General features: G+C 48.3%; 39 protein-coding genes and 1 tRNA gene (1 of these 40 running past the window's edge). 26 read left to right on the top strand and 14 right to left on the bottom strand.

What is annotated here, in order from left to right:
* The 3 genes from speA to IDSA_RS11020 all read left to right on the top strand — a co-directional run.
* Positions 1–955, top strand: partial view of a biosynthetic arginine decarboxylase gene (speA, locus tag IDSA_RS11030; RefSeq protein WP_034776967.1) — the 3' portion only. Its footprint begins 953 nt before the window's first position; the window shows 955 of its 1,908 coding nt (coding positions 954–1,908); the start codon falls outside the window, past its left edge; the stop codon is at positions 953–955.
* A gap of 94 nt (positions 956–1,049) precedes the next feature.
* Positions 1,050–1,125, top strand: a tRNA-Phe gene (locus tag IDSA_RS11025).
* A 163-nt stretch (positions 1,126–1,288) separates the two neighbouring features.
* Entirely contained in the window at positions 1,289–2,542 is a 1,254-nt protein-coding gene (locus IDSA_RS11020; protein WP_332248935.1) for an integrase domain-containing protein, read from the top strand.
* A 187-nt stretch (positions 2,543–2,729) separates the two neighbouring features.
* Here the strand turns inward: IDSA_RS11020 and IDSA_RS11015 are convergent, their stop codons facing one another.
* Positions 2,730–4,025 carry a GIY-YIG nuclease family protein gene (locus IDSA_RS11015; protein ID WP_034776965.1) on the bottom strand — a complete coding sequence of 432 codons (1,296 nt, stop codon included), beginning with the start codon at positions 4,023–4,025 and terminating at the stop codon, positions 2,730–2,732.
* Positions 4,026–4,867: 842 nt separating this feature from the next.
* On the opposite strand from IDSA_RS11015, the gene IDSA_RS11005 reads away from it, so the two are divergent.
* The 6 genes from IDSA_RS11005 to IDSA_RS10980 all read left to right on the top strand — a co-directional run bounded on the left by IDSA_RS11005 (position 4,868) and on the right by IDSA_RS10980 (position 13,497).
* On the top strand, positions 4,868–6,355 hold the full coding sequence (locus IDSA_RS11005; protein ID WP_034776961.1) for a type I restriction-modification system subunit M: 1,488 nt from the start codon (positions 4,868–4,870) through the stop codon (positions 6,353–6,355).
* A complete protein-coding gene (locus IDSA_RS11000; protein ID WP_034776959.1) occupies positions 6,345–7,499 on the top strand; it encodes a restriction endonuclease subunit S in 1,155 nt (384 codons plus the stop codon). Before IDSA_RS11005 ends, IDSA_RS11000 begins: the two co-directional genes overlap by 11 nt.
* On the top strand, positions 7,496–10,543 hold the full coding sequence (locus tag IDSA_RS10995; RefSeq protein WP_198024071.1) for a type I restriction endonuclease subunit R: 3,048 nt from the start codon (positions 7,496–7,498) through the stop codon (positions 10,541–10,543). Before IDSA_RS11000 ends, IDSA_RS10995 begins: the two co-directional genes overlap by 4 nt.
* Complete coding sequence (locus tag IDSA_RS10990; protein ID WP_034776955.1) at positions 10,536–11,306, top strand: M48 family metallopeptidase; 771 nt, start codon at positions 10,536–10,538, stop codon at positions 11,304–11,306. Before IDSA_RS10995 ends, IDSA_RS10990 begins: the two co-directional genes overlap by 8 nt.
* Before the next feature lie 321 nt (positions 11,307–11,627).
* On the top strand, positions 11,628–12,755 hold the full coding sequence (locus tag IDSA_RS10985; RefSeq protein ID WP_034776953.1) for an AAA family ATPase: 1,128 nt from the start codon (positions 11,628–11,630) through the stop codon (positions 12,753–12,755).
* 1 nt (position 12,756) lies between these two features.
* Positions 12,757–13,497, top strand: a complete 741-nt coding sequence (locus IDSA_RS10980) for a hypothetical protein (RefSeq protein ID WP_034776951.1) — start codon at positions 12,757–12,759, stop codon at positions 13,495–13,497.
* 310 nt (positions 13,498–13,807) lie between these two features.
* Here the strand turns inward: IDSA_RS10980 and IDSA_RS10975 are convergent, their stop codons facing one another.
* The 3 genes from IDSA_RS10975 to IDSA_RS12300 all read right to left on the bottom strand — a co-directional run bounded on the left by IDSA_RS10975 (position 13,808) and on the right by IDSA_RS12300 (position 18,545).
* Positions 13,808–16,423, bottom strand: a complete 2,616-nt coding sequence (locus IDSA_RS10975; protein WP_034776949.1) for a TrlF family AAA-like ATPase — start codon at positions 16,421–16,423, stop codon at positions 13,808–13,810.
* 524 nt (positions 16,424–16,947) lie between these two features.
* Complete coding sequence (locus tag IDSA_RS10970; RefSeq protein WP_034776947.1) at positions 16,948–18,150, bottom strand: hypothetical protein; 1,203 nt, start codon at positions 18,148–18,150, stop codon at positions 16,948–16,950.
* Between the two features lie 191 nt (positions 18,151–18,341).
* Positions 18,342–18,545 carry a helix-turn-helix transcriptional regulator gene (locus IDSA_RS12300; protein WP_084694121.1) on the bottom strand — a complete coding sequence of 68 codons (204 nt, stop codon included), beginning with the start codon at positions 18,543–18,545 and terminating at the stop codon, positions 18,342–18,344.
* 391 nt (positions 18,546–18,936) lie between these two features.
* Here IDSA_RS12300 and IDSA_RS10965 point away from each other — a divergent pair, with 391 nt between their 5' ends.
* Both IDSA_RS10965 and IDSA_RS10960 read left to right on the top strand, forming a co-directional pair.
* A complete protein-coding gene (locus tag IDSA_RS10965) occupies positions 18,937–19,581 on the top strand; it encodes a hypothetical protein (RefSeq protein ID WP_034776945.1) in 645 nt (214 codons plus the stop codon).
* A 117-nt stretch (positions 19,582–19,698) separates the two neighbouring features.
* The gene (locus tag IDSA_RS10960; protein WP_034776943.1) at positions 19,699–19,902 is read left to right on the top strand and encodes a hypothetical protein; all 204 of its coding nucleotides are present in this window, start codon (positions 19,699–19,701) and stop codon (positions 19,900–19,902) included.
* Positions 19,903–20,233: 331 nt separating this feature from the next.
* Here IDSA_RS10960 and IDSA_RS10955 read toward each other — a convergent pair whose 3' ends face one another.
* On the bottom strand, positions 20,234–21,247 hold the full coding sequence (locus IDSA_RS10955; RefSeq protein ID WP_034776941.1) for a hypothetical protein: 1,014 nt from the start codon (positions 21,245–21,247) through the stop codon (positions 20,234–20,236).
* 42 nt (positions 21,248–21,289) lie between these two features.
* On the opposite strand from IDSA_RS10955, the gene IDSA_RS12135 reads away from it, so the two are divergent.
* From IDSA_RS12135 to IDSA_RS10930, 5 genes are all read left to right on the top strand, one after another.
* Complete coding sequence (locus tag IDSA_RS12135; protein WP_034776939.1) at positions 21,290–21,514, top strand: hypothetical protein; 225 nt, start codon at positions 21,290–21,292, stop codon at positions 21,512–21,514.
* Between the two features lie 401 nt (positions 21,515–21,915).
* A complete protein-coding gene (locus IDSA_RS10945) occupies positions 21,916–22,965 on the top strand; it encodes an NAD(P)-dependent alcohol dehydrogenase (protein WP_034776937.1) in 1,050 nt (349 codons plus the stop codon).
* Between the two features lie 139 nt (positions 22,966–23,104).
* Complete coding sequence (locus IDSA_RS10940) at positions 23,105–23,530, top strand: CBS domain-containing protein (protein ID WP_034776935.1); 426 nt, start codon at positions 23,105–23,107, stop codon at positions 23,528–23,530.
* 144 nt (positions 23,531–23,674) lie between these two features.
* The gene (locus IDSA_RS10935; protein ID WP_034776933.1) at positions 23,675–25,801 is read left to right on the top strand and encodes a sensor domain-containing diguanylate cyclase; all 2,127 of its coding nucleotides are present in this window, start codon (positions 23,675–23,677) and stop codon (positions 25,799–25,801) included.
* A gap of 12 nt (positions 25,802–25,813) precedes the next feature.
* Positions 25,814–26,605, top strand: a complete 792-nt coding sequence (locus tag IDSA_RS10930) for an SDR family oxidoreductase (protein WP_034776931.1) — start codon at positions 25,814–25,816, stop codon at positions 26,603–26,605.
* Here the strand turns inward: IDSA_RS10930 and IDSA_RS10925 are convergent.
* Positions 26,587–27,900 carry a M24 family metallopeptidase gene (locus tag IDSA_RS10925; protein ID WP_034776929.1) on the bottom strand — a complete coding sequence of 438 codons (1,314 nt, stop codon included), beginning with the start codon at positions 27,898–27,900 and terminating at the stop codon, positions 26,587–26,589. The genes IDSA_RS10930 and IDSA_RS10925 overlap by 19 nt on opposite strands.
* Before the next feature lie 106 nt (positions 27,901–28,006).
* Between IDSA_RS10925 and aceB the strand changes: the two genes are divergently transcribed.
* From aceB to IDSA_RS10890, 7 genes are all read left to right on the top strand, one after another.
* A complete protein-coding gene (gene aceB, locus IDSA_RS10920; RefSeq protein ID WP_034776927.1) occupies positions 28,007–29,608 on the top strand; it encodes a malate synthase A in 1,602 nt (533 codons plus the stop codon).
* A 45-nt stretch (positions 29,609–29,653) separates the two neighbouring features.
* Positions 29,654–30,991 carry an isocitrate lyase gene (aceA, locus tag IDSA_RS10915; protein WP_232221303.1) on the top strand — a complete coding sequence of 446 codons (1,338 nt, stop codon included), beginning with the start codon at positions 29,654–29,656 and terminating at the stop codon, positions 30,989–30,991.
* Between the two features lie 148 nt (positions 30,992–31,139).
* On the top strand, positions 31,140–32,576 hold the full coding sequence (gene nhaD, locus IDSA_RS10910; RefSeq protein ID WP_415752602.1) for a sodium:proton antiporter NhaD: 1,437 nt from the start codon (positions 31,140–31,142) through the stop codon (positions 32,574–32,576).
* A gap of 165 nt (positions 32,577–32,741) precedes the next feature.
* Positions 32,742–34,013, top strand: coding sequence for an efflux RND transporter periplasmic adaptor subunit (locus IDSA_RS10905; RefSeq protein WP_034776925.1), 1,272 nt, complete (start codon positions 32,742–32,744; stop codon positions 34,011–34,013).
* A 17-nt stretch (positions 34,014–34,030) separates the two neighbouring features.
* Positions 34,031–34,747 carry an ABC transporter ATP-binding protein gene (locus IDSA_RS10900; RefSeq protein ID WP_034776923.1) on the top strand — a complete coding sequence of 239 codons (717 nt, stop codon included), beginning with the start codon at positions 34,031–34,033 and terminating at the stop codon, positions 34,745–34,747.
* A gap of 19 nt (positions 34,748–34,766) precedes the next feature.
* Positions 34,767–36,080: an ABC transporter permease gene (locus IDSA_RS10895; RefSeq protein ID WP_034776921.1), complete on the top strand. Its 1,314-nt coding sequence runs from the start codon at positions 34,767–34,769 to the stop codon at positions 36,078–36,080.
* Between the two features lie 22 nt (positions 36,081–36,102).
* Positions 36,103–37,320 carry an ABC transporter permease gene (locus tag IDSA_RS10890; protein ID WP_034776919.1) on the top strand — a complete coding sequence of 406 codons (1,218 nt, stop codon included), beginning with the start codon at positions 36,103–36,105 and terminating at the stop codon, positions 37,318–37,320.
* Here IDSA_RS10890 and IDSA_RS10885 read toward each other — a convergent pair.
* Genes IDSA_RS10885 through IDSA_RS10875 form a run of 3 tightly spaced genes read right to left on the bottom strand, consistent with a single transcriptional unit; the run spans position 37,317 to position 42,965 of the window.
* The gene (locus IDSA_RS10885; RefSeq protein WP_034776917.1) at positions 37,317–38,258 is read right to left on the bottom strand and encodes a LysR family transcriptional regulator; all 942 of its coding nucleotides are present in this window, start codon (positions 38,256–38,258) and stop codon (positions 37,317–37,319) included. The genes IDSA_RS10890 and IDSA_RS10885 overlap by 4 nt on opposite strands.
* A 55-nt stretch (positions 38,259–38,313) precedes the next feature.
* Positions 38,314–41,484 (bottom strand): amidohydrolase family protein, encoded by a 3,171-nt coding sequence (locus tag IDSA_RS10880; protein ID WP_034776915.1) that lies wholly within the window; start codon positions 41,482–41,484, stop codon positions 38,314–38,316.
* Positions 41,485–41,501: 17 nt separating this feature from the next.
* Entirely contained in the window at positions 41,502–42,965 is a 1,464-nt protein-coding gene (locus tag IDSA_RS10875; protein ID WP_232221305.1) for a S10 family peptidase, read from the bottom strand.
* A gap of 287 nt (positions 42,966–43,252) precedes the next feature.
* On the opposite strand from IDSA_RS10875, the gene IDSA_RS10870 reads away from it, so the two are divergent.
* From IDSA_RS10870 to arsJ, 3 genes are read left to right on the top strand one after another with little or no spacing between them, the layout of a single operon-like run.
* A complete protein-coding gene (locus IDSA_RS10870; RefSeq protein ID WP_034776912.1) occupies positions 43,253–43,603 on the top strand; it encodes a metalloregulator ArsR/SmtB family transcription factor in 351 nt (116 codons plus the stop codon).
* A gap of 24 nt (positions 43,604–43,627) precedes the next feature.
* Positions 43,628–44,641, top strand: a complete 1,014-nt coding sequence (locus IDSA_RS10865) for an ArsJ-associated glyceraldehyde-3-phosphate dehydrogenase (protein WP_034776910.1) — start codon at positions 43,628–43,630, stop codon at positions 44,639–44,641.
* Positions 44,642–45,847 carry an organoarsenical effux MFS transporter ArsJ gene (gene arsJ / locus IDSA_RS10860; RefSeq protein ID WP_034776906.1) on the top strand — a complete coding sequence of 402 codons (1,206 nt, stop codon included), beginning with the start codon at positions 44,642–44,644 and terminating at the stop codon, positions 45,845–45,847.
* Here the strand turns inward: arsJ and IDSA_RS10855 are convergent.
* The 5 genes from IDSA_RS10855 to IDSA_RS10835 all read right to left on the bottom strand — a co-directional run bounded on the left by IDSA_RS10855 (position 45,838) and on the right by IDSA_RS10835 (position 56,999).
* Positions 45,838–48,033 carry a sensor domain-containing phosphodiesterase gene (locus IDSA_RS10855; protein WP_034776904.1) on the bottom strand — a complete coding sequence of 732 codons (2,196 nt, stop codon included), beginning with the start codon at positions 48,031–48,033 and terminating at the stop codon, positions 45,838–45,840. The genes arsJ and IDSA_RS10855 overlap by 10 nt on opposite strands.
* Positions 48,034–48,344: 311 nt before the next feature.
* Positions 48,345–49,118 (bottom strand): hypothetical protein, encoded by a 774-nt coding sequence (locus IDSA_RS10850; RefSeq protein ID WP_198024070.1) that lies wholly within the window; start codon positions 49,116–49,118, stop codon positions 48,345–48,347.
* A gap of 210 nt (positions 49,119–49,328) precedes the next feature.
* A complete protein-coding gene (locus tag IDSA_RS10845) occupies positions 49,329–54,941 on the bottom strand; it encodes an ATP-binding protein (protein WP_034776900.1) in 5,613 nt (1,870 codons plus the stop codon).
* 257 nt (positions 54,942–55,198) lie between these two features.
* Positions 55,199–55,696 carry a hypothetical protein gene (locus IDSA_RS10840; protein ID WP_126760588.1) on the bottom strand — a complete coding sequence of 166 codons (498 nt, stop codon included), beginning with the start codon at positions 55,694–55,696 and terminating at the stop codon, positions 55,199–55,201.
* 478 nt (positions 55,697–56,174) lie between these two features.
* Positions 56,175–56,999, bottom strand: a complete 825-nt coding sequence (locus tag IDSA_RS10835) for a DUF2971 domain-containing protein (protein ID WP_034776895.1) — start codon at positions 56,997–56,999, stop codon at positions 56,175–56,177.
* Positions 57,000–57,671 lie beyond the last annotated feature (672 nt).

Below are 57,671 nucleotides of genomic sequence, written 5' to 3'. Positions count from 1 at the left end.
CGGCGTTAAACAGATCTGTCAGCTGGAAGATGTACCCCACCCTAACCTGGTCAGCGAAAGCGGCCGGGCCATTACCGCGCACCATAGTTGTGTGGTAACCAATATCGTGGGCGAAATTAAAAATACCGGTGCCCAGTTCGATATTACCCGAGCTGAGGGTGAGCATATCCTGGTAAGCAACATGCGCGAATTAATTACCGCAGCCGACATGCATCCCCAGGAGCGCTATAACGACGCTGCCTCGTTCAAACAAAGCACCTATGAAGCCTTTAAGCTCGGTATTTTGTCACTGGAAGAAATGGCGAAGATCGACACCATGTACTGGCAGATCCTTGCTGAAATACATGATTCACTGGATCGTGAAACCTTTGTATTCCAGGAACTCGAGGAACTCGAAGACATGCTTGCCAGCCAGTATCTGTGCAACTTTTCGATTTTCCAGTCCGCCGCGGATACCTGGGCCATCGGTCAGGTGCTGCCAATCGTTCCGATTACCCGCCTGAACGAAAAGCCGGAAGTGCGTTGCTCCATCGTCGATATCACCTGTGACAGCGACGGTAAGCTGAGCAAGTACATCGAAGGAACCGAAATCAGCGACAACATCCCTATGCATACCCTGCGCAAAGGCGAAACCTACCATGTCGGCATGTTTCTGACCGGCGCCTATCAGGACGTGATGGGCGATATGCACAATCTTTTTGGTCGTCTGACTGAAGTACACATTTACTGCCATGATGACGAAGACGGTGATTTCTATATCGAAGAAGTGGTTCCGGGCACCTCAGCCGAGAAAGTGCTCGAAACCATGCAGTACAACACCGATTATATGGCCAAAACCGTCAAAAAATGGCTCGACCGCGAAGTTCGTAAAGGCAAGATAGCCCCTCGTGAAGGCGTGCGCTGGACCGACTATTACGAGAAATGCCTGGCTGGCACCACCTACTTAAAGGTGTAAAAACAGCCAAGCTGCGTATTTACTGAGCAAACGGTCAAAAACCCCTGAAAAAGCGGTTGACTATGACCCGAAAAACTCGTTTAATACGCCCCACGCCCAGATAGCTCAGTCGGTAGAGCAGGGGATTGAAAATCCCCGTGTCGGTGGTTCGATTCCGCCTCTGGGCACCATTATGATGTTCAACAAAGGCCAGCTACGTACAGCTGGCCTTTGTTTTTTCTGCCCTCCAGCGATTTCGATGTTCAATAACGTTCAACGAGGTATTGCATAATTCACCTCTCGATGTAACATTCTTAGTAACACTGACACTAATTCGCTTTTCGGAGTGTTACAATAAGATGCCCAGAACAACAAAACCCCTTACCCCAACTCAGCTACAAAGCGCTAAGTCCAAAGAGAAAGAATACAATCTCTACGATGGCAAAGGTCTTATGCTGCGCGTTAAACCCAATGGCAGCCCGGCTTTGGATCTTCAACTACCAGCAACCTTTCACCGGCAAACGTAAGAACCTCGGATTAGGTCAATACCCTGCCCTGTCACTTGCCGATGCGCGCAAGAAGCGCGAGAGCTTTCTATCATTGCTGGCGCGCGATGTCGATCCTAAAGAGGATCGCGAAAAACAGCAGCAGGAACGAAAAGCCGCAACTGAAAATACATTTGAAGCTGTTGCTAAGCGCTGGTTTAAAGTACACCAAACCAAAGTCAAAGCAGATACGGCAGATAAGATATGGCGCTCTCTTGAGAATGATGTGATCCCGCGCATTGGGAAGCTTCCTATCGCCTCCATTACCGCGCCCAAAGCCATTGAGGTGATTCAGCAGGTAACAGGCCGTGAGAGCTTCGAAACGGCTCGTAAGCTGGCGCGCAGAATGAACAACGTGATGGTCTTCGCCGTAAACGCCGGAATCGTCCACGCAAATCCGCTAAGCGGCATCAAAGAAATGATTCCTTCAACGAGAGTTCAGAACCGCCCCGCTCTTGCTCCGGGCGAATTACCTGAACTTATGCGAGCATTAAACTTTGCCAATATTAAATTTCAGACGCGCTGCCTGATTGAATGGCAACTACATACTATGGTGCGCCCCGGCGAAGCTGTCACTGCCAAATGGAGCGAAATCGATTACGAAAGCCGGCTATGGGTTATCCCTGCAGAGCGTATGAAAATGCAACGTGAACATCAGATTCCCCTTACGGAGCAGATGCTGGCAATACTTGAACTGATGAAGCAAATCAGTAGCCACCGCGAATATATTTTCCCGTCAATGCGCCAGCCCTTAGAACCCGCTAATAAAGAAACGGCTAACATGGCATTGAAGCGTATGGGTTTTAAAGACCGACTGGTGGCGCATGGTATGCGCGCACTTGCCAGTACCACGCTTAACGAGGAAGGTTTCTCTCCTGATGTTATTGAGGCCGCTCTGGCGCACGTAGACCATAATAAAATCCGGGGTGCCTACAATCGCTCTACCTACCTCGAACAACGCCGTAAAATGATGATTTGGTGGTCCGAACATATAGAAAGTGCCGCCAACGGCAATATGAGTTTAGCCAACGCCCAACGCGGTCTGCGCGTCGTTAACGTTTAGCCAGAAGCCTGGACGAAAAAAGAAAATGCCCCTTATCTATACTGACTCATACTCGGTTGGTGCCCAGTTCAAATATGGCTGGCCGCCAATAAAATCAATTGTTTATTATAACTTGGTTTATGGCGGCCCATCCCAATCGGCTGTGGGTCAGATAACGAGCCAAACTAGGTTTTTGGAAGTTTAGTAGCTACTTTCGACCTTTTCTCTTACGCAAACTCATTTTTAAGAGTCTAGCTTCGATTTTATCCTCAAACTCTTCAGGAAATTCTTTTTTCCAATAGATGAGTGTAGAGGCGGCGATACCGACCGCATCTGAAAGTGCTTTATAGGATGGATATGGCTTATTTCGAAAACTAACAGGACGAGCAGTAAGGCTCTTACCGCGCTCAGTTTTTGTTTGCCATCTGTAGTTAGCGGGAGAGAAAGGTCTACTGCCGTCTGGACGCAGTAAAGACATTCCTAGGTTCGGGTGATCATATGAACCACGCTTGCCAATGTCCTCATGGAATTGCTCGAAGTCGCGCCAACGCTCGCATAGATCGTTGTGGTTTAGTTTCGGCTTCCATATCCTATATAGTGGTGTACCGGCGTATATCTCGGGACAGTGAATCCGTTGCTGTGAAGGTATCTCCTTCCCTTCACGCAAACGGTCTATCGCAGTATGAGACTTGATCTTTCCTTTAGTCTTCCGCTCAACATAATCACCCGCTTCTGTAAGCGAGGAGAATTTCTTACCATCCACTTCAACGGGCTTGCCAGTAGGGCCACCAATTTGACCTCCGGTATTAGCATTAAAACCGTTGGGCCACATAGTGTGCTGTTCGCGTATTAGCTGACGCTCAAGGTCTTTTAATTCGGTTTGGGGGAGGTCTTGAGTTAAACGCATCCATGTAAAAGAGCTGGCGCCGTGCTCACGTAAAGCGCGGTGAAAGCATCTTTCGCTTCCGGTTCTGCTATCCGTTTCGTGCTCCTGGCGCCGCTTTTTCAGCGACTGAGTGGTCAGGCCTATGTAAGCTTGATTGCTACCTTTTAGTTCGGCCTTATAAATGAACCCTGTGGTTTCAGCCATCGTTCGCTTTAAGCCCAGCGCTCGCTCTACCGCTTCATCAATCGAATCGACCCCGTTTTTTATATGTCTCCATACAGTACTTTTAATATGCGATAGACCAATAGTATGAAGAAAATCTGCATAGCTCGAAAACGGTCGGCCGTAATGCTCTGAATAATTCTCCCCCCGATAGACGAATTCTACCGACTTACCGGAGCCGCTAAATGGCTGATAATCGCCAGCAGGAGAACGCAAAGCTAGCTCAAGATGCCGTGCGGTGATGTCGAGCCCTCGCCTGCGCCTTGAGGCGACTCGGTCTCGGAACAGATTGTAAGCCACTTTGGGCGAATCCGATTCATCATAGTACTTATTTAGAGCTGTCTCCTTGCCATCGACGACTACCTTAGTAACTCGATAATTTGTTGGTTTTGTCATTAGAGATTCCTGTTTCTTAAAAGGGGACTGAACTCTATTGATAGCAGTAAAAAAACACGCCATAAATAGGGAATATGTCGTATTTAAGGGCGGATTTTGCTAGATTAAAATCAGATATAAGATATTGATTAGTATGTAATTACTTACATACCTAACGCGCACCGCTGTCGTGCTTAGCGCGGATTTTTATAAGCCTTTTCAGTGGAGCTGGTAGCTGTCCATGAGGGTGAAAATTACATCAATGAGGGTTTCGTTTTGACTAAAATCTGCGTCTTGAAATTGAAATGCTTCGAAGTACATAACTTCATAGTCCGGGTGGTGGACGAGAAAGTCTTTGAGAGAGAAGAGGCTCGGCACTGCTAAAGCTGGCCGGCCGCTATACTCGATACTCCTTTCCCAAACTAATATACAACTAGTTAACCGCTCGTCACTGACTAGATCAAAGAGTTTTGACATCATATCCACCTTTTTAAATTAGACCTCTCTAATAGAGTAAAAACGCTTGCCAAGGCTGTCTATTAGCCGATAACGTATTTTTCAGTGCTATATGATGACTACGGAGAAGAGACTCTGCCACAGCGAGGCCAGAACCCTTGATAACCAACTTAGTGGGAAGTTATGGTCGCTCGCAGGAAGGCTAAGCTCCTGTCCCTCAGCAAGCTATCGCAGCGATTCCTAATTTTTCGGGCGCCAGCCTAGAAATCATGCACAAAGGTTTATATCCCAACATAACCATAAAGACATCTCCCCTATGTGCAGCATAGAAATGCACGGTCAAAAGGATTAACCTAGCAGCAATAACAATACAAGTTTCACTAACTTTTACCGAAAGGATTGCGGGAATGGCAGTAACTCTAAGCGAGTTAGAGCAGCATCTATGGGGTGCAGCAAACATATTGTGGGGTGCGGTCGATTCAGGCACGTATAAAAACTACATCTTTGCTGTATTTTTCTACAAACGGCTTAACGATGTTTGGCAGGAGGAATATGAGCAGCGACTAGCAGAGTATGGAGATAAAGAGCTAGCTGCAGATGCTGAAGAGCATCGCTTTGACTTGCCAGAAGGACATCGATGGGCGGATGTTCGTAAGCACACAACTAATATAGGTGAGCATCTGAATATTGCTTTTCAAGCAATTGAAGATGCGAATTTTAAGTTGCGCGGCATTTTCCAAAGCGTGGACTTCAACAACAAGAATCAATTTAGTGATGAGTTGATTGAACGGCTGCTACAACACTTTGAGAAATACAGCTTGCGTAATAGCAATGTTGAAGCAGATATATTGGGAAACGCCTATGAATACCTCATCAAGCAATTTGCTGATGACGGCGGTAAACGCGGTGGTGAATTCTATACGCCAAAGGAAGTTGTCCGGTTAATGGTTGAATGCCTCGAAATAGACGAAGGCATGAGCATTTACGATCCGACTTGTGGCAGTGGCGGTATGCTTTTGGAGGCATACCGAGCCGTCGAAAGGCACGGAAAAAACCCGCGCTCTTTAAGCTTATTCGGACAAGAGCGCAACTTGAACACCTGGGCAATTTGCCAGATGAACTTATTTTTGCACGACATTGATGATGCAGATGTAAAACGTGGTGATACGCTCAGAGAGCCAAAGCATTTAGTGAGTGACGACAGTCAAGCCCTGCGAAGCTTTGACCGTGTGATTGCCAACCCACCGTTTTCACTAAAAGAATGGGGGCATACGCAGTGGAAAAATGGTGATGCATACGGGCGTGACATTTACGGTTGCCCACCCGCAAGTTATGGCGATTTAGCCTTTGTGCAGCACATGCTCGCAAGCTTAAACCAAAACGGCAAGTTGGCAGTGGTTGTACCGCATGGAGTGCTGTTTCGTGCAGGCTCAGAGGGCAAGATACGACAAGCAATGATTGATGCCGACATCGTAGAAGGTGTAATTGGGCTAGCACCTAACTTGTTCTATGGCGCAGGCATCCCAGCGGCTATTTTGCTGCTCAACAAATCAAAGCCAGAGCACCTGAAGAACAAAGTGATGATTGTGAATGGCGCAGAGCAGTTTGAAGAGGGGCGAGCACAAAACTACTTGCGTGATGGCCATATCGCAACTTTGAGCGAAGCTTACTTGGCTTTTGCCGATGAGGAACGCTTGAGCGCCCTTGTCGCAACAAGCGACATAGCCTCCAACGACTACAATCTCAACATCACACGTTATGTGAACTTAGGGGAAGCCGCAGAACAAATTGATGTGGCAATCGAAGTGCAACGTTTGTTGGAACTCACAGAAGCGCGTAACGAGGCAGAGAAGCGCATGATGCAGCACCTGAAGGAGCTGGGTTATGTTGAGTGAAGTGCCTGAGGGCTGGGCTAATAGCAAGCTAGGTGACTTGGTTAAATTGGAATACGGTAAGTCGCTTCCAGCTAGAGATCGGGTAGAAGGCGAATATCCAGTTTACGGTTCAGCTGGTATTGTCGGAACACACAATGATTATCTCGTATCTGAGCCGAGTATTATAGTGGGAAGAAAAGGGACCGTAGGCGCAGTATACAAAACGAATAAGCCATTCTATGCGATAGATACAACATATTATGTTGTACAGAAGATAAGCTTAGACTTGAACTGGTTAGCCTACTTATTACAACATTTGAAGCTAGTTAGATTGAATGAAGCTACAGGTGTGCCGGGCCTCAATAGAGATAAGACTTACAAGGTCACTGTGGCGCTCCCCCCACTCACCGAACAAAAGCAGATTGCCGAAGTGCTAAGCAGCGTGGATGAAAGCATACAAACCACACAGCGTTTAATTGAGCAAGCGGAGCGCGTCAAGCAAGGCTTGATGGAAGAGTTGTTAACAGGCGGCTTGGGTAGTGAGGCCATTGAGCGTGGTAAAGTGCCTGATGGGTGGGTTGTCACAACTGTGGGTGAATCATGTTTGAAAGTGACGGTTGGGATTGCCTCCTCTGCTACTCATGCCTATACATCCGATGGCGTGCCGCTTTTAAGAAATCAAAATATTAAATATGGCTTTATTGATGACTCGGATTTGCTCTACGTAACAGAAGAGTTTGACGAAAAATACAAAACAAAGCGATTGAAAACTGGTGATGTTATCTCAATGAGAACAGGCTACACGGGGGCTTCGGCGATAATTGACGAACGATTCCATGATTGTCAAACCTTCACTACGTTAATCTCTCGTCCTAAACCTGAGCTGTTGAAAGGGAAATATCTTGTGCATTGGCTTAACTCGCCGCTCGGTAGGCGGCTAGTGAAGCAAAGAGAAGTTGGTGGAGCGCAAGCCAACTTAAACGCTGGAACGTTGAAGCAGTTTCCACTCATATATCCCAGCCTAAATGCTCAATCCAAAATCATTGATGAAATCGATAGCATTTATGCGTTGATCTTGAAGAATGAAACCCATGTGACTCAGTTGAGAGTACTCAAAAAAGGCCTAATGGACGACCTGCTCACAGGAAAAGTAAGGACAGTATGATGAAAGGACGTGGTACGGAATGGCACTTGGCTGAGAAGCCAGCATTGGAATATCTGCAAACACTTGGTTATGAATTCATAGCCAAAGAAGAGCATGCAGCGCTGCGTGGCGCTGAGAACCAAGTTATTTTCCGCCCACACCTCATAGCTGCTTTGCAGCGCTTGAATGGCATTTCAGAGCAAGATGCGACAGCCGCAGCCGCCGAGCTGGCGCGTAAAGAAGACAATGAAGAATGGATTGAGATAATGCGTGGCGATTTCGCACGCAATGTTGAGGGGCAAGCCACTCAGAAAACCCTCAAAGTTATCGACTTTCAAAACCCCAGCAACAATCAACTCGCTGTCACACAGCAGCTCTATGTGAAAGCCGAAAAGAGCCGCATACCTGACGTCGTACTGTATGTGAATGGCTTACCGCTGGTCGTTATTGAAGCAAAGTCCCCCATAAATCATAAAGACAAAAACGGTGAAGCGTTTGATCAGTTAAAACAATACGAGCGTGATATTCCGCGTCTGTTTTTCACTAACCTGTTTAATATCGTAACTGATGGCACAACAGTGCTTTATGGGGCGACTGGCTCCCCTGCTAAGTTTTACGGGTACTGGCGTGACACGCACCCTCGTGAAGATAACTTTGATAACGAGCTGCACAAAGGCTTGTGGTCACTACTTGAGCCTGGCCGTTTGCTGGATTTGCTGGCGCATTTCGTTATATTTGAGCGCGAAGAAGGCAAAGTGCTTAAGAAAATTGCACGCTATCAGCAATTTCGTGCAGTGAATAAGATGGTTGAGCGTGTTGCAGAAGGGAAGCACAAGCGCGGCCTGATCTGGCATACACAAGGCAGTGGCAAATCACTCACAATGGTATTTGCTGCGCTCAAGTTAAAGCACCATAGAACGGTCAAAATTGAAAAAGGGCAAAGCCCAGCGCTTTCCAATCCCAACTTATTAGTCCTTACCGACCGCAAAGATTTAGATACTCAAATTTCGAATACCTTTGAAAATACAGGCCTGCCGAATCCCACCCCAATCAAAAGCATTAGGCAGCTGCGTGAGTTAATGAGCAGAGGCGTAGATGGGCAAACACTACTCAGCACCATCTTCAAATTTGAGGGCAGCACCAAAGCAATTCCTAACAGTGAAAACTGGATTGTAATGGTGGATGAGTGCCACAGAACACAAGAGAAAGACTTAGGTGCAGCACTGCGCGCCACACTCCCCAACGCCACTTTCTTTGGCTTTACAGGCACGCCTGTGAAGAAAAACGACAAGAACACCTATGAAAACTTTGGTGTGGCCGGTGAGGGCTACCTGGACAAGTACGGCATTGATGATGCTGTGCGTGACAGTGCCACTGTGCCCATTCACTACACTAGCCGGAAAACCGAATGGCAAATTGACGAAGCTAAAATTGATAGCTTGTTTGATACCTGGTTCGCAGATTTAAGTGACGAGCAGCTGGCACAGATTAAAAAGCGTGGCGTGCGTTTAGCAGACTTGGTGCGGCATCCCAAGCGTATTGAGCTGATTGCGTTTGATTTATGGACGCACTTCAAAGATTACGCTAAGCCAGATGGCTTCAAAGCACAGCTGGTAGCCTACGACAGAGAAGCCGTTGTGCTCTACAAACAAGCGCTCGATACGCTCATAGCATCAGAATACGAACGACAAGGCATTAGCAAAGAAGATGCATTACGTTTGTCTCAAGAAGCGACAGCCTGTGTTTACAGTAAATCACAAGAAGATGATAAGCCGAGCGAGAACAAGCACAAGAATGAAGTGCGTGAACAGCTGGTGACTTGGTATGTGGATGATACCGCCGAAGATGAGCTGAAAAGGCGATTTAAGATACGACACGAAAACCCACAGATTTTGATTGTGTGCGACAAACTGCTAACGGGCTTTGATGCGCCGGCAGAAGCGGTGATGTATTTAGATAAACCACTAAAAGAGCACACCTTACTGCAAGCCATAGCGCGCACGAACCGCGTGGCTGACGCGAAAAAGAAACAAGGCCTTATTGTCGATTACATTGGCGTAAGCAAGCGCTTAGACGAAGCACTAGCAAGCTACAGAGCAGAAGACGTGCAAAACGCCATGCGCGACTTGGACGGTTTACGCAGCGAGCTCGAAGCGGCACAACGTGAACTGCTGGTGTATGTGAAAGGCATTAAGCGTACAGGCAAAGACGTGCGCGCAGAATATGACGCACTGATTAAAGCCATCGGCACAGAAGATGAATGGATATTGTTCCAGCGTAAAGTGCGTAACTTTGTCACGTTATATGAAGCTCTTGCACCAGATCCTTGCGTTATTCCAATGAGTTACGATCTAAAGTGGTTTGCTAACTTTCTCTTGTTCGGCAAACAAGTGTTTGAGAAAAAAGAAAGCTTTGAGCAAGCTGAGTACAGCGAGAAGATACGCCAGATGCTTGAAGAGCATTTGCACGTGACAGGACTATCCACCATTGTAAAGTTGCGCAGTGTGATTGATGGTGAGTTTTGGGATGACTTTGAAGATGCTGAGGATGAGAGCGAAGAAGACAAGCGCGCAGCAGCATTAAAGAAAACCACAGAGCTACGCAAAATCACCGAAGCCAAACTGGCAGAGAATCAGCATCAGTATGCTAAGTTCAGCGAGAAGCTGAAAGAGCTGATTGAACGCATGGACGACCAGCAACTAAGCTGGGGTGAAAAGTTAAAAGCAGCACAAGAGTATGCCAAGCAGCTGGATGAAGAGGGCAAAGCATACGAGGGCACAGGCATGAGCTATGAAGGCCATGCGCTTTTAAAAGTGATTGAGGCGATAGAGGGTGACAGCGTGCATGCAGATACCCAGCGGCAGCTTGCTGAAACAGCCGAGCAGCTGTATTCAAACATAGAATTAGCACCCACGCTTTGGCATACAAAAGAAGGGCTTAGAAAAGAGCTTAGACAGCGAGTAAGAAAGGCAGCGCACCAACTAGGTTTTAAGAAGTTGAAAGAGCTTCCTATTGAAATTGAAGAGATAGCGATGAAGCACTTTGCCAGGGGAAAATATGAGTGAAATGCCTACAGGTGGTGTTTTAAAGATAGGGAGTCGCACTATCCCCTATCAGTTAAAGAGGAGCGCTCGTAACGGTAGCGTTCGCCTTGCTATGACGATGGATGGCTTTGACGTTTTGGCTCCTCACAGCGCCAATGCTAAAGACGTTGAGCTCGCACTTCTGAAGAAGAAAAAGTGGATCATCGAGAATTACGACGATCTGCAGAAGAAGTATCAAGAGAGCCATAAAATTGCCAGGTTTAAAACCGGGGCAAAGCTACCTTACTGGGGACGCCTAGTACGTCTTAATACGCAACTAACAGAGTCAGCTAGCCCTAAAGTGTATTACGAGAACGGGATACGCATTGAACACCCTGCTTATTCATCGGTAAAAACGCATGACAACGCAGTAGAAGCTGCTATTCACGAGTATCTGACCGCGAGGGTTTCAGTTGAACTAAAATCGCTTGTAAAACGATACAGCGCCAGCTTAGATGTTCAACCCAAGACGGTCAGAGTGAGAGAAATGAAGGAGCGTTGGGGGAGCTGTTCAAAAGCCGGTAATATCTCTATCGATTGGCGTTTAGTTTATGCACCCAAACGGGTACTCGCGTATGTTGTCGCGCATGAATTGACGCACCTTCGGATCAATGACCATAGCCCGAGGTTTTGGAGCCTTTTGAAAAAGGTGTATGGTCATTTTGAACCGGAGCATTCCTGGCTGATGGGCAATGAGCATTTGTTGGGGTATAAGAAATTACTTGTCAGAGACGACAGTATTTAGCAAAAAAATCAATAGAAGCGAAATAATCAGTTTAGTCCTAATGCGATCTAAAATAAGCATAGTAGGGTTTGTGGAAGAGGCAGTCATGCCCTGAAGCATAAGCAAGTTGCTTCAGTTGACCGAAGAAATGCTCAAGTTCACTCGGTGCTTAAAATGCGAGGTGCAGCGCAATAAATTGGCAAAGGTTAGAACGCACGAGTATAGGCAATGACTGGCAGGACAGTCTCTGTTGGCATATAGTTAGTAACTTGGTTAATCTAATAAAAATTTTAGTTTAGCGTCCTGCTCATCACTAAAGAATAGCGCGCTAAAAGGAATCATATGATCACTTCTGTGTGGGTTGATAACTTCAAATCCTTAGTTGATTTTGAGCTACCGCTAGCTAAATTCAACTGTATTGTTGGTTTAAACGGCGCGGGAAAGTCTACCGTTTTGCAAGCGTTAGACTTCGTATCCCAATTGATGAAAGGAGACGTCGAAGGTTGGCTAAAACAGCGTCATTGGGACGTTTCGGATCTCAACTCAAAACTCACAAAAAAAAGCAATATCGATTTTAAAATCGGCTTGGAGATTGATGGCAGTCACTTTATGTGGTCAGGGAGTTTTAACAGAACTTCATTGAGTTGCACCAGAGAATCGATTCACGTGGGGGAAATACGGGTATTGTTGGTGGATGAAGGTTCCTACACCTACAAGGGCAAGCGCCACGAGATTATGTTTGATTATCAGGGGTCAGTTCTTTCTCGTCTTAAGAACAATCTGCAGGACTCGCGCTTGGGTAAAATCAAAGATTCGATGCTTCACATTAACTCTTTGGACCTTATCAGCCCGGAGTTACTACGAAGTCAAAATAGAACTGCAGAGGGCCGGCTAGGGCTTGGTGGAGAAAAGTTGTCCGCGTACATTCACGAAGCGGGGCATGCTTCACAAAGAGCACTGACAAAAGAGTTGTCAAAGGTTTACCCGCATCTCGATCTAATAAAAACGAAGTCTTTGAAATCCGGTTGGAAGCAGCTTCAAATAGATGAAGAATTTGGTAGTAAGAAGCTTATATCTACCGCCCGCCACGTAAACGACGGCATGCTCAGATTAATGGCGATCTTAATGCAACTAGAGATCGGTGAAGCATTTTTAATATTTGACGAAATCGAAAATGGTATCAATCCCGAGTTAATTGAATATTTGATTGATCACCTTGTTAACTCTAAAGACCAAGTATTGGTGACAACGCACAGTCCAATGGTGCTAAATTTCATGGAAGACACAGTTGCTCGAGAGAGTGTTGTATTCCTGTATAAAACTGACAGCGGATTCACTCGTGCGATTAGACTCTTTGACATCCCGTCGATGGAAAAAAAGTTAGAATTCATGGGGCCTGGAGAAGCATTTATTGATACGGATTTAACTCGTCTTAGTGACGAAGCGAGACTTGCATCAGGGAAGGTGTAGTTTGTATATTCTTTTAAGTGGTGAAGGGCCGGGCGATATTGGTGCTTGTGAGGTGGGCGCTGACTGCTGTGCACGAGAACAGTTTACCGAAGGCCCAATGGCAGTAATAGTCGACCAACTAATTGAACAGTCGCTTGATTACGATATGTCACATTTGGACTGTCACCGCGTTTCGTTCGTTTCTGAAGGCTACTTAAAAAGCAATTGCGCCCCAAGAATAAAAAAGCCAATGTCTTTAAGGGGCAAGAAGAAACCGGCTGAAACAAAATATTTTTACGAAAATGCTCGGGCACTAGCGGTCAAAGCCGAGCAGCTGTCAAAGGAAGTAAATGATGTCGTTATCGCGATATTGTTTAGAGACTCCGACGGTACTGCGTCCGCGGGTCGTGGTCTCTGGGCGGATAAGCGCAACTCAGTTCAGAAAGGATTTAGCGACGCCAATTACGAATTTGGCGTGGCCATGATTCCTAAGCCCAAGTCTGAGGCATGGTTGTTGTGTGCTAGTAGTAAATATGACTATAGAGATTGTGAGAAACTTGAGCATGAGTCTGGGAATGATAAGGCTCCCAATCCTCTAAAAAGCCAGTTAAACGATGCATTAGACGGCCAAAGTTCCTCCTGCAGACTGAAACAAATGCTTAAAGATCGGCAAATAGTGGCAGAAAAAATCAGTATGCCTTCATTTAATGCCTTCAAGAGTGATCTAAAAGATGTAGTAGCCCGTGTGACCGCTGGCCATTAGGATGTCGTCCCCCCAGCACAGCGAAAATGGGGGCCTGTCAAAAAACTGAAATTTCATTGAAACTGTGGTGTTATTTTCAGGGAAGAAGTCAATTAATGCGCTTCTCGAAAAATCTTGCTGAGGCGTTCGGCTAAGATAATATGAATCTTTTATAACGTATTACAGGCAGGGATATTAACACATCGAATTATTCACATTAAAAATTACCTGAGACGAGTTAGCGTTAACCTCTAATCGAAACTTAAAACTAACTGGAAACTCTAGAGCGGCAAAGTTACTGCCTGCCAGTGATTCTTCTAATCAATCTTAATTATATCCCGTAAATATTTTTGCGCGTTTCGAACGCTCGCCGACCGCCTTCCAGTATTTCGCAACATTTATCCTGCGTTTCTTTGTTATCGATAGATCCTTCTGCGACAACTGATGACCGATCATTAGATGCTATAAGTGGAATCACGAGTTCGGCGTCGCCTAGCACACCAATATTAGAATTATGTGTGACAATAATTATTTGCCGATTCTCCTTACATCGCCGCAAATTAGTTACAACACTATTGAATATAAATTCTGAGTCTAAATTGTCTTCGGGCTGATCGACAATCAAGGGCAAACAACTATCCGACTTAATTAAGATCGAAAGCATTACCGATTGCTGCTGACCTAAACTAAGCTCACTGATATCCTTAATATCGAGCGTATCGGATTTTGCGTCATACCTAGTTACGGTTAGCTGCGGCCGCTCTTCAAAGGATAGTGATAAAACCTTTTCTAGATCTAGCCCAGACATTCTAGAGCCAATATCTTCGATTTCGGACTGATTAAAGCCTAATCCATCGAGAAAATCATATTGCTTTCGCTTCATTTTTTGGTAAAAGTCCAGCGGGCTAATATTATCGGATATTTTTTTGCTTTTTTCCCAACGATGCCAGTTCATGACTTGCTTTAAGAGCGCAGAAAACTCAGATGAAATATAGCCTTGACCAATTTTTGCATCCACATGCATGCCGTCGACTGACTTTGATAGGTCGCGCTTTATGCGCGTACAAAAGGCTAAACGCTTAGAACCAATTCTTCTTTTAAGATCTACCCTTGATCTGTAAAGATCGGTGCGTTCTTTTTTTACACAAATTAATTCCTTTTCTGACTTTTCTATCTCCGTTGCCTGTCTTTTAAGCCTTGTTATATCGCTTACTAGCGAAATATATTTACCCTCGTCGTAAGGAATTTTCAGCTGATCTAACCTTGCTTTTTCCACCTCTATCTTCTGTCTTGCAGTTTTTTCCTTAGCTCGCCACTCAGTTATTTCTTGACGAAGCCGGCTAAGCTTTTCTTCGAGCGCTATATTTAGTTGGTTTTGAAAATGATCGACGGTTACGGAAAATTCACTCACAATATCAATTACATTTTTTAAATGTTCGCTCCCTATGCGCACATTCCGGGGGTCTGTATTAATTATATGTTCTATTTTGTCTTTGTTTGATAGCAGCTTTTGGTATTCCGACTTCAAGGCAGCGAGAGACGATTCTATATCATTTCTTAATGCTTCTTCCTCTACCAAGCTTCCATGAATTTTCATCAGCGCACCTACGTTTTGCTGCTCGTGAGCTTCCTGTTTATGGACAAGTTCTCTAAGCTCTTTTTCAACGGCTGGCCTTTGAGATATTTCGGCTGTCAGTCTCTGGAGAGCATCGAAGTTAGTTTCTAATTGCGTTATTTTGGAACCGTCTTCACTTTGTAAGTACTTAATATCCAAAAAGCCGTCGAGAAATCCAAGTAATTTAGTATCCTTCTGGTCAATATCCAAGTCATTGGCAAAGTTCGTAAATCCTTGGCTATAAGACTCTACCGGTACGCGAAATAGATCTTGCTCTTGCCCTTCTCTAAAACATTTTAGGGTGCCATGCTCAAGTATAAAATCGAACTCGCGTCCCGTATCATCTTCGTATTGAAGTTCGATCTTACTTGGCCATGCGCTGCTCCTTTTTATCGGAGAAGTAATCTCATTGTTTGAAGCTTCTTGAAGCGCAAGTAGAAGTGTAGACTTCCCGGTACCCCGGCCACCGATAATGCAATTCATATTGTTGCTAAGATCAAGGGTGACACCATCAAGTATCCCTCCCCAAGCCCTAATTTTCTTAAAACGAGGTAACGTCTCCGGCACCTCATCCTCTAGGCGAACTCTAGAATCGTGAATTTGGAGCGCAATCCTTAAACTGTCAAAACTCATTTCGTCCATTTTAAAGCGTGTCAGACGTTCAGCACCGGAGGCATTTTTCCCGAATGCGTTCATACTGTGGGCATCAGATGACATGATCTTTGCAAGTTTATGATTTGGCGGCAGCCCTAAAGTGGAGTTTCTTCTCAACGTCGCATTTCTTCGTTCATGACAGTCGTCAAATTCAGTGTAGTGATTGACTGAGTTCTGATCCGTTATTTCGAGACCGAGGATAGCTTTATGCTCAAAAGCACGGTCAAAGATTTGATTGAATTTTGGTATGCTCTTTTCGAATCCTGAACTTACTTCAATATGTGCTAGAATTCCAAAGCCGCCGTATTTATCAACCTGCTCCATACAGTCATAAATAGTTTGCGAGCAAAACTTTCTCTCTGCATCAAATGTCAACTTCCCGTAAAAGTCTTCCAAGCTTCTTTCGTTAGGGAAGTACGCGAGTAAATGCCCTTGGCTGGTTGATACCTCGATACCAGGTATAACCAAAACGTTTAACTTCTCAGAAAGTTTCAGTGCTAATACTGAGTTAGCTATTTGATTATGATCTGTAATACTTATAATCGAAAGGTTCTTCTCAATAGCTTTCGCCAGTATTTTTTCAGGCGTCATATCTGTATCAATAACATCATATGAGCCTTTTTCCCCAAAGCTATGTATATGTAAATCACCTCTATGAAAAGTTGCACCTTTAGTCATCGAAAAAATCCCTTTATGTATCTTATAATTTATTAGAAATAGAGTTAATAGCCTTATTTTGCACAAAAAATAGACAATTTACAGTAAGATATTTGACCCGTATAAATTTTGCTTAAAGATAACGCCAAACGAAAGGCTATTTGCGCCCTGCCGTCGCGAACTTTATTTGCTAACTGGTCATTGCTACCTTGCGGCTGGGTCGGCCTTTTTCCTTTTCGCAGCCCGATCAACGTTTCCGAAAATTATTCGTCCACTCACCTACAGCTCTTTTCAGCTGCCAGGGGAATCCCAGAACTAAACAGTAGAGGAATATGGTTATATAGCCGCAGAATGGCCACAAGTCGTCATATTGGTTTCAAATCGACAAACCACCGCTAGTTGATTATTTGATTTGATATGAAGCGATACAGAGCGTTTTAGCCGTATAAGAATTTAAGGGGTATAAGAAGCAAAGGTTGATGATGACATTTTTTGTGAGGCACCCGGGTCGGATGCCCCACTTTTTTCTAGGACTCTGCTTCAGACTAAGGCTCTTCTCTCAAGTACTCTAGCTCCGGGCTAGTAAACAAGCGCTGAACGTTGCTCAACCCTTTAGAGTTTTGAACCAAAGCAGAGATCATGGCGTCTTGGTCTCCAGTCTCCCAGTCATTACGAACCTTACTAACTAAGCAGTCAATAAGCCCTTTCCTGGCGAAGTAAAAATCCTCAAAAGACATGCCGGGGATTTTGTCACCGCTGTTAGTCAGTACTCGAGAGGGTTGTCCTCCGGGTAAAGTTCGCTTTCCTAAATCTTTAGAAAGGTAGTCCGCAGCCCCAACCGTTAGCGATGTTCTTTGACGCACCTGCGTCCATAAGACATCTCGACCGTATTCTTCGAACGCTTGCATCAACTCATATAGAGCCGGCTGCCTGTAGCTCTCGTGGGACGTCTTAATCATAACGCTGTTAGGATTAGACGTTCCAAGCTTCCGGAGACTCTTCCGCAGCGCGGTCTCATCTTGGCGCTCGAAAAGAACAAAACCATGTAGATGAATCCCCCGCTCTCCGGCTATCTCAAATACAAATGCACGATTGGGAGTATTAGCCGGCAGAAAGGCATCGAGACGATACCTTAAAGCATCCTTTACCGGCACCACCGATTTCTGCTCATAAATCTTATCTATATATTTCTCGTTTAGATTTATCGTGACTGAACCAAGCATTAAGCCTTTGTCCATGGCTACCCCATACATTTGACTGAAACATGCCCGAAGCTTTTCGTTACGATAACGGCCGTCTTCACCCTTAATCGGCTGATTAACGGCTGCAGGCCCTGCTGGCGCTAGCTCCACACAGTTGTTGAGCCGGGCTTTAATCTCATTGTGATAAGCTAATTTCCAGAGCTCTCCGTAAACAACCTCAACTTCCGCTTTAACGATCGCGTGTTCAAGACGTTCAAATAAAATGCTTCTGTCTATCGTAATTTCCTGAGCTAAGGAATACTCATGGTTAAGCACCAACAGAAGGTCCATGTAGCTGAGAGTGTTTTTTTCCAACAACTTGGACTTAACAGCCTCATTGTTTTTGTGCCAGGAGAGCACGAGGTTGTACGCTAACCGGTCTCTTTTGCTCCGGATTTTATTCAGGTGCTGCTCAATAATAGGTGCTGGTTGCAGCTCTTTTCTGGATGTGACGCCTCGAGTGTTTTGACGTGATTTAACTGAGGCGATTAGGTTGTCAATGCTCATATTACTACTTTCCGTTTGTATAAGTGCGCCAGCTCAATTCTTACCCCTTAAGGCTTAATAACAGGTTAATAAGGGATATACTGGTTAACACGTGAATTTACTAAGGATCCGAAGCAAATCGGACCCACGAATATCAAGGGCTCCCGGCAATTTGGTATGTAAACGAGTACATACCAAAATTTCCGTACTTTTTAGGAGTCACAAAAATCAGAAAAACCTGTCGCACGAGGCCTTGATTCGAGCCATTCGTCTATCTCGCTCTGCAGCCATCCGACACACCTTGACGATATAACTCTGGGCGCGGGTATTTCGTTATTTACCCTAAGTTTGTGAAGCGTGCTTCGGCTGATACCCAACATTTTTACAAGCTGTGGCTGCAGTATTACTTGATTCATATAATGTCTCCTTGTGAGTGAATTAATTTGTCGACGGGAGGGAGACTACACCGGCATCGAAGACATTTGGGTAAGTCACCCAAGAAGCCCCGAGAAACACCTACTAACCCCATACGATCCCATAAGATCCCAAATTCCAAACTATCTCATATGCTTAAAAACCTTTACCGATAGGGGTTTCGAAGACCAGAGCGCAAAGCACCGGAGGGTTTAGAGCTATGAAAGCACAGTTGCGTTAGCGGAGTGAGTGGTATACTTTGAAAAAATGTTGAAGAGACTCGTGCTGGCTATAAGTGACTATTAACGACTGCTTTTGACAAAAAATAGTTATTAGAGCTTGCTAAGCGTCGCCTTCGAATTTGGACTGCTAATATTGCTGGGCGATACAGGTATGAATGTTGAGAACGCACTTCAAGCGTTACGTGAATTCGAAGGAGAGTCGTTAACCTCGAGTCTTTCGGAAATAGAGCGAAATATTCTGGGACTAGGTGTAGAGGGCATAGATGGGTTCTGCGCTGCAAGAGGCATTGACGGTGCGCTGATAAATTCCGCTCTGCTGGTTAAGCGTGTGGTCGGGCAAATTAACGTCATCATGCATGCTGCTGGGATTCTTTGCTCTCTTTCAGAGCTTCTTGAACCTGGAGAAAAAGTCGAAAGCGTTTCTTTAGGGGCGGGTAATACTGGCAGGCAATTTGATCTTGAGACAAATATGCGTATTGCCGAATATAAGTTTATTGACTGGCGAGGTGGGGCTGACACTGTTAGACAGAATGGCATATTCAAGGACTTTTATGAGTTGGCCGAGCACGAAACCCACAAAAGAAAATATCTCTACGTTGTGGGCACGGAGTACCCCCTTAAGTTTTTAACTGGGGGCCGAGCACTTAGTAGCGTTCTCAGCCGGCGTCCAAATATCATGTCACAAATTCGAGCGAAATACGGTAAAGGTATTACCCGTGTCCGGGACTATTATGAGATTAAAAAGGATGAAGTATTAATCTGCGACGTATCGCCATACATCGGTAGAGCTGGCTGATTAATCGGTCAGGCCGTCAGGGCGAAAAAGTCTGTCTGTCTGTCAGGTAATGCCAAAGCAAGAGAGTGGTAAGGGCTACTATAGAAATTTCATGGTATTTTCAAAGGAGAAAACATAATGAGCGATAACCCAGCGAACGTGTATAGCTATTGCGGAGCTTTATCGGACAATAACGGTGCTACTGCAGCCGCAATTGATATTTTGAATCATGCCTGTGCTGCGGCACATGATTCGAGATCAAAACAGAGTCTTCTGGAATGGGCTTCTCGAGGTGATAACTTGAAGAACTTGCGGGATAAAATAAAAGAAGCAGCCTCTTAAATTTAGCTAGTCTGAGGTAAAAATGGATGACCAGCAACGCCGGATCCCTCTAACTAATGGCCGGCGCTATGCTTTGTCCCTAGCATAATTGAGAAATAAGCCCCCAGCTGATAGCCTCTCATGCTTACTAAACCGTATCCGAGAGTAACGGCATTCGGTTGCTTTTTTCTATACGCGGTCGAGGCGGTGTATCTGTAGTATTTAACCACTAAAAGCAAACAACCTACGGTATAGGTGGTCCACGATAAACTTTTTTACGTCTCTGCTTCCGGTGCGCGTGTCGATCTGCTCGGAAAAATGCTGGTAACTGAGCTGGCCTTTACGGTGCATCTCACTTACCAAAGACGTGAGCTCTGGACTCGTGGGTAGTTTTTTTTTGTTTCACGATAGATTTTGTGAAAGCCCAAGCGATTTGGTCAGAAACAATGGCTCTGATTTTAAGTCTTTCATATATAGTTGCGGCAACAGCGAAGTCATCTTCATCGAACGCAAGATACTGCATGTCCTCCGAAAAAAAGTTCTGTTCTTTTTCCAAAAAACCTTCCTTTAACTCATCCCTAAGTTTTGAGGCCTGGTTTTTATCGACGTTTCTCGCGACAAATTTATATAAGGCTGCTGGAAGCCCCTCAAGATGTTGGCGAAGATCTATATGCTCATGAAGCTCATTGGCTGTGATCTGGTCAGTTTTTATATACATAAACTCGTCGTCCGAGCTTAGCTCCAACACCAGATCCGTGCTCAGGCCAAATAGAAACAAAAGAAGCTGTGCAGCATTAAATTTTACGTCTTTCGGTGTCAGCGGATGAAGCGGCTCAATTAACCATTCATTTAGCTGTACATCCCGATCTATCTTGGATCGGATATTTAGGTGAGAGGCTTCATATTCTGACTGAGCGTAAGTGTCTGGTTCGCCTTGGTCTTTCCCCGTATGAACGATAAATCCGAGGGTGTATTCGGAATAAAATACTCGTTTACATAGTGAAGCGGGAAGACGCACTGTTATCGGTCCGGTCAAGTGGTAAGCGATATCTCTTGTGAGCCTTTCCGCATTCGCTGAATGATGCCTAAATAATCTTGAAAGGCAGAATAATTTTGTTGCTGGTGTCGCGGTAGATTGAGCCATAGTATTTTTGAAGATCGATTTTAAAACGCGAGATTCTAGCACAAAAAATCTAGCCGCTTTAGCCTCGTAATTTGCACAGGTTTCGCCCAGATCCTGCACAGATCGGAAATGCTTAAAAATTGAACTGAATGAAGGGATTTTGAACAAAACCCGTACAAAAATGGACATTTTTTTGATATTCTCATTGAGAATCTCTATAAGAAGCAAAGCACCAATTTGCACAGATTTTAGCTATCCGTTTTTTTGCTTCAGGGAAGGATAAACATGAACTATCAAACATACATTCAGGAACACGGTGACGACGGGTTGATTGAGCTGCCGGAGGACGAACTCCGCCGATTGGGATGGGAGCCGGGAACTAATTTGTTGCTGGAACTGGTAGACGGGCAAATTTTTGTTTCTGAAGCGCCAGCTCAAACATTTGGTGAGCGCTTCATATCGAAAGCGAAACGGATCTTGTCCCCGCTAAACAGATCGCTTAGAAAATGATGCTGAATCCGATCTTAGGATTTCTGATTGCAGCACCTTAGCTTAACTATTGCGACCTTACACGCATTGCCCCTGAGCACTAGTTTAGCGCAAAGGGGAACAACTACTATCTCAAACACCGGTAACCCCAAGCTAATGACACACTGGTTGAAACACCGGCCTAATAACGAAATCAAAAAAACCTAATAATTCATAAGCTTTAACGCGTAAATAGACTCCGCCTCTGGCACCATTATTGAGAAAGCCTCGCTAGCAATAGCGGGGCTTTTTTCATTTCCGCCTTACCATGATTCACCACATCAATTGCCTCTATCGGGAAAACCATTAAGCAGATTTCGCATGGCAAGCTAGACTTACTGAAAATCTGACCGAAGGTCTTTGAATTCAGTAAAGGAGAGTTTATGAAAACCGTAGGATATGCAGCGCATTCAGCACAGGATGACTTAGCGCCGTTCCATTTCGAGCGCCGCGATTTGCGCGACAATGACGTTGCAATTGAGATTCTGTACACCGGCATCTGTCACTCCGATCTCCACCAGCTACATAATGACTGGGGCATGAGTCAATATCCGATGGTCCCCGGACATGAGATTGTCGGCAAGGTCATTGATGTCGGCAAAGATGTCAAAAACTATAAAGTTGGCGACAATGTCGCGGTTGGTTGCATGGTCGACAGCTGCCAGCAATGTGATCAGTGTGAACATGGTGACGAACAGTTCTGCCGCGAAGGCATGACGCAAACCTATAACAGCCCCGATCGTATCAACGGTAATATCACTTATGGCGGCTACTCAAAGCATATAGTGGTACGCGAAGAGTTTGTGCTGTCGGTGTCCGATAAGTTAGATATGAAACGCGCCGCGCCTATCCTCTGTGCCGGTATTACTACCTTCGCACCCTTGCGTGATTTTGAAGTAGAGGAAGGCACGCGGGTTGGCGTGATTGGCCTTGGCGGGCTTGGCCATATGGCGGTTAAATTAGCGAAAGCCATGGGCGCTGAGGTTACAGTGCTCACGCACTCAAAAGGCAAGATCGACGCGGCCAACAAGTTAGGTGCGGATAAGGTACTCCTTTCTACCGACGAAGAGCAGATGGAAGATGCCGCCAACAGTCTCGATCTGATTATTAATACGGTGCCGGTCAAACATGATCTCAACCCTTATATGCCGCTACTGGATATTGGCGGCAACCTGGTTATTGTCGGCCAGGTCGGCCCAGTAAACGAACTGAACACCATGCCTATGGTATTTGGTAATCGTGGCGTTTCTGGCTCATTAATTGGTGGCATTCCAAGAACCCAGGAAGTGCTCGATTTCTGTGCTGAGCATGATATTCATCCGGAGTGCGAAATGATTCGTATGGATCAGATAAACGATGCTTTAAAGCGCCTCGAGAAAGGCGAAGTGGCGCACCGGATTGTGATTGATATGGCGACGCTCGAGGCTGCTTAACCAAACGCCGTGCTGCGGATGTTGATTTGATATTTCCGGGTCTGACTACTAGGCTTATTAGTACACGCAGACTATTGCTGGTCGTCGGAGGATAGCTTTCCGGCGGGTTTTAATTCGTAGCATAGAAAGGAGGCGTATCATGCAAGTCAGAGAAGTTATGACAACTCAACCGGTGTACCTGAAAGAAAACGCGACTATTCGCGAAGTAGCGCAAGCAATGCGTAATAACGATACCGGCTTTGAGCCACTGACGGATAAAAAGAAAGTCATTGGCGTGTTAACCGACCGAGATATCGTTGTGCGGGCGCTTGCTCAGGGTAAAAATCCGGACGATCTTGCCCGTAGCATCGCGACTGAAAAGGTACTTTATACCTATCAGGACGTCGAAATCGAAGATGTTGTTCAGAATATGAAAGAACAGAAGGTTCAGCGCCTGTTAGTTCTGAACAATAAAACCGATAAAGATTTAGTCGGAATTGTCTCGCTCGGCGACATTGCCGATAAGTGTAAAGACCCCGAGCTGGCCAAGAAAGTCGCTAACGCGGCCGGCCATTATGAGAGTTGAATCAGCATTGCCTTTACAGAGCCCCGGCATCTTCACGATGCCGGGGCTTTTTATTTTGAAACGCACTTGATGAACTAGTGTTTCGTTAAAATATTGTGCTAATATGTTTTTCATATTATTACACTAACAATAAGAAGCAGCACCTTGCAGCAGACGGCTATTTCCTGGAGTAAAGTCATTCTGACTGGTATCGCTTTCGGCATACCGGCTGCCATAGCTAATTTCTACCTCTCTTTTACGCTTTACGGAAATGTGGCCCTGTATATGGGGCAATTTTTCGTTATTCTCTGCCTGGTCTGGCGCGGCCTGGCCCCGGCGATAGTAGCCGCACTAATATCCTGTACCGCGCTTTACATTTACACCGATAATTATTCGTTCTATATCCTGCTGATCTTAGAGCTGCTAGCGCTCTACTGGCTGTTCAGGAAAGGCATTGTTCTGCTTCTTGGTGATTTAATTTACTGGCTGCTGCTAGGGGGGCCGATAGCGCTTTTCTATCTGTCCCAGGCCTTAGTGCTACCAACTGATTTTCTATTGCTTGTTTATGTGAAACTGCTGCTAAATGGTCTGCTTTATACCTCGCTGGCTGTTTGCGTACTTACTTTTATACCGAAGCAATGGTTGCGATTGCAGCTCTCTTCAGCATCGCGGCGGTTGTCCGGGCGGATCTTTTATTTCTCAATGATCTGTGCCGTGATTCCGTCACTACTGATCGGGCTTATTTTTACAGCGCGCATGACGGATCAGATTGAAAACCATATTAAGTCTGATCTCATGACTAAATCCGAGCGCATTAATCTGGCGACCCAGGACTTCGTCGAACACTATCAAAGTGCTTTAGCGAGCCTGGCTCGCTCTTTCGAGCAGGTGCAGACTGACAGTGCCCGGCAAGAGTTAGTCCGTACCATCTACGAAAACTATCCCGGATTCATTACTATGCTCTATACCGATGCTGAAGGTATGCTTCAGTTCGGCCACCCGGATTCGGTATTCACCGTAATCGAAGATGTCCCCCACGACGAACGTTCCGTAGCTGACCGTGATTACTTTGCAATTCCCAAAAGCACCGGTCAAAGATCTTATGTATCGCCGGCATTCAAAGGCCGCGGCTTCGGCGAACATCCAATAGTCGCTGTAAGTTCGCCCTGGTACCTTAGCGGTGAGTTCCAGGGGGTAGTAGAAGCCTCTCTCGATTTATACCAGTTTGCGGAATTCGCCGACCGGATCGATCTGGATGATAGCTCCCAGTTCGTGGTTATTACCGATGCAAACCAGGATATTATTTTTGCCTCCCCCGAGCTTAATCTTGAGCCGCTAAGCGAGTATGACCCTTTACCCCGGCTGAATGTCTATACCGGCGAGCTGCCACTCACCCGACAGTCCGGGCAGGATTTCCTATTTGCCTACCATGTTAACGAGTTAGGCTGGCGAACCTACGTATTATCCAGTCCCAGCACCATTACCGCCTTGTTTACCAGCAATATGATTATCCTGCTGACGGGACTACTCGCTGTTGGCGTTTTATTCCTGGTCATTGCTCAACGCTTTGCCAAGAATATAACCCGTCCGTTAGAGGCGTTATCGCTGCAATTGGGTAAGCGTCCGGATGAGGTCGTTGAGCCAAAAACCGAAGACATGACCGACGAAGTCCAGGTTATTGCCTTCCAGCTGATGGAAGCCCGAAACCTGATGGTCAGCTTTAATCAGGAGCTAAAAACTCAGGTTGAAGAGAAAACCAGAGCGCTGGAAGCAATGAACGTCAAGCTTGAACAGCTGGCGCGCGAAGATGGTCTGACGCAACTACTCAACCGGCGCAGTTTCGATGAGCAGGCGAAGAAAGTCTATCTGAATTGCCAGCGTCATAAGATTCCGGTCACGATGCTGCTGATGGATATCGATTATTTTAAGTCAATTAATGACAATTTCGGCCACCCGGTGGGTGACCGCTGTATCATTGGCGTCGCCAATCTGCTTAAACAACACTTCAAGCGCGACAGTGATTTAGTTGCCCGTTATGGTGGCGAAGAATTCGCTGTATTACTGACCGGTCAGACCGATAACCTGAATGATCGCATTGACCAGTTCCGCAAAGAACTCAAATCATGTTGTCGGATCGATGATCGAATTATTCCGATGACCGTAAGTATTGGCTGTATTAGCGTGCAGAATGATTTTGAGTTAGCTTATCTGCAGTTAATCTCCAGGGCTGATCAGCTGCTCTATATGAGTAAAAACGCTGGCCGTGATCAGATCCAATTCGACATCATTTAAGAGAATAAGCCAATGCAATCAAAGCGTATATTTATTACCGGTGGTGCCAGCGGACTTGGCTTCGCGCTGGCACAACGATGCGCCAGCGCCGGCTGGCAGGTTTGCATTGGCGATCGCGATCAGGAGCGCGGTGAAGCGGTAATCGGCAGCCTGACAAAACTACAAGAAGATGCTTTTTTTATGCCCTGCGATGTCACCCGCATCAGCGATATCGAAGCGGTCGCAACTGAGCTTCAGCAGCGCTGGGACGGCGTCGATGTAGTGGTTAACAACGCCGGTGTGGCTCAGGTGGGTCAGCTCACTGACACCAGTATTGGCGACTGGCAGTGGATTCTGGATATCAACTTACTGGGCGTGGTTCGTGGTTGTAAGGCATTTACGCCCTTGTTCCAGAGCCAGGGTCACGGCCACTTTGTGAACGTGGCGTCCATGGCAGGCCTGCTCGATGTGCCTAATATGAGCGCTTATAATGCGTCGAAGGCGGCGGTGGTGAGTCTGTCGGAAACCTTAGAAAATGAACTCGCGAAAGACAATATTTATGTGACTGTGGTTTGTCCGTCGTTCTTCAAGACCAACCTCGGCCAGGGCATGCGCTCCACCATCGAAGGGATGCAGGATAAACTGGAACGCCTGATGACCAGCAGCAAGCTGAATGCCGCTGACGTGGCCGAAACCATTTTCGCCGCCATTAAGAGTAAGCGCTCACATGTACTGCCACACCGCGAAGGCCGTATAGCCTGGTACTTTAAGCGCCTGCTCTCACGCAAGCTTTACCGTCGGGTCGTTCACTCCCGGATTAAGTGAAACTCTTGCTGACGGCCGTGCAGGTAATCCACCTGCTTGCCGTCGAAAATAGTGTCTTCTTCCAGCATAATCATTACATCCTGTTGCCAGTCATCGCTGAAGGTGCGGTTATTCAGCTCAATCGAATAAGCGGTGTTCGCGTACATGGGGTAATCCCCGGTTACCGGGATGGCCTGCTGCTTATCCCACATGCCGATAGTTGGCCCCGAGCCATGCCCATAATAGCCAATAGGATGGGTATAAATTGAAGGCTGCAGGCCTGCCGCTTTGGCCTTTTCAAGTGCCGCCAGGAAGATTTCATTTCCGGTTCTGCCTACCGCAAACTCATCTGTCAGATAGTCCTGAACCCGGTTGCCGTTGCTCAGTGCCTGTTGCAGTGAAGCCGGTGCTGCCTGTTCGCCCTGCCGCAATACATAAGCATGCTGCTGGGTATCGGTGTTCAGCCGCAGATAGGTAATACCTAAATCGACATGTAGCAAATCACCAGGCTGCACAATCGCATCGGCCATGCGGGAGTTAGCTTCACCCTTGCGTTGCAACGTGACTGTGGGAGGAAACCAGGCACTCAGCTTCAGCTCAGCAATACGCTCCTGCATCCACCATTCAATATCCGTAGTGGTAGTTATCCCGGGTGTGACCACCGCATCCGAAAAGCCATCAGCAATAATTTGCTGGGCGATACCAACGGCATTACGGTAATGAGGGATTTCGCCCGGGATCCGCGTTTCCAGCCAGCGAATCGCCAGTTTTTCGGCACTGACCACCCGCTGCTGCATAGCTGCAGGCAGATTTTGCATCAGTTGCTCTTTGTCGGTCGCCACCAGGCCATCAGCCTGGGCAAAATAATCAGACTGATTAATACCTATGCGCTGCGGATTGCGCTCATTAATGATAGCCGCCAGCCGCTGCCACTGATCGGGCTGCTGCTCCGGATCCCAGGCTTTCTTAAATATATCGCCGACATCATAACGGGCTACCGCAAGCGCTTCGACGCCACGGTCTGTACCGTCCACAATTCCCCGGTCAAACAACACCAGTATGGTCCGCCGGCGCGCCGAGAACCAATCGCTCGGCAACATAGTGCGCAGCACCGGATCTTCGTTGTACTCACGACTAATCAATACCCACATATCGATATCGGTATCGCGCATGAGTTGCGGCAGCAGGTTATTGATGCGCTCCTGCAGGATTTCATCAACAACTTCGGCCCGTTCCGCTAAGGGTAATGGTTCGGCAACCGCCGGTGTGACAGTCGCTAGCAGGCTCAACAGAAAAATCACTCGTAATGCGCTCATGGTATAACCTTGATGAATGATAAGAATATAAATAATAAATTAACAGAATGGACGCGATCAGGCCTAGTCTGTTTTTATTAACACACGAACAACAAATGGACAGGTTATGACCACTTCTAAATTCGTCAATGGACTCACTATGCCCAACCCGGACCGGCTGACACAAGAACTATTTACTGTGCCCGCCCAGGAGTTCCTGGTCACCCTGGTGCGCCGGTTCCGGCCACAGCTGCAACAACTACTCACCGATCGCGGCGAACGTCAGGCTGCTATTGATGCGGGCGCATTGCCAGATTTTGATCCTGCCACCAGCACCATTCGTGAATCAGACTGGCAGATTGCGCCATTGCCACATGATTTAACCCGTCGGCGGCTGGAAATTACCGGTCCGGTGGATCGTAAAATGGTTATTAACGCGCTCAACGCCAATGTTGACTGCTACATGGCTGATTTCGAAGATTCCCAATCACCGACCTGGGAAGGCCTGATAAATGGCCAGAGAAACCTGCGGGACGCTAATGACAACGCCGGCGCCAACATGGACTACACCGATCCCGACAGCGGCAAATACTACAAAGTGGAAAGCGATCCCGCTTTGCTTATCGCCCGGGTGCGCGGCCTGCATCTTCCGGAAAAGCATATTCTCGTCGATGGCGAGCTCATCCCCGGCGCCCTGCTTGATTTTGCCCTTTATTTTTATCTCAACTATCAACAGCGGCTGAGCCGGAAAACCGGGGTCTACTACTACCTGCCAAAACTCGAACATCACGCCGAGGCAAAATGGTGGGCAGATGTATGCACCTTCACCGAAGATTACTTCGGGCTACCGCGCAGTACCATTCGGGCCACCGTGCTTATCGAAACCCTGCCGGCGGTGTTTCAGATGCATGAAATTTTGCATGCTCTGCGCCAGCATATAGCAGCACTGAACTGCGGTCGCTGGGACTATATTTTCAGCTACATCAAGACCCTTAAGAATCATCCGGATCGGGTGCTGCCTGATCGCCAGGTGGTGACCATGGATAAAGGTTTTCTGAACGCCTATTCACGCCTGTTGGTAAAAACCTGCCACCGCCGCGGCGCACTGGCTATGGGCGGTATGGCCGCCTTTATCCCGAGCAAAGACCCTGAAGAAAATCGCCGTATTCTGGCGAAAGTCCGCGCCGATAAAGAACTTGAACGCGCCAACGGCCACGATGGCACCTGGATAGCCCATCCAGGGCTGGCTGCGACGGTGCGGGAAGTATTTGTCGACGGCCTGCAAGGTGACAATCAGCTGCATGAGTTACGCGAACAGGACGCCCCAATCACCGCCAGCGACCTGCTGGAGCCCTGCCCCGGCCCCCGCACCGAAGCCGGTATGCGCACCAATATCCGGGTGGCGCTGCAATACCTGGCCGCCTGGATTTCCGGCAAGGGCTGTGTGCCTATTTATGGCCTGATGGAGGATGCAGCAACGGCGGAAATCTCCCGCACCTCTATCTGGCAGTGGATTAAGCATCAGAAGACGCTGGACAACGGCGCTGTGGTGACCAAAGAGCTGTTCCGCCACTATCTGCAGGACGAAGTCACAGTGGTGCGCGCCGAAGTCGGTGAACAGCGCTGGCAGGCCGAACAGTTCGAAACTGCGGCTGATCTGCTGGAGCAAATCACCACCGCTGACGACCTAATCGAATTCATAACTCTACCCGGCTACGACCTGCTGTAGTAGCCATACCGAATGTAGCTCTACCTAACTAACAGGACCATACCCATGACAACTATATCGATTACCCAGGCCGAAGCGGCACAGAAGCTTCAGAACGACTGGCAGCAGAACCCTCGCTGGGCTGGCGTTGAACGAACCTATTCCGCGCTTGATGTGGTGAAACTGCGAGGCAGCCTGCAACCGGAAGCCACCTACGCCCGCCGCGGCGCTGAAAAAGTCTGGCGCTTACTGCACGGCGAGGCACGGAACAAGTTTGGTAAAGACTATGTCAACGCTCTTGGCGCGCTCACCGGTGGCCAGGCGGTACAGCAAGTTAAAGCCGGTCTGCAGGCTATTTATCTGTCAGGCTGGCAGGTCGCTGCAGACAATAACAGCGCCATGAGTATGTATCCCGATCAGTCCCTTTACCCGGTCGATTCGGTCCCTGCAGTGGTGCAACGGATCAACAGTTCTTTTGCCCGTGCCGATCAGATCCAGTGGTCAAAGGGCCTTACTCCGGATCAGGAAGGCTACATCGACTATTTCGCGCCCATTATTGCCGACGCGGAGGCTGGTTTTGGTGGCGTACTGAATGCCTATGAACTCATGCATAGCATGATTCGGGCTGGCGCTGCCGGCGTACATTTTGAAGATCAACTGGCGTCGGTGAAGAAATGTGGCCACATGGGCGGAAAGGTACTGGTGCCGACCCAGGAAGCCGTACAGAAACTCATTGCCGCGCGCCTGGCGGCCGATGTTGCCGGCGTACCGACCTTGATCCTGGCCCGCACCGATGCCAACGCTGCCGATTTATTAACCTCAGATGTCGATGCGAATGATTTGCCGTTCTGTACCGGCGAGCGCACCGCTGAAGGCTTCTATCGGGTCACTGCTGGTATTGAGCAGGCAATCTCCCGCGGCCTGGCTTACGCGCCCTATGCCGATCTGCTGTGGTGCGAAACGGCGAAGCCCGATCTTGATGAAGCGCGGCAGTTTGCCGAGGCGATTCATGCCAGATATCCCGGCAAACTGCTGGCTTATAACTGCTCACCTTCGTTTAACTGGAAGCGCAATCTTGATGACGCGACCATCGCTAAATTCCAGTCCGAACTGGCAGCTATGGGATATAAGTTCCAGTTCATCACCCTCGCTGGTGTGCATAACATGTGGTACCACATGTTTGAGCTGGCTCATGATTATGCCCGTAACGACATGTCAGCCTATGTGAAATTGCAGCAGCAGGAGTTTGCTGCCGCTGAGCGGGGCTATACCTTCGTGGCGCATCAGCAGGAAGTCGGCACAGGCTATTTTGACGATGTCACCAATGCCATTCAGGGTGGTGCGTCATCGGTTACCGCACTCACCGGCTCAACCGAAGAGCAACAATTTAAGCCCACGGCCTGATACCTCCGTAGGGATACCTCATCAAAACTGCTAAAAAGACCGTCAGGGATGGATCCCTGACGGTCTTTTTCATGCTAGTATTCGCGCGTTCTTAACAACTCCTCAACCTTTGTCGTTAACTTTTACTAATAACGGGGAATATCTGCGCATGTGGAAGCTGCTGCTGGTTCTGCCTGGTTTAATGCTCTTCTCTCCGGCCGCGTCTGCCGCTGCCGGTCCGCTTGATTTAACAACTGCTACTGTCGGTATTGTCGCCATTATTATCTTTACCATCGCCTACATGCTGGTGATGGCCGAAGAAAAGATCCATATGCGCAAGTCCAAGCCGGTACTGGTGGCTGCCGGCCTGATCTGGATGATGATTGGCTGGGTCTATATCGACCAGGGCCTGCCGACGCTTGCCGAAGATGCTTTCCGGCACAATCTGCTGGAGTTCGCTGAACTCATGCTATTCCTGCTGGTGGCCATGACCTACATCAACGCCCTGGAAGAACGCCGGCTATTTGACGCGCTACGCTCGTGGATGGTGCGCAAGGGCTTCAGTTATCGCCAGCTGTTCTGGCTGTCCGGCGGCCTTGCCTTTGTTATTTCGCCTATCGCGGATAACCTGACGACCGCGCTGCTGATGTGCGCTGTGGTGATGAAAGTAGCGGATGGTGACAAAAAGTTTATCAGCCTCTCCTGCGTAGGTATTGTGATCGCGGCTAACGCAGGCGGTGCCTTCAGCCCCTTCGGTGATATCACCACCCTGATGGTGTGGCAGGCCGGCATCGTGGAGTTCCAGGAGTTCCTGGTGCTGTTCGTACCTTCCTTGCTGAATTATCTGGTACCGGCCGTTATTATGAGCCTGTTTATCGAGAACCGGAAACCCAGCGCCGTGTATGAGCAGGTTGAACTCAAACGGGGTGCCTTGCGGATTACCTTTTTATTTCTGGCGACCATTGCCACTGCCGTTGCCTGTCATACCTTCCTGCATTTACCCCCGGTTCTGGGCATGATGATGGGCTTGGGGTATCTGCAGTTCTTTGGTTACTACCTGCGCATGACCCTGCCCGGCTCACTGGCCCGTAAGCGGGCGATGGCCGAGCGAGCCGGCGACATGGAGCGACTAAAACGGCTAGGTAGCGTAGTCCCCTTCGATGTGTTCAACCGGGTGCAGCGCGCGGAGTGGGATACCCTGTTATTTTTTTACGGTATCGTTATCTGCGTTGGTGGCCTCGGTTTTATGGGTTACCTGTCGTTACTGTCAGAGACGCTTTATACCGACTGGAGCCCTACGTACGCCAATATTGCATTGGGTCTGATGTCGGCGGTTATCGATAACATTCCTGTTATGTTTGCGGTGCTGTCGATGCAACCGGAAATGTCCCATGGCCAGTGGCTGTTGATTACGCTTACGGCCGGCACCGGTGGTAGCCTGCTATCAATCGGTTCGGCGGCCGGGGTTGCCTTAATGGGTCAGGCTCGCGGCTCCTACACCTTTGCCAGCCACCTGAAGTGGACGCCAGTCATTTTTCTTGGTTACGTGGCAGCGGTACTCTCTCATTTGTGGCTGAACGATGAGTTATTCCTGGTATTCGGTTAACCCGGTTTAGCTGAGGATAGCCGTTAATTGTAACGGCTATCCACATTCCAATACATTCCCTTACAAGTCTCCGGCTATTTCTTACAATTCCTCAGTAAACCTTTCAGCGTTCTCGCGCGACTATAACCAGCACAACAACTTCAATAAATAGCGAGATCCTAAACCGTGACTAAAATTGCTGACACCAGTGGTCAGGACGTGGTGCGTGAAGCACCGCGTCGTAGCTATTGGAAATTAATTGTAAGTGCCAGCGTGCTGGTCGTCCTTATCGCTGTGACGCTGCCAATCGTTAACCGCTGGGCGAAAGCCGAAGTATCCGTACCTCAGGATCGACTGCGCATCGCCACTGTGGTGCAAGGCGATCTGGTGCGTGATCTATCGATTCAGGGCCGCGTCATCGCAGCAATCAGCCCGACGTTATACAGTCCGGCTGAAGGTACCGTCACCTATCACGTCGATGCCGGCGATGAGGTTACACTCGGTCAGCTGCTGGTCAGTATCGACAGCCCTGAGCTACAGAGCCGGCTGGAACAGGAACAAGCTTCACTCGATAGTGCGGCGGTAGCGCTTGAGCGCCAGCACATTCAGACCCGTAAGGCGAAGCTTGAGACGCAACGTGACATCGACATGGCCAAAGTAACCTACGTTGCCGCCGAGCGCGAAAAACGCCGCGCTGATGATGCCTGGGCCGCTCAGGCAGTTAGCCAGATTGATTATGAAAAAGCCCAGGACGACCTCGAAACCGCGCGCCTCATCTATGACCACGCCGTAGCCGATGCTGAGCTTGAGGCGGATACCCAGGTGTTTGAACTGCAAACCCGTGAACTAGAGGTCAATCGGCAGCAGGCCCTGGTTGCAGACTTGCAGCGGCAGGTTGATGCGCTGAATATCCTGTCACCTGTCAACGGACTGGTTGGTAACCGGGAGCTTGACCAAAAGAACCAGGTGGCACGTAACCAGGCCGTCCTGAGTGTGGTCGATCTGAGCGCCTTCGAAGTAGAAATTGCCATCCCGGAAACTTATGCCGATGACCTCGCTATCGGTATGGCTGCAGAAATCAATTATTCCGGCCAGACCTATGCGGCGCAGCTGATCTCGATTTCACCGGAGATTCGCGACAATCAGGTGGTGGGTAACGTGCGCTTCACCGATGGCATGCCCCCGGCACTGCGGCAGAATCAGCGGTTGACGACCCGGGTCATTCTCGATCAAAAAAATAATGTCCTGTCCGTCAATCGCGGCCAGTTCCTGGAAAGCGGTGGCGGTCGTATCGCCTATGTAGTGCGTGACGGTATTGCTACACGAACCACCATTGAAACCGGCGTGACCAGTCTAAGCTCCGTTGAAATTCTCAGCGGCCTCACCGCCGGCGATCAAATTATTGTTTCTAATATCGAGCCTTTCGGCAATGCCGAGACGGTGCGTATAACTAACTAAAAAAAAGGCACAGTACTATGCTAAAAATGAATAATATCAGCAAAGTTTTCCGCACCGATGTTGTTGAAACCCATGCGTTGCGTGACTTTACCCTGCATGTTGAAGAAGGCGACTTCGTTGCTGTCACTGGTCCATCGGGCTCGGGGAAAACCACTTTCCTTAATGTGGCCGGTCTGCTGGAAACCTTCGACGACGGCGATTATCTGCTGGACGGACAAAGCGTTAAAGGACTGTCTGACAGCCAGCTGGCCAGACTGCGCAATGAAAAAATCGGTTTTATCTTTCAAAGCTTCAACCTGCTACCTGATCTCAATCTGTTCGATAACGTTGATGTGCCCCTGCGTTATCGCCGCTTCAACGCGGCCGAACGTAAGCGCCGCATCGAAGAAGCCCTGGAGGTGGTTGGCCTGGCCAGCCGCATGCGGCATTTACCTTCGCAGCTCTCCGGTGGGCAACAACAACGGGTAGCGATCGCTCGCGCGCTGGCTGGTCAGCCACGGTTCCTGCTGGCCGATGAACCAACCGGTAACCTCGACACCCAGATGGCCAACAGTGTCATGGATCTGCTTGAACAGATAAACAAAGAGGGCACCACAGTGGTGATGGTTACCCATGACCCGCTGCTGGCCCAGCGCGCCCAGCGCAATATCTTTGTACGTGACGGCCGGGTATCTGAAGTGACCAGTAATGCTGATGCCAGCGAACTGTTACACAAAACCGCGCAAGTAGGCTAAGCACCGGGAGCATATAACCATGTTTATTTACTATCTCCGCTTAGCCATGCTGAGCCTGCGCAAAAACATCCTGCTGACCAGCCTGATGATTACCGCCATCGGCCTGGGTATTGGCGCCGCTATGACCACCATTACCGTCAATTACCTGATGTCGGCGGATCCGATTCCACACAAGAGTGACCGCCTGTTCTATGTGCAGCTGGATAACTGGGATCCCAACAGCCCCTATCAGGAACCTAATGAGCCGCCCGATCAGGTAACCTGGCTCGAGGCCACAAACTTGATGGCCGCCGGCAAAGCTTTCCGGCAGTCCGCCATGGGCCAGTCCACGCTAATTGTTGAGCCGAACCGACCAGAGCAGAAGCCTTTTGTAACGCGTGTAAGAATGGCCTATGCCGACTTCTTTCCGATGTTCGATGTGCCCTTCCTGTACGGCAGCGGCTGGACCGCCAATGATGATCTGGATCGCAGACTGGTGGTGGTACTGAGCAAAGCGACCAATGACGAAGTGTTCGGAGGGGTAAATTCGGTTGGTGAAAACCTCGTCATGGAAGGACGCTCGTACCAGGTGGTGGGCGTACTTGATGACTGGCATCCCCGGCCAAAATTCTTTGACCTCAGTACTGGGGCGTTTAATTTGCCGGAAGATTTGTACGTTCCCTACTCGCTTAAAGAAAGCCTCGAACTGCCAAGCACAGGTAACAATAACTGCTGGCAGCCCGTATCTGAGGATACCTTTCAGGCATTCCTGCAGTCTGAGTGTGTGAACTCGCAATTCTGGGTGGAATTTGAAGATCCCGATGACCAATATGAGTATCTGGCATTTCTCGACAACTACGTTGCCGAGCAAAAGAAACTTGGCCGCTTTCCGCGCGAAACGAATAACCGCCTGAGCAACGTCATGGACTGGATGGAGAACCAGGAAGTGGTGGCGGAAGACGCGCGAATGATGATGTATATGGCACTGATGTTCCTGATCGTCTGCCTGCTGAACACGGTCGCACTGCTGCTGGCTAAGTTTATCGGACGTACCGGCGAGATTGCTCTGCGCCGCGCGGTCGGTGCCAGCCGGCGCACCTTATTTGCCCAGCATTTGATTGAGGCGGGGCTGATAGGCGCAGCGGGCGGCTTGCTTGGCCTTATCCTGGCATGGCTTGGCCTGAAAGGCATTAACGGACTGTACGGCGACCAGATTAACGGCCTGACCAGCCTGGATCCGAACATGATCGCGCTGGCAATTGGTCTGGCGGTAATCAGTACTATCCTGGCCGGCCTGTATCCGACCTGGCGCGCCTGCAGTGTGCCGCCCGCCGGCCAGCTAAAAACTCAATAACGCTCACGAAGAGGATATAACAATGAACCAAATCGGACCTATTTTCCGGGCGTTACTGCGTAATAAGGTTGGCGCCTTCCTGCTCGCCTTGCAGATTGCGCTGACGATGACGATTATCGTCAACGCCATCCATATGATTGAAAACCGCAGCTCGCTGATGGCGCGCCCATCCGGACTGGACGAAGCCAATCAATTCTATCTGACCAGCAGCGGCTATCGGGATGACTTCAATGAGCAGCTTGTTATTGAACAGGATCTTCGCCTACTCCGTCAGCTACCGGGCGTTATTAACGCGACTCAGATCAACGCGATACCATTGAGCGGTGGCGGCTGGTCCATGGGCTTGCGCACTGCACCCGGGCAGGACGGCCTCAATACCGGTGTGGCCATCTACTTTGTTGATGAAAACGGCATCGAGGCGCTGGACGTTGAACTGATCGCGGGTAACAACTTCTCGACCTCGGAAATTTCTTATCGCGAGGCGAATGCAGTCGAATGGCCACAAAATGCAATTATTACCGCTGCTACCGCTAAGGAACTTTTCCCTGACCTCGAGCCGGCACAAACTGTAGGTAAAACCGGCTATATCAGCGGTGATGAACCGCTGACAATTATCGGCATCATTGATCAGTTGCAGGCACCATGGAATGGCTGGAGTGGTGTGGAACGCGTGATGCTGGTTCCGCAGCGCACCTTGTTCGGATCATCCCGCTACTTCATCCGCACCGAGCCAGGCCAGCGCGACCGGATCATGAAAGAAGCTGAAGAGCTTCTGCTCAGGCAGGATGCAGGCCGGCTGGTCCGTAATGTGCGCACTATGACTGAGACCCGCGAAGACAGTTACCGTGGGCACCAGGCGTTGCAGACCGTTCTCTGGATTACCGTGGTGTTGTTAACGATTATTACCGCACTTGGTATTGTTGGTATGGTGACCTTTAACGTCAACCGCCGCCGCAAGCAAATCGGCACGCGCCGGGCGCTTGGCGCTAGTCGTGGTGACATCATGGGCTACTTTATGATCGAGAATTTCATGGTGACCAGCTTTGGCTTGCTGCTGGGGCTGGGGTCAAGTATCGCCCTGAATATCTGGCTGGTTGATGCCTTTAACCTGCCGCGTATTGGCTGGCACTATTTGCCCATCGCCATGGTTATCCTCTGGCTGCTGGGGCAACTGGCAGTATTCGGCCCGGCCCGGCGCGCAGCGGGTATTTCGCCGGCGCTGGCTACCAGAACCACTTAACTTACCGGCCGCGTCGCTGTGTCCGTTATCAACTGACGGAACCAGCGATGCCCGGTATCGTGGTGCAGCAGCGGCGTCCAGATCATCGCCAGATCAAGGGCTGGGATCGCAAAGGGCGGCGGCTTCACCACGAACTCAGGGTCATCAGCATATAACCGCGCAGCACGGCTTGGCACTGTGGCGATCAGGCCCTGCCGCGCAAGATGCATAGCAACGTGATAGTTACGGGTGAAAACCCGTATTTCACGCTTGTGCCCAAGCTTTGCTAAAGCACCATCAACCCAGCCAAGCTTCTGCACATCGTGAGGGTCCATGCCCACCCCTACCCCGAAGCCAGTTTTACTAACCCAGACATGTTCGGCCTTCAGGTAATTTTCCAGGCTGTAATCGTGTAGCAGTGGGTGGTCGCTGCGCATCAGACACGAGAAATCATCCTTCCAGAGTTCTTTCTGATGAAACGACTGCGGCAATTTTTCAAAGCGGTTAATCGCCAAATCTACTTTGCCGTTCTCAACATCATGAAAGCTGATATCACTGGGTGTCATGATGTCCAGTGTCACGGCTGGCGCTTGCTGTTTTAACGAGGCCAGTAATTGCGGCATTAAAGTCGAGGCGGCATAGTCTGAAGCCATAATGCGGAATACCCGGTCACTGGTTGCGGGATCGAATTCGCGGGCGGGCTGAACCATTTCTTCTACTGAATACAGGATTTGTCGTACCGGTTCCTGCATTCGCAGGGCGGTCGCCGTTGGCAGCATGCCTTCGCTGGTGCGCACCAAAATAGGGTCATTCAGCAGTGTGCGCAGGCGTTTCAGGCCATTGCTCATAGCGGGTTGGGTAATATTGAGCTGGGCGGCGGCTTTTGTTACGTTGCGTTCGCGCAACAGCACATCAAGATAAACCAGAAGGTTCAGGTCGATATCTTTTACATTATTCATAGAAAAAATAAATCCCGCTATACGAATATAGCGGGATTATACTTCGGCAGGGCTTTTATTCCCAGAAAAACGGCTTACGTGGTTTGGCTACCGGCACCAGTTGATCCATTGTCGTCGCGTCAAACAGACGACCATTGACCATGGTATGGGTAACGCGATCAGTAACCCGGATATCCGCCAGCGGGTCACCGTCAATCACGATAATATCGGCTAATTTACCGGCTTTCAGTGAGCCAATGTGCTTATCCATACCAAATTCACGGGCTGGGTTAATGGTTGACGTTGCCAGTGCTTCCAGCGGCGTCATGCCACCCTGCGCCATCATCCAGATCTCCCAGTGCTGCGCCAGACCTTCACGCTGACCATGGGCGCCAGCGACCACAGTAACGCCTTCGTCAGTGAGCTTTTTGGCCACATCAGCGTTGTTAAAGTGATTGTAATGGTCATGAGGTGCTTTCTCACGGCGTACTGAAGCCACCAGCGCGTCCTGCGGAACAAACTTGCTCAGCTTCGGATGCTTCCACACATCGGTTTCAGCATACCAGTAGTTTTCACCCCAGATACCGCCGTAAGCAACACCCAGTGTCGGCGTGTAAGCCACTTCGGTCTGCCCCCAGAACTGCTCAATATCATCATAGATTTTGGCAACCGGAAGCGAGTGCTCGATGGTGGTGTGGCCATCGGCAATCATGCTCAGGTTATGCTGCAGCAATGAACCACCTTCGGGTACCACCATCATTTCCAGCTCACGGCCCGCCTGAACTACTTGCTGGCGCTGGTTACGCCGCGGCTGGTTATAGCTTTTCACCGAGAAAGCGCCAACTTTCTTCAGACGCTCAAGGTGGAACTTCGCATCATCCAGGCTATCCACGTGCGAGGTATAGCCCGGCCCGTTTGCACCATACAGAATGGTACCGGTAGAGAAGGTACGCGGGGCGTTAATCAGGCCCGCTTTTTGCAACTCGCTGGCAGCAAAAATTTCTGTGGTGTCGTTGGACGGATCGTGAATAGAAGTCACCCCAAAGCTCAAGGTGGCGTAGGTTTTCCAGTTCTGCTCAGGAATAATCTCATTATCGCCCTGCGGACCATGCGCATGGCCATCGAACAGACCCGGCATCACAGTCTTACCGGTGGTATCGATAACCACAGCACCGGCCGGAACGGTAACGTCAGCTTTGGCGCCAACTTCAATAATCTTGTTGCCGCGGACAATGACCGTGCCCTGCTCAATCACTTCTTCGCCTTCCATGGTGATCACCTGGCCACCAACAAAGGCGACCGTCTGATCATGGATATTGGCATCGGCTTCAAAGCTGATATCCAGACCGTCAGACACCTGCTCAAACGCAGCATCGTCAGCTTTGATATCGAACATGCCGGCCACCGAACTGTGATAAAGCTCAGGTCCAAGGGACCAGTACAGCGCCGAGCCATCAGCGGTCCAGGAGATATTCTCACCGGCCCGGGCTGACAGTTGCTGCACCGGGAATTGTTTATCAGTGGGGCTAATTTTGATTGGCGAACCACGTTCTACAAACGGCGTGACAAATACCTTGAATCGCTCAGCGAAGGCCAGATGGCTACCATCAGGGGCAACGCGGAACTCAGTGGCGTGCTCTGAGGTATACAGGGTGCGCTGTTCGCGGGTAGTAGTATCTACCGAGAACAACTCCTGCGCGGCGCCAGAATCCATCAGGTAAACCCGATCACTGCGGGCACCGAACTGCGGCTGGTAGCCACGCTCACTGATCAGACTGGGCTTGGCTCCGGATTGCAGGCCGACATGGTAAATACCGGGTTCCAGACCATAAGTGTCGGGGGTAATATAGCCGCCACGAATTTTACGGTACACCAGGCTGTTGCCATCCGGGCTGAATACCGGCTCGATAAACTTGCCAGTACCGGTATTGATAATCCGCTCTTTGCCGGATTTCAGATCGCGCACGACCAGACTACCCTGAGCCTCATCATCCCAGGTCGCATAGACAAGCTTGCTGCCGTCGCGGGAATAGGTCGGATAGAGCTCCCAGGCCCCCTCACGCTCAGTAAGGCGCTTAGGCGTGCCATCCGGCAGACTGCGGACATAGAGTTTACCGAGTGCTTCATAAACCACTTCAGAGCCGTCTGGCGCAACCTGCACCATACGTAACATCTTCACTTTGAAGCGATCCTGATCCAGATTTTGCTCAAAGCGCAGCGCTTGCTGGACTTTCTTGGTCGTGCTGACGCTGAACGGGATCACTTTTGCATTACGGTCAGCGATGTCCAGCTGCATGATTTTGCCGTCGGCCCAGAACACCAGGTTCTTGCTATCAGGCGTCCAGTCCATGGTCGGATACACGCCGTGAATGGCCCAGGTTTCCTGCATATCGCGATCCAGCTGTGTGTACAGCCGGCGCTTTTCGCCTGATTCCAGATCGTAAAGATAAAGCACACTGTTGAAGTCTTCGCGCTTCACATAAGCCAGGTACTTACCGTCCGGTGATGGGGTCGGACGAATAGCGCCGCCGGCACCCGCCAGAATCACATCAATTTCGCCCGTCTCACGGTCAAACCGTTTAATTTCATAAATGCCTTCCAGCGAATCTTTGCTGTAGTGGAAGGTTTTGCCCGGGGTGTCATCCTGCGAGAAGTAAATATAGCGGCCATCCGGGGAGAACGCCGGCTCGCCCAGATCTTTCTGATCGTTGGGGCGCTCAGTCAGCATCACGCCGCTACCGCCGCTGCGATGATACATCCAGACTTCGCCGGCACCCAGCGAGCGACGCGCGGTAAAGTGTTTACGCGCTACCAGAAACTCACTGTCCGGACTCCAGGCCGGGCTGTTCAGCAACCGGAAGGTTTCATTGGTAACGGCCCGCGGATTGCTGCCATCGGCGTCCATGATCCAGATATTGTCGCCGCCGTCGGCATCCGAGGTATAAGCGATATACTTACCGTCGGGTGAATACACCGGCTGCATATGCCAGGCAATGCCGCCAATCAGTAATTCAGCATCGCCACCTTTGGCCGGAATCCGATAGATATCACCCAGCATGTCGAACACGACGTATTTGCCGTCAGGGCTCATATCGACGTTCATCCAGGTGCCTTCGTTGGTATTGATCTGAATATCTTTGAATTCACCCTGAGGGGCGCTGACGTCCCACTCAGATTTATCCTGAGCGAAAGTCGGAGCGGCAAGCGCCACTCCGACAGATAATGCTAATACAGTTAATTTTTTCATGCTTAATCGCCTGTTTATTAATATTTCGCCGCTTCGCCTTCAGCAGGAATCGTGTTCAGGATAAATTCACGCAGATCCTGATTCGACAGCTTGAGGTCTTCGGCGCGCAGATACATCATGTGCCCGCTGCGATAGCCTTTAAAGCCAATGCGGTCGCTCATTTTGCCGCTCGGATCGATGTGCCACATGTTGTACTTGCCATCGAAGTAGTTGGTGGCACCGTCAAAGTAGCCTGACTGAATCAGCACGTTCAGGTAGGGGTTTTGTGCCATCGCCTGACGCAGGTTCCGGCCGGTATTATTGTTGGTGCGATCCCACGGATGAACCGGACCGAACATGTTGTATTTCAGGTCGGTTTTGTAGTTCAGCTCTTCGCGCAGGTAATAGTTAATCGCTGGCGTGAATGAGTGCAACCATGAAGTCAGCTCAGCGTTATAGTCCGGGCGTGCGCCAACATCCTTGGCGTCAATGCCAAGGTAACGCGAATCCAGACGACCAATGGTCTGGCCGCGATCACGCAGCAGCTCTTTCCAGAAAAACGACGTCTCGATTTCCAGGTTCGAGCGCAATACCGTGGTTTTATCCAGACCTGAATAATAAGCAACCTGACCGGCGATGCGATCTTTCTCGGCATCATTCAGCAGAGCACCTTTCGCCAGCGCAGGCAGATAGGTATCCATGGTGTAGCCTTCAACTTCTTCCAGTACGTCCAGCAGGTCTTTGTCCTGCAAATCAGCAGGCAGTGCTTTGTGATACCAGGCGGCAGCAGCGAAGTACGGCAGGCGGTTAGCGGCTTTTACCGGACCTTCACGCTCCAGACCTATGTCAGTTGGGGAAACCAGAATGACACCGTTCAGATACATCCACTGACGGTTTTGTAGTTCCAGCGCCAGCCCTGATACACGGGTGGTGCCGTAGCTTTCACCAATCAGATACTTGGGTGACTGCCAGCGATTATTACGGGTGACAAAGGTATTGACCCAGTCAGCCAGGTACTTCACGTCAGCATTCACGCCGAAGAAGAGCTTTTGCTGCTCTTCGCGTGACGGTAGTTCACCGTCTTTAAATGGCAGTACACGTGAATAGCCGGTGTTGACCGGGTTCACAAATACGATGTCGGCCACATCCAGCACTGAGTGCGGGTTATCTTTCACGCCGTAAGGCATGATCGGGAAGCCTTCGTCATCAACTCGCAGGGATTTTGGGCCGGTATAGGCAATATGCATCCAGACTGATGCTGAGCCGGGGCCACCATTAAAAGAAATCAGTAATGGACGCTTCTCAGGCTCTTTCACGTCCTGACGCTTGTAATAGGTAAAGTATAGGGCCGCGATGGCATCGCCTTCTTCGTTGAATACCGGCTGCGTGCCGGTGGTGGCCGAGTACTTGAAGCGCTCGCCGTTTACTGTCGTGCGGTGTTCAGTCACCACCACGTCATCGGGGTTGATTTTGGCTTCAGGTAAATCTTTGGCCGTAGTCATGACACTGACGGATGCCAGGACACAAGCCAGAATCCAGCTCCGGCTGCGATGGAGGCGTGAGCGTTTCATATGTGGGGTACTATTTATCATTATGGTCACCTACTGTTTTACGATGCTTTCATTTAAAGGGAGTCAGCCGCAAAGCTCAAGAGCCCATGAGATCAATCAACGGATTAACGGGCTATGTCGTAACTACATCTCAGCATAACCGGATTTAACGCCAAACAACATTGACTTTCAACACATATGGACTAGCATATATATGAAATACCATATAGGTTTGTGCTATGGATTCCGTATTACTTTTTAAATGCCTCGCAGATGAAACACGCTTACGCAGCTTGCTGCTGATCCAGCGCGAGAGCGAGCTTTGTGTGTGCGAACTCACCACTGCCCTTAACGAGAGTCAGCCGAAAATATCCCGCCACCTGGCGCAGCTGCGCAGTTGTGGCTTGCTGCAGGATCGCCGCGAGGGAATCTGGGTGTTCTATCAGCTTCACCCGGACTTGCCGCGCTGGGTTGTTGAACTAATCGACTTGCTGGCGCGCGAACACGAGACCTACCTGCAGCCAAACCTGGCGAACCTTAAAAATATGGGCGAGCGCCCGCAACGTCGGCGTACTTGCTGTCCTGCCTGACTAAACCGAACCGGAGATTAAGCGATGACGATAAAAGTTGGAATTAACGGGTTAGGCCGTATTGGCCGATTGGCTTTACGTGCAGGCTGGGGCAACCCGGCACTGGAATTCGTACGGCTGAATGACCCCGCCGGTGATGCGGTCACCTTCGCCCATTTACTGAATTTTGATTCCGTGCATGGCAAATGGGATCAGGAAGCAACGGCCAGCGAGGAAGGCCGGGCAATCAGAATTGGCAAACACTCATTAGCTTTCAGCCAGAACAAAGAAGTCAGCGCGACTGACTGGTCAGACTGTGATCTCGTCATCGAGGCCAGTGGTAAAATAAAAACCACCGAACTGCTGCAAGGCTACCTGGATCAAGGCGTAAAGCGCGTGGTGGTGTCAGCCCCCGTCAAAGAATCCGGCGTTCCTAACATTGTGCTGGGCGTGAACGAAAGTGATTTCGACCCGGCGCAACATCAGATTGTGACTGCTGCGTCGTGCACCACCAACTGCCTGGCTCCGGTGGTCAAAGTGATTAATGAGAAGCTCGGTATCAAGCACGGTTCCATGACAACCATCCATGATGTGACCAATACCCAGACTATTCTCGACGCTGCCCACAAGGATCTGCGCCGTGCCCGCGCCTGCGGAATGAGCCTGATCCCCACCACCACCGGCTCGGCAACGGCTATCACCGCTATTTTTCCTGAACTGAAAGGCCGACTGAACGGCCACGCGGTGCGGGTGCCACTGGCGAATGCGTCACTGACCGACTGCGTATTCGAAGTGAAGCGCGAAACCACCGTTGAAGAAGTGAACAGCTTTTTCAAAGAGGCTGCTGAGGGTTCGCTGAAAGGTATTCTCGGTTACGAAGAGCGGCCACTGGTATCTATTGATTACAAAACCGACCCGCGTTCAAGCATCGTTGATGCGCTATCCACCATGGTCGTGAACGGCACCCATGTAAAAATCTATGCCTGGTACGACAACGAGTGGGGTTACGCCAACCGCACCGTGGAACTGGCGGCACTGGTCGGCAAGGCTAATCAGTAAGTGGTCACGGCACTTCGCAATCTCAGCGCGCCGGTTCGCCAGTATCTACTGATCACGGGTAATTACTGGGCTTTTACGCTCACTGACGGTGCCTTACGCATGCTGGTGGTGCTGTATTTCCACCAGCTGGGCTATAGTCCGCTGAGTATTGCGATGCTGTTTCTGTTTTATGAAATTTTCGGCATCGTCACCAATCTGGTCGGCGGCTGGCTGGGTGCCCGCATCGGCCTCAACCGCACCATGAATATCGGTCTGGGGCTGCAAATTATTGCCCTCAGCATGCTACTGGTGCCGGCCGACTGGCTGACCGTGGTATGGGTTATGATTGCCCAGGCACTCTCTGGTATTGCCAAAGATCTCAATAAGATGAGCGCCAAAAGCGCGATTAAGACGCTCATCCCGGCAGATGCCCAGGGCCAGTTGTATCGCTGGATTGCCATTCTGACCGGCTCCAAAAATGCGCTCAAAGGCATCGGCTTCTTCCTCGGTGCACTGCTGCTGTCGCTGATCGGCTTTACCGGCGCTATTTTGCTGATGGCGCTGGCCCTGCTGGGCGTGTGGCTGTTCAGTATGTGGCGACTGGCGGCTGATTTAGGAAAAGCTAAATTCAAACCCAAGTTCCGGGAGATTCTGTCCAAAAGCCGGGCTATCAATACGCTATCGGCGGCCCGCTTGTTCTTGTTCGCCGCGCGCGACATCTGGTTTGTGGTGGCGCTGCCCGTCTATCTGAGCACCCAGCTTAACTGGGACCACTGGCGCATCGGCGGCTTTATGGCGTTATGGGTTATTGGCTACGGCGCGGTGCAAAGCATTGCGCCACGTTTAACGCGCACACACAACGCGGTCGGCTGGGGGCTGGCACTGGCCATTACGCCGCTGTTGATCATCGGTGGCTTGTACTGGCAGTTACCACCGGCAACAGTATTAGTGGTCGGGCTGTTGGTCTTCGGCTTTGCTTTTGCGATCAATTCAGCTCTGCACAGCTATCTGATTGTTAGCTATGCCCGGGGCGATGGGGTTTCTCTTGATGTCGGCTTTTACTACATGGCCAATGCCGGCGGCCGGTTGCTGGGTACTATCTTGTCCGGCTGGGTCTACCAGGCCTATGGCTTAACGGCCTGTCTGGCTATCAGTGCGGTATTTATTCTGATCGCCGCGCTGCTGGCATTGGCCCTGCCACGAACAGCTGATGCGGCTCAACCCTGAACCACCGCGGGTGCCAGCCATTTGGCAGCAAATTGCGCGGCAGCCATAGGCCGATCAAAGTAATAGCCCTGCGCAAAGTCACATCCGGCAGCGCGCAGAATTCGTGCCTGCGCTTCCGTTTCAACGCCTTCGGCAATAGTCCGCAGTCCTAAGTTTTTGGCCATTGCGATAATGGTAGAGACAATAGCCTGACTGTGACGATCTTCGATCATATCCTGTACAAACGACATATCTATCTTCAGATAATCGATGGCAAAGCGTTGCAGGTAGGCCAACGACGAGTAGCCCGTACCAAAATCATCAACCGCAAGTCTGAAACCGGCGTTTACCAGATCATTCGTTATACGGGTAGCCTGCTCCGGATCGACCATAAGATCACTTTCGGTGATTTCCAGGGTCAGTAGCTGCGGCGGTATATCACCACGCAACTTAACGAATTGCTCCACCAGATTCGGATTATCTAACTGCTGTACCGCTAAATTAAGCGATATACTTACGCCGCCACCAAATTGCTCTTGCCAGGTTCTGATTTGCTGGCAGCTTTGCTGCATCACAAAGTCGCCCAGCTTATCCAGCAGCCCCTGCTCGCGGGCTATACCGATAAATATATCCGGCGGCACCTGGCCTAACTCCTCATCATGCCAGCGACACAGCACTTCAGCACCAACTAACTTGCCGGTCTGCAAGGCGATCTGAGGCTGAAATTGAATTGTCAGCTTTTCATTCTCGATAGCTTTAATAAAACGCTGCGTCTGATACTGCCGCTGAATAATTTGCGTTGCCAGACGTTCATCATAAACACACAAATCTGTGTTTAATTGTTTGGCCTGATGCAGTGCGATACTTGCAGCCTGGAGTAAACTTTGCGGCGAGCTGGAGTCATCGGAACTGGCAATACCTATGGTCATCTGTAACTTAAACTCGCGATCACCAATTACAAATGGCTCCTCCAGCATCTGCCTTACCCGCTGAGTTACGGCCAAATGATCGCCTTGCTGATAGTTCTTAATGATTAACGCGAATTCATCGCCGGCAAAGCGGGCCACATATTCATCGTCGCTGATCATCGACTGTAAGCGCTGCGAAACGGCCCGCAGAAGCAGGTCTCCCACATGAAAGCCCTGATGATCGTTGATCTCTTTGAAACGCTGCAAATCAAGAACCAACAAAGCCAAGGATTCATCATCGTAGGTTGCGTCCTGATAAAGCTCGGCTAATCGCTCAGTGAAGGCGAACCGGTTAGGCAAGTCAGTCACTGCATCCCGGTAGGCAAGCCTCCAGATTTTTTCATGCTGCTGCTGACGCTCGGTGATATCCGTAATAAAGCCTTCGATATGCAAAACATTTTCTTCGTCATCAAGGATGATTTGCCCGTGTTCCCACACCCACCGCAGTTCACCGTCGGCGTGTAGGATCCGATAGGCAACCTTAAATTCATTACCAGCATGCAGGCCAGACTCTACCTCTTGTGCGACCTTTTTCTGATCGTCCGGATGGATAATACTGGCGTAGGAAAGTTCATTATTATTGATTAGCTGTTCACTGCGATAGCCGGTTAACTGCTTAACGCCCCGGCTCATAAAATCCATCGTCCAGTTATCATCATAGCGGCAGCGGTAAACCACGCCTGGCAAGTTGTTCATCAGCGCGGACAGGCGCCGCTCGCTTTCGCGCAGACTACTTTCAGCTCGTGATTGCGCCAGTTGCGAACTGGCCTGCGCCGCAGCAACGCGGATAACCTCGCGCGCGGTAGACGAAAAATCACCAGGCGTATTGTGCAAAACAGCAACCAGGCCGAGCGGCTTATCATCTTTGTCGAGCATGGGTACGCCAAAATAGCTTTCAGCTCCCAATTCCTGCAATAACGCATCATCAGGAAAGCGTTGGCAGACGCCTTCCGGAAAAACGCAGTAATTCTCATTCAGCACGTTCTCACATGGGGTTCCACGTAACGAATAGCGAATATCCGGCGCGGGCGCGCCTAAGGAATACATAGCAAGGGATTCTGCGTAGTCGGGATCATCAGCACAAATTTCGACAATCGAAACATGATCGACCCCTAAAATCCGCGCCAGCAGCTCACTCAACGCAGCAAAGAACCGCGCCGAATGGCTATCGGATAAGTTATCTGCCAGCAGCCTGAAGGCCGCTTCAGCATCAACATGGATTGGCGCGCTACTGCTCAATAGTTATATCCTATCTCACTAAGCTTGTTTATACATTAAGCTCCAGCATAAACCTGAAGCGCAAATCGTCAAGCTTTTTAGTAATAAAGAAAACTAGCATCGCACGCTTTTTCAAGAGGTTATCAGAATGTGAATAACCGTTAACTGCGCGAACAACGCTCAACTGTTAAGGGGGACGGTGGACACCTGAGACGACAATCAAACCTGCGACTGATAACACTTTGATATAGAGTTCAGGTATCGAACGTGACAGTTATTTTGATATAGGCCGACGGTCTGCTATGTGCCAAGAGCGGACGTTGACGCTGAAATCAGCCGCCGCCATCAGCGGTCGGCAGCACTTCCTCGTCATGTGCCTTTGATGTAGATGCATCCCCGCCAGCGATTGATTCCTGTAAAGAAAGAACTGCTGACTCTAGATCGTCGAGTCTTTCGTTCGACGATTCTTCAATGTCATTTATTCGTTCAAATTCAGCCTCAATCGCACCAAGAACTTGAGAAACACCATCGTTTTTAATTTCAACAGAAGATGTAACAAAAATGGGAACAAGTATCGAGACCAGGAGACCTATCAATGTAAAACCGAGAGCCGCACGAGTTAAATTAAGCTGGCGTTTCATGGATGAGACCTCTTCTTGGTGTCTCAGCTCTTCACCAGTCTTAAAATCATTTTTCTCCAAGATGCGGAGAGTTTCCGAAACAAATATCTTTTTTTTCGAGTACCTGAAGATTAATGGCTTTAGGTCAGCATCCAGAAACTCGCACCTTGTGTAATGAATGTCGGCCCAGACTTCCCCCAAACTACTCAAATCTAGCTCGCCTACGAAATATGCAAGCCTTTTTTCTTCAAGATATTGGAAAAGGGCAACAGCTGTGAGTAGCTTCTTTGAAATATCTTCGTCTACTTCTTTTATCCAGTCTAAGCCATTTTCCGCTAATGCATCATCACGAACTTGAATGGAGACATCAATTTCACTCTTTAGCTCTATGTAGCAATGATCAGGAAGATGAGTATCTCCATAAAACGAGTCTAGTATGTTTGCCAAAACGTTGAGCGAGCCCACTTTATCGTCAAGCTCGATCATTCTCCGCACTAGCTTTTTTTCGAGGTCACTAAAATCTCTCATTTTTACACTTACTCACATAACGCCGCCAACACGCGCAGCTTTGAAGTGGAGGCGAAGCCGCAACGGAAAAGCTTTCGCCGAGCTTGGCTTTGTTAGCGCCAGCATCTAGCTCAACAAATATTAATCATCAACCTTAACGAATAAACTATATTAATTACTTTCGTAAAACTAGACTGGCGAAATAGCAAACGTTTTAATTGGCTCCGAAGTGTGAGCAAAATCACGCCCGTCAACACAAGTCATCTCGGCAATGAGGTAGTAGTTGCCACCAGTGTGTGCCTTGAACTTTTCAAAAAATTCTTTGGAAACTGTAAAATACGTTCCGAAAGAGTTGCCTACACCTCCGTAGTGGACTGGATACCATTGGTTTACCCAGTATCTCCAAGCACCATTACTTATGCTGCCGCCGAAATACTCTACGCAAGATTCGCTTTGGTTTACTGTGTTGATTGGTGAGTCTCCTACGAAATAGGTAGGTCGAAAATAGCCTCTTGATAGCCAATCAGTTTCCCACCTACCAAAGGAGGAAGGCCAGGTCCATTTTGCTAAAGGAAATATGCCTTGCTCAGAATTCCGCGCATGATCTATTGAATCAAACATTAACTTAGGGTCGTCAATTTCAGGACTTTGAAGAGCGATCAGAATGACCTTTAGATCAAGACATACACCAGAGTGGCTTCTTAGGATGGGGCCGTTGGCATGAAGCAATATTTCATTAGGAGAAGCGGCAAAATCTGCTAAATATCGCTCAAGTTCACTCTGTCCGGGCATGGAATCATCTTTGCTCAAATTGCCAAATACGGGCCAGTTGTAAGGTGGTTCGGAAGGAGATAGATTTACAGCGATAGAGCCAAATGGTAGTGCCTCTTGTGCATATGAATAGCAAACCTCGGAAGGGATGGAGTGCTTGTGCATAGCATAGGCCAATGTACGAAGGAATGCTGACACTATGGAGGTCTCTGCACGCCATGAGAAGCTTATTTGGATTCTATCTTGACGGTAAAACTGATCGCCGCAAAAATCATATGGATCGAACATGTAGCATGGCCTTCTTTTCCATACTTTCTCCCATTCAAGTAGGAATTGCTTCTCAAGCGGTACATTGTGCTCCTGTTCAAGCTCTTGAATAATAGCCATAAATCTCAAGGGAACGCCGTTGGCAAACTTGTCATACTTGGCTTTATTTGGAGTTACGTTATCGGAAAAAATGGAATAGAGACTTGAGAAGTCATCTCGGTCCTCACCCATCAAATCTAATGACGTTAATAGTGCATCGGAAATAGTTGAAGGGTATTGAATTGCTTCTGTAACCTCTTTTTCGGTAAAGGGGGGAGTTTCGACTAGCAACAATACAGATAAAAAATCTACGATATCAGCCTCGTAGGGTTGCTGACTCAAATAATTTAAATATAAGGCGCGAAATTCGATATTTGAGTCATCTTGCAAGAGGGCTGCTATTTGCTTGGCTGTTAGGAGTCGGGCGTATCTATCGGGCCACTTGAAGTGCAATAGAGTTAGATGGAATGGAATATTCTGGATTGATACAGGGTCGTCATACCAATACTGTTTGGTCAAAGGAAGGTGCGCTATATCACCTTCAAGGCTAGATACCATAGTTTCAGTAATTTCGCCCGCTAGAGCAATCTGCCCTGCTGCGACCAAATAAGTAACAAGCTGAGTAGAGGGAACGACTATATTCTCATCCCTCTGCAGGCTGGAAGAGCCTGGTGCCATCGTATCGCGAAGGAGGTTTTCCCAATGCATGCTGTAAGTATTGCCATACTCCCTTAATGCCTCTTCTGATCCAGAAGAAAAATAAGGGTTCCAGCAATTGTTTAGTTTGATATTCCTGACAGCCCACCTATAAGCTGCGCTCTTCCCCTCGGTTTTTTTGCTTAGCAAAAAAATATGATGTAAGCACCTATTCAGTTCGTAATCTGATTTGCTTTGGTCATAGTGGTCGCTGAATGTAGTGAGGATGGAACTCGCTTGGCCTTGATCAACCCAATAGTCAATCCAGTCCGAAATGAACTTTTCACGAATCTGATATGAAACTGAATGTAAGGCTGCCGTAAAATCAGTAAGGTTGGTGGGGTGTATAGTGGATGCTTCAGGACATTCTGTGTTGACATCTTCGTTAGTGGAAGACCGTTCTCTTGGCGGTGGAGGCATGCCTCCAATAACGTGGCACTGGTCTTCGTAAATACCTCTCAGAATATCATTATCTTTGCTTCTTTCATCTAATGCTGTCATTGCATCAAATGTTGTCATGCACCTTAAAAATGAATGCTCTGGCTGCGTAGAAAGTGGAGATGACTTTACGAAACTTTCAAGTATAAGGTGTGTTCTATGCCAATTTTCTTCTGATAGATGATAATCAAATTCGTCTACAAGGCGTTCTGGGTTGTGCTTTGCCAATAATTTAGTGAACCATCCAGGAATATGTCGAATTTCTCGCTCTGATAAATCAAAGACATCAGTTGTGAAAGTTGTTACTCGTTTTAGCCAATCAGAAACTTGGTGACAGTTTGAATCAGAGCATTCCTGTATCGCTTCAAATACCTCATGTAAAGTAATGTCTTTTCTATGGCCATAACCGACTGTATTGAGCGCGGTACGCTCTAGAAATTTCTCGGCTTCATCGTAAAGGCCAAGGTTGACTGCCAACTTTGCCAGATCAAGACTGTCATTTGCCAAGGTTGCAGTATCATCTCTACGGAGCATCTCGGCATCAAACAATTTGGAAAATTCTAAAGATGCAGCTTCTTTAGGGAAATTGAAGATTGAGTTTTGAGTGGCAACATCAAAAAATACGCGAGAGTCCCACCAAATGCTTTTGGACAGGGCGTCTAGCTGATCTTGATTAAGGTTTCCGAATTCATCAAGAGAGTTGCATAAGATATTTAGATGAATCGAGATTTTGGCTAACGCCTTTCTAATGCTGAATAGGACTGCGGTGATTTGATGTCCCATTAAAAAATTATCTGGGCGTTCTAGAATGGCAAAAGAATCAAACAAATCAGATACCTTGAAATCTTTGCCTTGCCTTAGTGTTGTAGCAGTATTCAATGATGCAAAACGGAAGGTTAACCATGCGTTTTCGAGAAATTCCTGAAGATTACTTGGATTGGTGAATTTCGGAGTTTCAATATTTGGGCAATTATTGAAGTTCGATACGAGTGTGCTAAAAAAGTATTCATAAAGCGGAAGATGACGGGTGTCTTCGTACTCAACAGGGCATTCAACTTCGCCAAGTTCGCCTATTTGAGGTTCGTTTCCAGCTAAAAGTTGATAAAGCAGATATATGCTGGACTTAGCATCTCTAACTTTAGGGTTAGTGGCTTCGAGTTTGACGCCTTCGATACTTGCCGCCAAAACTATTTCATCGTAGATGGTCGGAGCAATATCTTCTGGGATTTCAAAGCGGGATAAATCAAGGAGCAAGTGCCTATGTCCATTTTGAACAAGTAGTTCAACAATTTTTCGGAAGGAAGAAGCCTTATCATTCAGTCTTCCATAGAAATCGTTTATGCGGTCTAAATCAGGATTATTATAGCTAGTCAGCGTATGAAGATAATCATCGACTAGGGTGTTTAGGGTCTGGTAATGATTTGTGTCTTCCTGGCGGGCATAAAAACGAATTCTTCGATAGATTTCCTTGGCGCAGGCATCTACGACCCTTTCGTTTTTGTCTTGGAAATGTTTGGCTACAATTGCGATTTCATTGTCTGAAATAATTCTTAGGTTGTCAGCTCGCCAAAGAAGCCCAAAATTGTCTTGCGTAATACTAAGTGAGCAATCGAGAAAATCACTGAAGTCCTGAATCTGAAACTGCGGTCCATTCAGCAGTCTCATTTTTAATATTCGTAATCTTAATAGTTCTGGATATAGACTGCTTTCAAATGCGATGCGTTCACCGATGTTAAAAATGTGCTCGATGTGCTCTAAGGGGTAGCCCTTACAAAGCGATTGTACCAGCCAGTCTCTAGTGGTTCCTTGTAATAACGGAGCTGCATTCCCTAGATTGGCTTCAATAATCCACTCCCAGCCCCACTTCCAATACTTAGGCGCATGTGTGTTGATCCAGGTTTGGGAGATTCTATTCAACCTTTCTCTTGATTGATCGAAAATATCTTTCCGCTTTAAATACACGAATAGACTGCTATGAAAAGGTATTATGCCACTTAATCTCTGCTCTACGAGGTGTTGAATTTCAGAAAAGCTATTTTGAAAAATAAGGCTGTCGTGGAAGCAGTAGCCCAAGTGGGTTTTGTCTGGCCAAGAAAAATCGGCATTCGCTATAAGAAGAAGGATTTCTTTTGCGCTCTCAGAAAGCTGCACCCATAAGTTCTCGTAATACGCGTGTATGTCTCCGTCTGGGCAGGTCGGAAGCTTCTCCACATCATATCTATTTATTTTGTCCTTTGTTAGCTGAAAACTGTTCAGGGAATAAAGAATATGGAGAGGGTAACCATGAGAAATGTCCAACAACGCTTGTGATATTTCTACAATTTCACTACGTTGATGTGCATCATCACCAATTACATTAAGTTCTTCGCTAGACACTAGAAACTCAATTCTTGACTTTATGGCTTCAAGCCCCATGGAGGGGATGTCTAACCAAGATTTATCCCTAGGTGCTGATCGTAACAGTGAATTGGGAAGATGCGCGTCGCTTATCGGCTGCGTTCCAAATAGCAAACAAATCTTATCTTTGAAGGGGATAATCCGATTAACTAGGTGTTCGAGTTGGCTTATATCCGATCTTTCACGATAAACATGATCTAACCCATCAATAATGATAACTAGAGTTTTGTTGTCTTCCGCAGCGTTATCTGCCGCCTTACTTATCCAGGTTTCTAGCTGCTGGGGGTCAAATTTATCGCTATCGAAGTCGTTGGGGTAAAGAGTTTTGATCTGGCTTTGTAAAGACTGAGCTGCATTATTAAAAGCAATTCTGTCCCCTATAAATTGGGGTGATAAATAGTAGTGGTGCCTAATTACAGGTGTCTTCTTCTCAATTAGTTCATCAGTTAAGAATGACAAATATGTGCTCTTCCCCATGCCCGGTAGGCCTGAGATAACTGAACTACCTGGCTGGGCTGTTCTATTCAATATTTCGCTATGAAAATCGTCTGTGGGAGGTGTATACCCCCCTGGAATTTCAAAAAACTGGGAAATTGTTTTTCTAGTTCCCAGAGATAAGATTTCGTTTATATGTGTAAGATAAATTTTGCCATCTGGTGATGGTTTGTTTTTTCTCGTAGCCCAGCGCTCAATAGCTTTCAATAATTGGAGCCAGCTTTCATTGCTAGCATGGTCTGGTACAAGCGAGTCATGTAGTTTAAGTTCTAAGTCGTCAATTGCCTTTTGGCTGTGTTCAAAAATTAGCGTTGCGAAAAAATTCCTGGCCTTTTGTTCTGTTCCTAGCTGGCCAGATATTTTGGACTTAATATCATCGGGTATGAGGGAGTAATCTATTTTGTGTTCTTTTAGACAATTTGAAATAATCTGGTCAGGTATTCTGTTTGTAATAAGCTTGGCAATGGATATTGTACTGGAAGCACCAAACTTCTCGATGTCGGCTGACCATTTTTCTATAAGAGATGTGCCATTGCCCTTCTTCTTGAGTAGCCAGTCAAAATCCAAACGCAAATCTTCACGTTCAGAATCAATTGTGAATTTGACTTGGTAGAGCTCATATTCTCCACTGGCTGTAAAGCAAATAACATCATCAAGGCTCTTTACATGCCCAAGCCCTTGATTACCCTCTATGCTCATCCATTGATACTTCTCTGGTTCGTGAAACCAATTTATCAGTGTACGAATACACATAAGGTCTTGGTACGTGTACCCAACGCGAGTTAGTTGTGATGGTTTAATTTTAGAGGATGTGACCAAAAGAAAAATCCTACTTATGACTTTAGCTAGCTAACACCCAAATAAGGGGCGCAAACATGGCGGCTATAACAGGAACGAAGTGACACAGCCGCCATGTTTGTGTCCCAGCGAACGAAGCGCGTGACTTAATTTGATTGTTAGACTGAACGACCTTTTACTCTTGATGCTTCTTTTAGAGCTTCAATATTTTTTAACTTTTTAATTAAACTCAAATGATTGTTAGGCTTACACACAAAGTACTCATCTGTTTGAGGGCGATAGAAGCCATTAACGCTTTCGTCTCCAATTTCGGCAAAAGCACGAGGAATATCTATAGCTATCTCCTCATGAGTCCAATTTCTACCGTAAACTTTGGAAAATGCAGTAAGATGAGATTCTTGAAGCTCGTAAAATTTCATATCCTTATTTAGGCCGCATGCAAAAATATATGGGATTTTTCCCTCAGATCTACACTGCTGCGCATGCATCGCGACATATCCGGCTGCACCATCAAGAGTTGGCATAAACCAAAGCCCTCCAGGAAAAGAATCTTCCTTTAACCAGCATCCTCTATAAAGGTATTCACTTGACGAGCGTTCTTTGATTGCATTGCTTTTAAATAAGTCTATTAAATTTTTAATATTTTTCGATTCCAAAATTCCTCCATCATGATGTCTAACAGTTGTATATTGCGCGTGCGCATTTAGAAACTCGTCCAGTTTATAGCTTTCGGTTTTTAACTTACTGATCAGGCAGGCATTCCTGACTTGAAAGGTTCCCAATTAGCAAAGGCAATTTGAGCACACTCACTTACAATCTACCGAGGACACAATATCCTACCTTTATTTTTTATTATGTAATTGACATTAAACGACTTAAATACACAACACAACAACAAAACGCGCAATATTGCCGAAGTGAAAGTGCCGTGCATCGCTGGCGACACCCACACTTACTAATAACAGGACGGCTAATCATTAGTTGGAGCAGGCAAAGGGCAGAAGGTCCGCTGTTCGCTCACAGCGGACTAGCCGCTTTGTGCCAGAAGCTGACATTAGCGTCTAAATTCAGCACTCGCGGTTGCGAAATGGAGAGGCAGCCGCAATGCAGTATTCGTGGCAATACCCAGCACTATTAGGCGCGTAGCAGTTGATCGAAGACAATTCTGTATTCGTTATCACATATCCTAGCTCTGTATACATCGCACTCTATTTCGTTCTGTTCAATTGCCTGAAAAACAGAATCCATCAAATCTGTATCTGCGCGATAGCCTAAGAATACAGACTGAATGGTTTCCTTAGGTAAATGCGTGAGAACAATGCTCTGTCCATACTGATCTTTTCCAATCGAACGGGTTTCTATATTTTCCAGAAACCTGAATACTCTCTCCTCCTCTTCATCGGCCCATTCCAAGGCCTTTTCACAAAGAAACTTCTCGTAAAAACGTGCGTCACGAGGAGAGACAGTGGAGCGTACGGTTGTGTAGACGACAGGTAAGGGCTTGGTAATCCGCCCCCTTGCATCTTTTTGATGAAAAAATGGATGATTTTCATCCAGTCCGATCACAAATCCACGACCTTCTGCGGCATAATGAGACCACATCAAAATATTTTTTTCCGTTCGTGATAGGGACAAAATCCCAAAGTTGTCACCTAGCATGGCAACCACTTCGCTCCCGGTATTACTCGCCTTAAATTTGTTCTCTATATTGGCTATTGTATTTTCACGAGTCTTTTCGAGTAGGACCCAATTATCGTCGGTCTTTTCGTCCTCGTCGGTTTTTTCCCAAAGTTCCTCGAAGTCCCTGATTACCTCCGAGATCAACATCTCTTTCGCGGATCTTGCTTCGACCAACGGCAGACACTCAAACGGATCATTGAGCGACAAGAGAGGTGAGAAGCGAATACTTAGAGAGCGCATCACATCTACTCGCTCCGGACCAAAATACTTATAAAGCATCAGCTATCCTGTTCATATGCCTAGCCCCGCATTAAGGTGAGAAAAAAACTTACCACCCAGCGCTAGTAAGTGCGCCGTAAACACAAAGCCAACGATGGAGTGAGAAATGCCAAGCGTTGGGAATCACTCTTAAATTCCTTGCTAGGTTTACAAGTTCGGAAAACGTTGTCTAATAATTTGAGCGTATTTGTGCATCCCTCGTCGCTCAAGTTCTTGGACAAAAATATGCCACGGCGGAATGTTGCTGTAATAAGGGGTTGGGCCCGTTGAAAGGCCACCACCGGGTCCTGTCGAGAGACCACCGCCAGGGCCGGTAGACAAGCCACCACCTGGACCGGTTGATAGACCACCACCTGGACCGGTAGACAAGCCGCCACCTGGACCTGTTGACAGACCGCCATCTGGACCAGTAGACATTCCACCGCCAGGGCCTGTCGACATTCCGCCGCCAGGACCGGTAGACATTCCACCGCCTGGACCTGTCGACCTACCACCACCTGGACCAGTAGACAAACCGCCTTGTGGGCCAGTACTTTGATTTCTTGGCCAACCTATATTTTTCATGTGCAAATATCCTTATAAATTAGCATTACTGCATTGAAGGTTCCGAGTTAGAAAGGCAATTTGAGCATGCTCAGTTACACTCTACCGAGCCCACAATATCTAACCTCT

The sequence above is a fragment of the Pseudidiomarina salinarum genome (genome assembly GCF_000753715.1).
GTDB classification, from domain to species: domain Bacteria; phylum Pseudomonadota; class Gammaproteobacteria; order Enterobacterales; family Alteromonadaceae; genus Pseudidiomarina; species Pseudidiomarina salinarum.
The sequence above is the reverse complement of the archived record's forward strand: the minus strand, read 5'-3'. Positions and strand labels throughout refer to the sequence as shown.

Excerpts from the sequence above, each read along its gene's own strand:
- IDSA_RS11015 (WP_034776965.1), bottom strand. The coding sequence starts at position 4,025 with ATGACAAAACCAACAAATTATCGAGTTACTAAGGTAGTCGTCGATGGC.
- IDSA_RS11005 (WP_034776961.1), top strand. The coding sequence starts at position 4,868 with ATGGCAGTAACTCTAAGCGAGTTAGAGCAGCATCTATGGGGTGCAGCA.
- IDSA_RS11000 (WP_034776959.1), top strand. The coding sequence starts at position 6,345 with ATGTTGAGTGAAGTGCCTGAGGGCTGGGCTAATAGCAAGCTAGGTGAC.
- IDSA_RS10995 (WP_198024071.1), top strand. The coding sequence starts at position 7,496 with ATGATGAAAGGACGTGGTACGGAATGGCACTTGGCTGAGAAGCCAGCA.
- IDSA_RS10990 (WP_034776955.1), top strand. The coding sequence starts at position 10,536 with ATGAGTGAAATGCCTACAGGTGGTGTTTTAAAGATAGGGAGTCGCACT.
- IDSA_RS10985 (WP_034776953.1), top strand. The coding sequence starts at position 11,628 with ATGATCACTTCTGTGTGGGTTGATAACTTCAAATCCTTAGTTGATTTT.
- IDSA_RS10975 (WP_034776949.1), bottom strand. The coding sequence starts at position 16,423 with ATGACTAAAGGTGCAACTTTTCATAGAGGTGATTTACATATACATAGC.
- IDSA_RS10970 (WP_034776947.1), bottom strand. The coding sequence starts at position 18,150 with ATGAGCATTGACAACCTAATCGCCTCAGTTAAATCACGTCAAAACACT.
- IDSA_RS12300 (WP_084694121.1), bottom strand. The coding sequence starts at position 18,545 with ATGAATCAAGTAATACTGCAGCCACAGCTTGTAAAAATGTTGGGTATC.
- IDSA_RS10965 (WP_034776945.1), top strand. The coding sequence starts at position 18,937 with ATGAATGTTGAGAACGCACTTCAAGCGTTACGTGAATTCGAAGGAGAG.
- IDSA_RS10960 (WP_034776943.1), top strand. The coding sequence starts at position 19,699 with ATGAGCGATAACCCAGCGAACGTGTATAGCTATTGCGGAGCTTTATCG.
- IDSA_RS12135 (WP_034776939.1), top strand. The coding sequence starts at position 21,290 with ATGAACTATCAAACATACATTCAGGAACACGGTGACGACGGGTTGATT.
- IDSA_RS10945 (WP_034776937.1), top strand. The coding sequence starts at position 21,916 with ATGAAAACCGTAGGATATGCAGCGCATTCAGCACAGGATGACTTAGCG.
- IDSA_RS10940 (WP_034776935.1), top strand. The coding sequence starts at position 23,105 with ATGCAAGTCAGAGAAGTTATGACAACTCAACCGGTGTACCTGAAAGAA.
- IDSA_RS10930 (WP_034776931.1), top strand. The coding sequence starts at position 25,814 with ATGCAATCAAAGCGTATATTTATTACCGGTGGTGCCAGCGGACTTGGC.
- IDSA_RS10925 (WP_034776929.1), bottom strand. The coding sequence starts at position 27,900 with ATGAGCGCATTACGAGTGATTTTTCTGTTGAGCCTGCTAGCGACTGTC.
- aceB (WP_034776927.1), top strand. The coding sequence starts at position 28,007 with ATGACCACTTCTAAATTCGTCAATGGACTCACTATGCCCAACCCGGAC.
- aceA (WP_232221303.1), top strand. The coding sequence starts at position 29,654 with ATGACAACTATATCGATTACCCAGGCCGAAGCGGCACAGAAGCTTCAG.
- nhaD (WP_415752602.1), top strand. The coding sequence starts at position 31,140 with ATGTGGAAGCTGCTGCTGGTTCTGCCTGGTTTAATGCTCTTCTCTCCG.
- IDSA_RS10900 (WP_034776923.1), top strand. The coding sequence starts at position 34,031 with ATGCTAAAAATGAATAATATCAGCAAAGTTTTCCGCACCGATGTTGTT.
- IDSA_RS10895 (WP_034776921.1), top strand. The coding sequence starts at position 34,767 with ATGTTTATTTACTATCTCCGCTTAGCCATGCTGAGCCTGCGCAAAAAC.
- IDSA_RS10890 (WP_034776919.1), top strand. The coding sequence starts at position 36,103 with ATGAACCAAATCGGACCTATTTTCCGGGCGTTACTGCGTAATAAGGTT.
- IDSA_RS10885 (WP_034776917.1), bottom strand. The coding sequence starts at position 38,258 with ATGAATAATGTAAAAGATATCGACCTGAACCTTCTGGTTTATCTTGAT.
- IDSA_RS10880 (WP_034776915.1), bottom strand. The coding sequence starts at position 41,484 with ATGAAAAAATTAACTGTATTAGCATTATCTGTCGGAGTGGCGCTTGCC.
- IDSA_RS10875 (WP_232221305.1), bottom strand. The coding sequence starts at position 42,965 with ATGACTACGGCCAAAGATTTACCTGAAGCCAAAATCAACCCCGATGAC.
- IDSA_RS10870 (WP_034776912.1), top strand. The coding sequence starts at position 43,253 with ATGGATTCCGTATTACTTTTTAAATGCCTCGCAGATGAAACACGCTTA.
- IDSA_RS10865 (WP_034776910.1), top strand. The coding sequence starts at position 43,628 with ATGACGATAAAAGTTGGAATTAACGGGTTAGGCCGTATTGGCCGATTG.
- IDSA_RS10850 (WP_198024070.1), bottom strand. The coding sequence starts at position 49,118 with ATGATCGAGCTTGACGATAAAGTGGGCTCGCTCAACGTTTTGGCAAAC.
- IDSA_RS10845 (WP_034776900.1), bottom strand. The coding sequence starts at position 54,941 with ATGAGCATAGAGGGTAATCAAGGGCTTGGGCATGTAAAGAGCCTTGAT.
- IDSA_RS10835 (WP_034776895.1), bottom strand. The coding sequence starts at position 56,999 with ATGCTTTATAAGTATTTTGGTCCGGAGCGAGTAGATGTGATGCGCTCT.